This window comes from Persicirhabdus sediminis, assembly GCF_016595495.1.
GTDB classification, from domain to species: domain Bacteria; phylum Verrucomicrobiota; class Verrucomicrobiia; order Verrucomicrobiales; family Akkermansiaceae; genus Persicirhabdus; species Persicirhabdus sediminis.
The window spans coordinates 1-57,671 of sequence record NZ_JAENIM010000022.1 but is presented as its reverse complement, the minus strand read 5'-3'; the positions used below and the strand labels follow the sequence as shown (position 1 = coordinate 57,671).

Here is a 57,671-nt window from a genome sequence, read left to right as displayed (position 1 = left end):
GTTGTCGGTCTTTGATTGGCTGGCAGCTGGGTTGGTCGATTTGACCCCGGTCTGTCTGGTCGGTAAATCGGCTGCTCAGGTTTTGGCCTGTGGTGAGGTGGTCTCGTAGGTGGAGGTCTGTGGCCATGCGGTGGGCGACAGTAAACGTAGCGGCCTCCGTAGTAGCGATAATAATGGCCATGGTAATGCCAGTAGCTGAGTCCACCAATGGTAACTGCAACTGAGCCAGCTGGCACGGCATTGACGGTGGTGCCGTAGCCGTATGGATCGTAGTAGCAGGAGGTGGTGAGGAGGCTAAGAGCAAGAGCTCCCGTGAGACTGACAGTTTTCCAGTACATAACTTCAAATTAAGGTTATCCGCTTGGACGCGCAACTATGAGTTTTTATTCAAGCGATTAGCCACAGTGATGTAAACGAGCTTTTTAGCTGGGGTAGCCTTTTCTGAGTGATAAAAAATTCCCTCTGCAAATGGATTTGGCTTGCCGCTTTACACGTTTGTTTTATTGCTGGTGTATGAGTTTTTCCGATATTCGTCCGTGGATGATCACTGTTGCCGTGGTCAGCTTTCTGATGTTGCTAAAGTGGGGGCTAGCTATCCTTTCACAACGGACGATTAAACAGACTTATGAAAAGGAGTTGAAGCTTTTGCCCATAGTCATTGGTAGTGGGGTGAATGTGGATGAGAGTTTTTACAATGAGGTGGAGGAAGATTTTCACCGCCATCAGGTTGTGCAGTTGGGGGATTTTGCGGTAGCTGCTGAGCTGGAGAATGATGCTAAGAATGCATCGCCAATTAGGTTTGGGCTCGCTGATGATGGGAAAATCATTGTCTCAGCGGTGGATGTGGCTCTGCCCAAGATTTTCAAGATTCTTGGGAGGATGATGCGAGGAAAGAGAGGTCTCGTGGGCGTAGAGTGCTGCAGCCAACTGGATGATGGTACGAAGATTCTGACCAAAAATGCAATGCGCACGCCTAAGCGGGTTGGCACGGAGTATATTGAGGTGGAATATGTGGATAAAAAAACGAGCCTCGAACAGCTGCTGGGGTTTCATCGTTACCGAGTGAATGAATATTTGCGCCGCCATCGGGGGGCTAAAGTGCAAGTCTTTGGATCGGTCGAGGAGGTAATTGCCTTTGAGGAGGAGGGGTTGAATGCTAGCGCGCAGCTATTTCGCCAAAATAATTATCAATTTACAAAAGAGGAGCAGAAGCAGCTGGAGCAAAAACAGACGGCTGTGAGGGTGTCTGAGCCAATTATGGCTGAACAGATTGGCCTTGGGCCAGCTGCGGGTGGAATGGGGCAATTGTCAGCAGATGGAGGAGCTTCCACTCCGCCGCCATTAGCTCAGCCTCATGGCGGTGAAGCTGAATGGTATTATGCTCGAGGTGATCAGCAAAATGGGCCGGTTACTCTGAAAGCGCTGCGGAATATGTTTAAGCGCAACCAGCTGAATTTAGATCACGATAGGGTGTGGCATCCTAAAATGCCTGAATGGCTATTAGCTGGCGAGGTGGAAGAGTTTCAGCCCGATGCTATGGCGCGGGCAGCTGCTGAGGAGGAAAATGAGACGGCTATTTTTGAGCCCTCTGCGGCGAGCTTGCGGGCAGCGAGTGAGGCTGATTACGCCATGGGCATGATCGAATTTAATACCTACGGAGGCTTATCGCGCCGGTGGTTTTATTTGTGGGTTATTGTATTGATTCCGATAATAGAGGTGGTGCCGACATTTTTCATGACGGAAAGCTACTACGATGGCTTGTCTTCGATAACTCGGTGGGCCGCTATTCTATTGTTTGTCGTCGTTTCGGGATCGCGAGTGAGGAACCTAGGCATGGCTTCTGGCTGGTGGTGGTGCCTGTTACTGCCTATTGTAAATATTTGGATGTATTACCGATGTTATTGCTGCCCAGCGGGCTACGAAGATAGCCGTCAGCTGGATACAGCGGGCAAAGTATTAACGACGTTTTATGTGCTCTGCAATCTGTTGATTCTCGCGGTGCTGGGTATGATCTTTTTCTCGCTAGGAAGTGAAGGTTTCTTGGAGTCTATATTCGACTGGCTGGCGATGTATGAAGGCGATTATTATGAGCCCGAATATCAGGATCAATTTGACCCTGCTGTAGGTGGCAGCCCCTAGCGTGTTTAGCTTGAAATTTTCTCCCTGCTATTACTTGGGAGAAATGGAGGTGCAGACTAGCTAGCTGGAGAGCTAGCCGTGATGGGAGAAATTGTGGAGTCCCTAGCTAGCTCTGGATGCGTGTTATTGGTTAGCTGTATTCAGCAGTGATTTAGCTGGGGTGCTGCGATTGGTTTTGCTGGTACGGGCTAGGGCGGGTGAGCAGCTTGAAGATGCCCCACAAGAAGCTGATGCAAGCGAAGATAAAGCAGGCGATGCTGGCGGTGAAACCGAATGCCGCTGAACTAAGTAGCTGGAGTAGGTCTATGGTGCTGGTGGAAATGATGCGTTGTTCACGGTTCATGGCGTCGGCTTCGAAGAGGTATTCACCTGGCTCGGAGACCGAGAACAGCCCGAGTGAGTAGCGGCTGACGCCATTTTTGTGCACAACTTGCCCACCTAGCGGCATGAATTCAACGTAGCTAAGGTCATCGATGCGGCGCAGCGTGAAGTCGAATTTGCCTTCGATTTCTGGCTGGGTATCGATGTTCCTGCCGTTGAAATTGGTTTGGTAGTCGTGCCAGACGCAGATCAGGGTGGTGTCATGGATTTGGATGTGTTGCTCACCAGGAGCGGCCATGCTGGTGTAGTTTTTGCCTCCTTCAGTGGCGTGGTTGAGCATGGTGGCGATGGCGTAGAAAAACGCCGCCACTGAGCCGATAACTAAGACGATGGAAAAGATGAGAGGAAGGCAGCCTGAGCGAGATGGGCGGTCTGACATTGGGTGTAGTTAAGTTATTATTATGGTTGAATATGGAGAGTCGGGGATAGGAGTTGGATGTGGTGGGAGTTAATGGATTCCAGCTGTTTGATAGCTTGATCCACTTGTTGGAGATGGGGGGCTGAGAGGATGCGCAGTGCTGGGTGTGCTTGGGCGAACTCGGTGAAATTTTGACGCGCTAGTGACATGCCAATGAGTTCGTCGCCTTTATCTGGTCGCTGTGAGCTGAACATGCCTTCCAGCGGGCTCTTAGGTGCTGGCGTGAGGATGCTTGAGTCGGCGCTAATGCCTGCTTGCTCAGCGGCGTAGGCAATGGCTTGGTTGAGACCACCGAGTTGGTCGACGAGGCCAATATCGAGTGCTTGCTGGCCAGTGTAGACTCGTCCGCCAGCTAGTTTTTCGAGCTCACCTTGGAGGCGGTCGCCGCGACCGTCGGTGATGCGTTTTTTGAAAGTGGAGTAGACCTGCTGCATGGACTGGCGGATGAGCTCGGCTTCAGCTGGTGAGAATGGCTTGGAGCTGGTCATGATGCCGGCATTTTTTCCGCGCTGCTGGCTGTGGCTGGTGATGCCAAGTTTGTCCATGCTTCCTTGCAGGACTAATTTCATGCCGACCACGCCGATGGAGCCGGTGATGGTACCTGGCTCAGCGAAGATGCGATCTGCAGCGGCGCTGACGTAATATCCACCGCTGGCGGCGACGGATCCCATGGAGACGACAAATGGACGCTCGGTGGCCTTAAATGCGGTGGTGGCTTCCCAGAGAACATCGCTAGAGAGGGCTGAGCCGCCAGGTGAGTCGACTCGCAGGACGAGTGCTTTGCAGTTTTCGTCTTGGCTGAGTTTGATGATTTCGCGGCGTACAGGAGCGATGGATTTGTCGCTAATGGCTCCTTCTAGGGCGACGACGCCAATGTAGCCGTCTTTGGATTTTTTGTTTTTGTCTGACTGGAACATCAGCTTGACCACATCCATGAAGCTTTTGATTTCAGGTCCGTAGATGTCTGGTAGCTGGTAGGTTTGGTTGTAGTCAGCGTCTTCTCCGTAGGTTTCTTTGACCGCTTTGTTGAAGCTCGTGCGGTACATCAGCTGGTCGACTAGGCCGAGCTCTTTAGCCAGCTGGGCACTTGGATTGTTGTGGTTGATGAAATTTTCCACCTGCTCAGTGGTGAGCTGGCGGTGACCGGCGACTTGCTGAATGAGCTGCTGGTAGAGCGAGTCGAGCATGGCGGTATTTTGCTGTAAGGAATACTCGCTAGGCTCGGTACGATAGAGTGATTCACCTGCGCTTTTGAAATCACCAATGTGGATGACGTCGACTTGCATGCCCATTTTATCCAACATGCCCTTGAAGTAGAGGGACTCTGAATGAAGGCCGGTGAAGGTGACATTTGCCTCAGGCATGAGGGTGAAATGGTTAGCTGGCGCGCCAAGCAGCGCCATGCCATTGCTTAGCTGCTCGGTATAGACCCAGACGTCTTTTTCTGCAGCGCGTAGGTTTTGCAAACAGCGGGCGATTTCCTGAATTTGCGCAAGTTTGAGACCAGCTCCGCCAAAGTCGATCACCACAGCTACGACTTTTTCGTCATCAGCTGCTTTGGTCAAGCTCTGGGCGATATCGTAATGAGTAAGAGGGCGCTCGGGGGGGCCAAAGAGGCCACCCTGGTTCAGCCCACTTTCGCTGATAAGTCCCTCAATATCGTAGACGGCGACGATATTGGTATCAGATTTTTTGCTCTTAGCGGCAAATAGGCCGGAGCTCAGGGAAAGGCAGAGGAGTAAGATGGATAACAGCTTTATCGATTTCATATGGCGCGCTGGGTATGAGGAATACATACCACAGCTAGAGAACGAGATAAACTATCAATCTGGCTGAATAGTTTGTTGGGTTAGAATGTGCGTGAATGAGAATTTGTTTTTTCATAAATCTTGGGTCTGAAAGTTGATAACTTTATTATTGTGAGTAAGTTAGCTTGTTTTTCGCGGTAGGATGAAGTCATGGATTTACAAGAATGTAGATCATGTCCCCCACTTTTCTGTCTCGATGGGAAAATGGTGGATTGTGGTTGTCGGTTTGGTAGTTTCAGCTGGAAGGCTAGAAGCCATCTTAGACCTCAATGGCAATGGCGTCAGCGACGTATGGGAGCACAAATATCATGCAACGGAGTTAGTAGCTGATAGTGAGGCAAAAGCGAGGGATGCTGATGGTGACGGGCTGAGTAATTATGAAGAATCGATAGCTGGTACCAATCCATTTGATAGTGATTCTGGGCATAAACTTAAGCTCAGCTCGGAGCGCTGGAGTGATGATCATTTGATGATTTGGCTGCGATGTGAGACGCAAGAAGGTAAGGCCTATCAGCTGGTGTATAATGATTCATTAGGAGGGATGATGCACACTCTGTCAGCGCCGATTTCTGGCTATGACGGACTGCTAGAATTAGCGCTGCTTAGCGATGATGAGAAACAATTCTATCAAATCGTGGTGACGGATCTGGATTCAGATACTGATGGTCTGAGCGACTGGGAAGAGATAGAAATGGAGAATGTAAACTACCTGAAGCGAGATACCTACAGTGAGGAATTTGACCTAGTAGAGAACGACTATCAGCTTGCGACTATGCTGGCGGCTAATGAAATCTCTTGGCATGTGGAGCAGCAGTTAGCAGTAGAAAAAGAGCAAATTGATGGGGAGCTTATTTTCAGAAGGTCGGGGGCGATTAATTACGCTCAGAAATATTATCTCAAACGTGGAGGCCTAGCAGATGTCACAAAGAGTGCGGTGAGCGAGCTGGATTATCGCCTACTCAGAGGCGGGCAAGAGCTTGGTGAGGTATTGGTTTTTGCCGCTGGAGAAAGTGAAATTAGACTTCAGCTGGAGGCGCTACCTGACCAGCTAGTGGAGGTACCAGAATTTCTCCAGCTGGAGGTGCTGGATTCATCATGCCAGCTACGCATCTGTGACGCTACGATTGATACCGATAACTCTAGTTTGTATCTGGCTCGCTTGAGGCCTGAAAATGGAGCGCTCAGCGGAGCTAGTGGCGTGGCTTCCATATTAGTTCAGGGCGACAATGATTCAGCTAAAGTTTATTTAAATTTCAGCGGGCTGGGTTCGGCTCAGACTACCGCGCATTTGCATGTGGCTAATCCTGTGAGTGGTCCGCCAGTTCTACAGCTTCCCTTGGGGAAATTGCAGGCGCACCCGTGGCCAATTAGAGCAGCGCATTTTCTTATCAATGACCAGATGGTTTTGGATGCTCTGCGTGAAGGACGAATCTACATCAACGTGCACTCTGTGGATTTTCCAGCTGGAGAAATACGTGGTGATTTCCAGCTAGCTAGTGGCGCGCTAGAAATGCCTCCGCCACCGCCGGAACCAGTAGTCGCTGAGCTTAGCGGAGAGATGCTAGATTTTGAAATCGCTAGGTTTCTCACACAGGCGACATTTGGACCGACACCGCAGTCGCTGGCGGAGCTGAGAGAGAAGGTTCTATCCGCTGAATATAATGGTGATCGTATTGCCGCCTACTCTGATTGGATTGATGAACAGATGGCATTGCCTCAATCGTCATTACTAGCATTCCTAACGGCCGCAAATGAACATCAGATTTCACATTATCGCAATGATGTCGACCAGCCGTATTATAATGCAACTTATCAACCCAATATTTATAATCGTGAAATTGGCTGGTGGATCCAAGCGCTGTCGGCTCGTGATCAACTACGACAACGCATGGCTGCCGCCTTAGAGGAGATTATTGTAGTTAGCCGGAGCGGTAATGTTTATGTAAATTCTAGAGCCTATGGTCATTGTCATTATTACGATATGTTAGCTGAAAATGCTTTCTCCTCATATGATGACTTATTGAAGAAAATCTCTATCCACCCGATGATGGGCATCTATCTATCGTCATTAAAAAATCGAAAGGCTGAGTTAGCTGAAAATGGGGAGGTATTACGATCTCCTGACGAGAACTATGCACGTGAAATTCTGCAGTTATTTAGCATTGGCCTCTATCAATTACATCCAAACGGGATGGTTGTTCTAGCGGATGACGGTTTGCCAAGTCCAAGCTATGAACAGAGTGACATTAGAGAATTGGCGAGGGTTTTTACTGGCTGGTCGTTTTCGGCTTACAATAGCTCTGGGGCTCCAGAAGTGGCCTCGAATGAGAATTTTTGGCTATGGAATGGTTATCAATACTACGAAGCGCAGTGGGTGCATCCAATGAAACAGTTCGAGAGTTACCACGATGATGGAGCAAAAAAATTGTTTGAGATTGGCGTTGATGCGTTCAGCGGAGAGAAAATTTACGATCTGCAATTACCAGCAGGTTTGACGGGTGAAGAAGAGCTAGACCAAGTAATTGCTTATCTATCAAATCATCAGAATACAGCGCCATTCATTACTCGCCGCTTAATTCAACGATTGGTCACTTCTAACCCATCTGAAGCCTATGTGCATCGTGTCGCTTCGGTTTGGTTAGCTCATAATGGCGACCTAGGAGAAGTTCTAAAGGCCATTTTGCTAGATTATGAGGCGAGAACGCTGGACTTCGATAGCGTAGCGATACAGGGCAAAAAAAAGGAACCCATGATTCACTTTGCTGGTTTGGCACGCATGCTTGAAGCCAAAGGCGAAATCCCGATGTCAGTCTACGCAGATCAAGATCGCTTGGGTGAGAAAGCTCTCAGCGCGGAGCAGCTAGCTAGCTATGATGCTGCGGCGACAGCTCCACGGCTATGGTATACAGGTGCTCACCTCCTACAGAATCCTCTAGCAGCCCCATCGGTGTTTAACTGGTTTTCCCCTGACCATTCGCCTGTTGGTGAGTTGAGTCTAGCTGGAGCGGTGGCTCCTGAATTTCAGCTGATAGATGAGACGCAGGTGGTTAAAAATGTAAATTATATTAACACATTACTTAATTATTATCTGGGGATTAGTGGCCACCGGCTCAGCTACTTTGAATACCCTCCATATTCGTATAGCGTGCATGCCGATCATTTGCGTGTCGACTTCTCGGTGGAAGCCCATTTAGCGCAAGTTTACCTCTCAATGATGGATACTAACGGTGATAATATGGTTAGCCCATTGGATACAACTTTCAATAACAGGGCTGCGATAGTTGCTGCCAGTGAAGCCTTAGTAGATGAAATCGATTTGTATTTATGTGCAGGCTGGATGAAGCGTCGGTTTGGTGTCGGTTATCAAGCTGAGCTGTCAGTGGGGCCAGAATTTCCAGTTTTAAGGCAGGACAATGCCCGAGATTTATTTATTCATACCGTAGCTATGGTCAAACATCATGAAGATGGAACCATGGCAACAGGATCGGTGACAGACGAAACCGCTGCAGCGATTCAACATGAGATCATCAAACAGCGAATTATCACCGCTGTCTATCTGATCTCCACCAGCTCATACAGCATGAATCAGCACTAACACGATTCAATAAACAACCCCCTGAAATTAATGAATACCCCCAATCGTGGGCTATCTCGCCGTGCGTTTATTCGCCAGAGCGCGTGTGCCAGCTTAGGTATTAGTGCCTTAGTAAATTCAATCACCCAGCTTAAATTACTGGGCTCAGCTGTAGCTAGTACAGATGTATCTACTTCTGATTATAAAGCTTTGATCTGCATATTTCTAGCTGGAGGTAACGACTCCGCTAATATGATTTTCCCTATTGGCGACCCAGCTACTGATGAAGTTAGAGCTGACTATGAGGCTGCCCGGCGAGATGTGGCGCAGCCAAAGTTAGGAGATGAAGGTTTTCCGCTAGAAGGCACGATTCTTAGTTTACCGAATGGTGAGGGAGGAAGTCAGCAAACTAAAGCATTTGATAAACACTATGCTGGGCAAGTTCCAGCAATGGGGGTGAATCCTAGAGCCCCTGAACTTGCTGAAATGTTCAACGATGGAGATCTAGCCTTTGTTTGTAATGTCGGATCACTCGTTGAGCCAATTATTAGTCGTGACGCCTACATTCAAAAAGAAGTAGCTCGTCCTAAGCAGCTATTTTCTCACTCTAACCAGCAGAAACAATGGCAGACATCTATCGCCGATGAGGCTATGCAAACTGGCTGGGGGGGACGAATCGCTGACTTGCTTCATTCGTCTGGCAGTAGCGATAAGGTGTCGATGTTAGTTTCTATGGCTGGGATCAACTCGTTTGAGATTGCTGGCGGTAATTCTAACTTGAGCCAGTATGTCATGTCTACTAACGGGGCGGAGCCGTATTCAGGTTATGGATCATCAGCCAGTCCATATAGTAATGCGTATGCGAATGGTGTGGATGCATCGTCGGGTTATCTACAGACAGATACGGGTCGGCGTCTAGCTGCTTTTGAAGGGGTAATGAATAACGTGCAAGCAAACCTCATGGATGAAGAGTATTATAAACGCGTACGTTCTAGCAGAAATTACCAAGCTTCTGTAGAAGCAGCTTTAATAGCCGCTTCTGCCACAGGCGTTGATTTTGATGAAAAGTTTGCCAATGCCAATTCTTCATTGGGTAGACAATTAAAGATGGTGGCGAAGTTAATTGCCGGTCGCCAGCAGATTGGTAATGCGAGGCAGATATTCTTTTGCCGTGTTGGAGGTTACGATAACCATAGTGGATTGCTAGAGAACCATGGCAATGTGATGGCTGAACTCTCTAGCTCGATAGCGGCACTGCGCGATACTTTGAAGGACCCTGCTGTAGATTGTTTTGATAGTGTGACTACATTCACGTCCTCTGATTTCAGCCGCACCTTGAACCCTAATGCCTCATCTGGGACTGATCATGCCTGGGCTGGTCACTGCATCGTGATGGGCGGGGCGGTGAATGGCGGTGACCTCTATGGCCATTTTCCATCGCTGAAATTAGGAGATCAAGAGGGGTCGATAGATAGCCATTCCTCACGAGGATTACTCATTCCTGACGTCTCAGTAGACCAATATTCGGCAGTAATTGCGTCATGGTTTGGTGTAGAATCGACCGAAATGGAAACAGCCTTTCCTTATCTGTATAGATTTGACGACCCATTTACGGTGAATGAAATGAATCTGAAATTCCTCTAATCCACCTCATCGATTTATGTGACAAGTGTGTGAAATGATGTTCATCTAAAGTGATTTTAAGCCGTTGTGGTACGGCCGATTGTTTGATACGTTTAGGAAAATCTCCCAGAATGAATCAATCATACAATGAACTTTGGTACGAAAAAATCGGGAGATGGTCAGACACGTGGCGTCATTTCTAGCAGGATGAATGTTTTGCGACTGGGCATTTTCTATAGCCTCGTCGTAGCTTCAGTGCCGGCAGCGAAGGGCCAAATAGATGGCAACGATAATGGTGTTTCTGACGTTTGGGAAATGCGTTATGATGCTGTTGATTTAGTAGCTGACGAACTTAGCCGGAATGCTGATGAGGATGGCGATGGTTTTTCTAACTATGAAGAGGGGATAGCTGGGACGGATCCGCGTGATCCTCTATCTAAGCCACGATTAAATAACTTGGTCAAACAAGGAGGTAAAGTGAGTCTTAGTGGTGATGCTCAGCGCGGAAAAAAATACCAACTGTATCGTTCTATAGATCTCTCAGAAGATAGTTGGCAGCCAGCTGGAAGTGCTGTGTTAGCAGATTCTTCCGCTTTACTAGCTGAACTCACTGGTCAGTTGGAGCAGCAATTTTTCTATCGTTTTGAAGTACTAGATCACGACGGAGATAATGATGGCTTGAGTGATTGGGACGAGCTCCACTTGGAAGGCTTTGATAGAGGAGCTGCTGATAGTTTCTCAGCGGACTCATTAGCTAGTGATATGGAAGTGTGGTCAGCATTGGCTGCAAACAATATCGAGGTATTTGTAGATTCTGCTAGAGCTTATGAAAAAGAGCAGCAGCCGGCTGAAATTAGGCTGGTTCGTTCAGGTGATACTAACTATGCGCAGCGCGTTTATTTGCGAGTCAAGCCTAGCGATGATAGTGAAAAAGGCGCAGCTCAGGCTGATGATTATAAGTTAGTTTCGCAGGGTCAAGAGCTCATTAACTACGTTGTGATTCCAGCTGGTAGTGATTCTGTTTTGATCGAGGTGCACGCAAATTTAGATCAGCAAGCTGAGGTGCCAGAAAAGCTAACCATTCAGGCGGCTGGACAATTAGCTGAGTTAGAGATCTGCGATGCTACCAATACCTTTGAGAACCAGAAACTCTTCATTGCCTATCTCAGGCCTGAAGATAATGCGGTCACAACTGCTTCTGGTTTGGCTACGATTTTGCTAGAGGGAGATAATTCTGTTGGCTCAGTTCAGCTGAGCTTCCACGGGCTGACTTCCTTGCAGACCGCGGCGCATATGCATCTGCGCAATCCTGTCAGCGGACCGCATATTGAGAGTTTACCGCTAGGCCAGGTGAGTGGTCACAGTTGGGCTGTTGAGGCGGCGCAATTTATCACTACTGACCAAGGCATGCTAGATGCTCTCTATCAGGGGCAGATATATATCAATGTGCACTCAGCGATGTATCCAGCTGGTGAGATTAGAGGTGATTTTTCCCAACAGGACGCGGGGACTGAGTTGATTATTCCTGACTCACCACCAGAAATCACCGTGCTGGAGGGAGATGAACTGAACCGCGACATCGTTAGGTTTTTAACTCAGGCTAGTTTCGGTGCGACGCCAGATACGATTAAAAGCCTGCGTAAGCGCATCAATAATGAACACGGTGGCGACCGGATGGCGGGTTACGAGGCGTGGATTGATGATCAGTTAGGTATGGCGATGCCGTCGATGGAGAAATTCATGCGGGCGATGGATCAGCATCAAATCTCTCACTTCAGGAATGATAGCGACAAGGGCTATTTTAATGAAGGATACAATCCAGGCGTGACCAACCGTGAAACCGCGTGGTGGTTGTTAGCTCTACATGCCAAAGATCAGCTGCGACAGCGCATGACTTTTGCGCTCAGTGAAGTTTACGTTACAAGTCGAGTTGATCCAGTGATTCAAGACAGAGCGTATGGGCATACCAATTATTATGATATGCTCATGTCAAATGCCTTTGGAGATTTTCGAACCTTGCTAGAGGATGTGTCTACGCATCCCATCATGGGGCAATATTTATCTTCTTTGGGTAATCAGAAAGCGGTGACGAATGAGCTAGGAGAAGTGATTATTTCTCCCGATGAGAACTATGCTCGCGAGCTTATGCAGCTGTTTTCTATCGGTCTGATAGAATTGCATCTAGATGGATCTATAAAACTTGGTGGCGATGGCTTGCCCATTGCGACCTACGAGCAAGAAGATATTGTTGAGCTAGCTAGAGTATTTACGGGCTGGTCGTATTCTATCATCAATGAGCCAAAATCTTCACTAACTGAAGTAGAGAATGATAACTTCAGCTATTCAAGCGGGAAACAATACTATGAGTCCCAGTGGATGCATAGGATGAAGAATTTTGCGGAATATCACGATGATGGAGCCAAGGCTTTGTTTGTGCGCGAAGGCATTGCTCAGCTTGAGATTCCAGCTGGCGGCGATGGTGAAAGTGATCTTGAAGCGGTGATGAATTATCTAGCTAGTCACGACAATGTTGCGCCATTTATGGCGCGTCGACTGATTCAGCGTTTCGTGACTTCTAACCCATCAGCTGGCTATATCTATCGAGTCGCTAGCAAATGGCAAGAGACCGACGGCAATTTAGGTGAAGTGGTGAAGGCCATCTTGCTAGATTATGAAGCTCGTTCGGTTTCATTAGTTGACAATGTTGGCTATGGTAAGAAGAAAGAGCCACTTATACATGTATCTGCGGTGATACGCGCGTTAGATGGGAAATCTGAAATTCCGCTAGATATCTTAGGTGATGAAGAAAGAATGGGAGAATATGCATGGGGTAACTATGCGCTCAAGAGATATGATAGCGACGCTACGATAGTGCGCTTTTTGTCATCTAATACTCCACTAGGCCAGCGTCCGTTAGCAGCGCCATCGGTATTTAACTGGTTCCTACCTAGCTATTCACCAGTTGGCATACTGGCTTCAAGTGGAGCCGTAGCGCCTGAGTTCCAAATAGCGAATGAGGTATCAGTCATCAATCACATCAACTTCTTAGAGGACCTGCTTAGAAATGATAATGGCGTAGGTTTGGTTTCATTGCCTTATTTAGAAGATGAACCCTATTTGCTAAGCAAGTACGCTGACCATCTAGTAGTGGACCGATCCGCTACTTCAGGTATGGGGAAAGTGTACATGAATGTGATGGATAAAAACAATGACGGCAAAGTTAGTCCTCTTGATAATACATTCAACAATAGAGAGAAAATCGTACAGGCTTGTGAAGAGTTAGTGGATTACCTAGACTTGTTATTGTGTGCGGGTGAGCTCAAGCGTCGTCATGCTGAAGGTTACGTTCGGGAGTTAGGCACGGATGATTTACGGACCAATGTACGCTTAGATAACCCACGCGACGTCATCATTCACGCTGTAGCGATGACCTATTACTATTACGATGATGATGAGGCTTCAGATAGTCTTACTGAAGAGGAAGCCGATGCGCGTCAGGCGCTGATATTTAATGACCGGCTAGAAGTTGCTGCTTACCTGATTTCTAGCTGTCCCTATTCAATGATTCAAAAATAAGAAAATGAAGAACTATCAAAAAGAAGAGAGGCAGACGCGTCGTGATTTCCTACGTCAGTCAGCGTGTGCATCCTTAGGCGTTAGTGCCATTGTTAATACTCTGGCGCAGATGCGCCTGATGACAGCGGCAATGGGCCAGGAAGGACTAGTCAATACTGAGTACAAGGCGATGGTGTGCCTCTTCATGAATGGCGGCAATGATTCGAATAACATGATTTTCCCGATTGGGATCGCTGAGGATGACGAGTTGCGTGCCGACTACGAGCAAGCCCGAGGTGTGTTAGCTCTGCCGCGCACGCAGAGTGATGGCTCAGAGCTAACGGATACAGCGCTCAATCTGCCAGACGGTTCTGGGGAGTTAGATAAATGTCGCGCCTTTGATAAACATCATGGAGGCGAAATACACCCAATAGCTGTGCACCCATCAGCGGCGCCAATGGCTGAGATGTTTAATGATGGCGATCTAGCCTTTGTGTGTAACGTGGGAACTCTAGCTGAACCGATACCCAACAGAGATGCGTACGTGAACCGTTTGGTTAATTTACCTACCCAGCTATTTTCTCATTCTAACCAGCAGACTCAGTGGCAGTCATCGATAGCTGATCAAACATTCACATCTGGATGGGGCGGGCGAGTAGCTGACCTATTGAATGCCTCATATAACGACTCAGGCAAAGTCTCGATGTCGATTTCTCTCAAGGGGGTGAATTCGTTTCAGACGGGAATTGGTGGAGGTGTTAGCCAGTATATTGTGAATTCATCTGGCGCTGTATCATTAGATGGATATGGGACTAATACGAAACCTTACAAGTATGCCTACCAAAATACTGTGGACGTAACAGATGGTTATAAGGCCACTAATCAAGGCCGGCAGTTGCAGGCCTTTAATGATATTTTGGACTTAACTCATGAGAATTTGTTGGAGGAGAATTATCAGCAAATCGTACGCTCAGCGCGCGCGACTGAGGGGGTGGTAGGCGCTGCGCTCACAGCTGCATCGCAGACTGGGGTAGACTTCGATCTGAAATTCGCCAATGCGAAGAGTAGCTTGGGAGATCAGTTAAAGACGATTGCTAAGCTGATCGCTGGCCGATCAGCTTTGGGAAATAGCCGGCAGATATATTTCTGTGAGATTAGTGGTTATGATACGCACTCGAGTTTGCAAGCTAGCCATGCTGAGTTGATGGAGGAGCTATCTAACGCGCTGAAGGCATTTCGCGATACGCTGAAAGACCCGGCGATAGATATCTTTGATCAGGTGACCACATTTACTGCGTCTGATTTCAACCGTACGCTGACGCCTAACGGCACAAGTGCCTCAGCTGGCTCAGATCACGCTTGGGGTGGACATACGATTGTTATGGGTGGCGCAGTGAAAGGCGGCCAGTTGTATGGCAGTTTTCCATCACTCAAGGTTGGCGACCAAATTGGCTCGATAGATTCTCACAAAAGTCGAGGTAGATTGATTCCTGATATATCTGTCGACCAATATTCATCCGTGTTAGCTAATTGGTTTGGAGTGGATTCCAACGCCAGAGAACTAATTTTTCCAAACTTTGCTCGCTTTGATGACCCATTTTCAGTAGCTTCAACTAACCTCGATTTTCTTTAATCCAGATCAGCTGATGTCAAAAGTCTCAACCTTAATCGTTTTGGTCCTAATTCAGACCATTCTATTGCTATTTATCTTCGACCAAGAATTTGGTCCGATGGATGAGCTTGGAGAGAGAAGCAAACAGTCTGCTGAGTTGGGGCCTGAGGCATTAAATGACGAGTGGGAGGCTCTGCAGAAGCGCAAGAAGGTCACTCTAATGGCTGTGTCGGAAACTACCGATCAGCTGAACCAGAAGGATGGAGATGCGGAGGAGGATATGCAAATTATCCAACAGCTATTTAGTGTCTATCGTTCGGCGTTAGGTAGCCATCCTATTGGTGAGAATGACGAAATCACAGCAGCTCTCACAGGTGATAACGATAAAGGGGTGGCGGTGATAGATGCTTCACATCCTAGCATTTCTAGCTCTGGTGAGCTGCTTGATAGATGGGGGCATGCTTACTTTTTTCATAACATCAGTGAGAGTTCTACGGAAATTCGTTCAGCTGGCCCGGATGGGCAAATGCATACCGAAGATGACATTGTCGTCAGGTATTAGTTTTTAGCAAATATCTAGCGAATTGATATTGGCCCGCCTTTTTCGAGAGGAGGGCTATATTTTTGCCCCTAGCTGGCCGCTAGTGGTTCGCTATCTTATGGAGAGCCTAGCTTGCCAGCTGGCTAGTGGCTAGTAGTGAGGGGTAGACAAAAAACGACCCCGTCAGCTGGCTGACGAGGTCGTTTGGAAATGGTGATATTCTCAGCTGAGAATTACATCTCGAGCATGAGACGAGATGGGTTCTCGATGCAGTCTTTGATGCGGATGAGGAAGGTCACGGCTTCTTTGCCATCGACGAGTCTGTGGTCGTAGCTGAGAGCGAGGTTCATCATTGGCGCGATCACGACTTGGCCATTTTCAGCGATTGGACGCTGCTGGATGGTGTGCATGCCGAGGATGCCGCTTTGTGGCGGGCTGAGGATTGGTGTGCTGAGCAGTGAGCCGTAGACGCCGCCGTTGGAGATGGTGAATACACCACCTTGGAGGTCTTCCATGGTGATTTTTCCTTCCTTAGCTTTGATGGCGTAGGCAATGATCTCGTTTTCGATTTCAGCAAATGACTTTTTATCACAGTCGCGCAGCACGGGAACGACGAGGCCTTTTTCGGTGCCGATGGCAACGCCGATGTCGTAGAAGTTGTTTTGCACGATGTCGGTGCCTTCAATGCTCGCATTGATCTGTGGCACGTCTTTGAGCGCTTGCACAGTGGCTTTGACGAAGAATGACATGAAGCCGAGCTTAACGCCGTGTTTGCTGACAAAGTCGTCTTGCACGCTCTTGCGCAGCTGCATGACAGAGCTCATGTTGCACTCGTTGAAAGTGGTCAGGATGGCTGCTGTTTGCTGGGCGTTGACGAGGTGGCTGGCGATCTTGCGGCGCAGCATGCTCATCTTGGTACGTGTGTAACGTCCGTCGCTGTCTGGGCGTGGTGAGCCGGCTTTTTCGCCAGTGCTGGCTGCGAGCTCAGCTTTTGGCTTAGGCGCAGGTGCTGGAGTAGCAACTGGTGCTGGAGCTGGTTTAGCTGGTGCAGGTGCCGGAGCAGGTTTAGCTGGAGCAGCTACTGGAGCTGGAGTTTCAGCAACCGCTTCTTTTTTCTCAGGAGTGGATGTAGATGAGCGTTTTTCAGCGCTGCCACCAACGAGGATGGAGGCGATGACGGTACCGATAGGTACTTCTTCACCTTCAGGCGCGATGATGTTGATGACGCCAGTTTCGTCGGCTTCGATTTCGGTAGAAACTTTATCGGTATCGAGTGTGGCGATGACGCTACCCTTTTCAACAACTTGACCAGTGCTTGCGTGCCACTGAGCGATGTTGGCTGAAGTGATGGATTCACCTGCTGCAGGAACCACAACGTCGACTGACTTGCCGTGGTTTTCACTAGGTGCGTCGCTTTCAGCTGGAGCTGCTTGTTGAGGAGCGGCTGAAGCGTCGGCTTTTTCGATGACGGCCACTACGGTGCCAATGCCCACTTCTGTATCAGCATCTACGTTGATAGTAATGATGCCAGATGTGGTGGCTTCAATCTCGGTAGAAATTTTGTCGGTTTCGATCGTGAGGATGGTTTCACCCTTTTTTACGTAGTCGCCAGTGGCTTTGTGCCACTTGGCAATGTTTGCTGATGTGATGGATTCTCCAACAGCGGGTATTGTGACTTCTGTAGACATGGTTGTGGTCAGAAACTTATGGTTGAGTAGTGGTGCAGGTTAAACCTGAAAGGCGGCTTCCACGAGTTCTTTTTGCTGAGCAATGTGCTTAGCCTTGAATCCAGTGGCTGGACTTGGCGAAGCGACGCGGCCTGCATACTTGATGTAAACTTGTAGATGTTCTCCCAGGATAGGGTTGATGAAGCTGTAGGCACCCATGTTTTTGGGTTCTTCTTGGCACCATACCCAGTCTTTGACTTCTGTGAACTCAGTCAGCAGAAGGTCAAGCAGCTCGTGGTTGAATGGGTAGAGCTGTTCGACTCGGATGATGGCAACGTTCTCGATGCCTGCGGCTTCACGGTGGGCGACTAGATCGTAGAAGACCTTACCAGTACAGAAAATAACGCGCTCAACTTTCTCTGGGTTGGCAAATGTTTTGCTGTCTGGAAGGAGTTCTTGGAAGCAACTGCCGTCAGTAAAGTCCTCTATAGTGGATACGGCCTCTGGGCGGGTAAGCAAACTTTTTGGTGTCATAATGACAAGTGGTTTGCAGAAATCGCGGTGCAGCTGGCGGCGCAGGACATGGAAATACTGCGCCGGAGTGGTCAGGTTAGCGACGATGATATTATCTTTGGCGCACAGCTGGAGGAATCGTTCTGGGCGAGCGGATGAGTGCTCCGGTCCCATGCCGTCGTGGCCGTGAGGCAGCAGCATGACGATGCTACTGTTGGTGCGCCACTTGGTTTCAGCTGTGGAAATGAACTGGTCAATGATCACCTGGGCGCCATTGGAGAAATCACCAAACTGAGCTTCCCACATGATCAACATGTCTGGCATGCCGAGTGAGTAACCGTAGTCGAAGCCGAGCACGGCTGCTTCGGAAAGCAGGCTGTTGTAAATGCAGAATTTGCCTTGATCTTCAGACAGGTGGTTGAGCGGGATGTAGCGCTCGCGGTTGTTTGAATCGTAGAATACAGCGTGGCGGTGGCTGAATGTGCCACGGCGCACGTCCTGACCTGAGAGGCGGACTGGTTTGCCTTCCTTGAGCAGGGCGCCCCAGGCGAGTGACTCAGCAAATGCCCAGTCGAATGTACCGCCGAGTTCCAGCGCGCTTTGGCGGCGAGGAATGAATCGCTTGGCCAGCGTTGGGTGGAGGTTAAATCCTTCCGGCAGGGTGGTGAGCTTGCCACCGATGTCCATCAGTTCAGCTGGGCTGATGCCTGTCTGGCACGGTTCGTGTGAGTATTTTGGCTGAGATTCACCAGTAGACTCTGAGAAAATGGAGCGGTCACCAGCTTCGAGGTGTTTCTGCAGCTTGTTGTAGCCATTTTCCAGCTCTTCTTGCACAGACATCTCGATGTTCTGCGCTTCCACTTCGCTGAGTGAACCGCTTTCGATGAGCTGGTTTTTGTATAGCTGGCCAGCTGGCAGACGCTGAGAGATCGCGCGTGCTGTTTGTGGCTGGGTGAAGGCGGCTTGGTCGGCCTCGTTGTGACCGTGGCGACGGTAGCAGTACATGTCGATGACGATGTCGCGCTGGAATTTCTGGCGGAACTCAAGTGCCAGCTCAGCGGCCCAGATGAGATCTTCAGGGCTTTCGCCGTTCACGTGGAGAATTGGTGCGTCAATCATCTTGGCAACGTCAGTGGCGTAGATGGATGAGCGAGCATCAGCTGGCATAGTGGTGAAACCAATCTGGTTGTTCACTACAAGGTGGACAGTACCACCAGTTTTGTAGCCAGGAAGCTGGGAGAGGTTGAGCACCTCTGTAACGGATCCTTGACCAGCCATTGCGGCGTCACCGTGGATGAGCACTGGCAATACAGTCTCGCGGTTGACTTCAGCGCCTTCAGCGGTGATGCGACCGTGGTTGATGCGCTGGCGGGCACGAGCTTTTCCTTCCACCACTGCATTCACAGCTTCGAGGTGGCTCGGGTTAGCAGCCAGAGAAACACGGACTTTTTTGCCGTCTGCGAGCTTGCGCTCTACTTCGTAGCCGAGGTGGTATTTCACATCACCGTCACCGTCTGTGTAGCCGGGAACGTAGTTTGGTGTGAATTCGTAAAGAATGGTAGTGAGAGATTTTTTCAGGAAGTTGCGCAGCACGCTGAGGCGTCCGCGGTGGGCCATGCCCATTTCAATTTCCTTACACTTGAGCTCTGGGCATTTTTCCAGAATCGAGTTGAGAAGAACGAGCAAACCTTCGCCACCTTCGATGGAGAAGCGTTTTTCGCCGAGGAATTTTTTACCGAGGAAGGCTTCGAAAAGTTCCGGCTCGAGGATCCAGCGCAGTGCCTTGCTGATGCTTTCTTTGCTCAGTTGTGGTTCAAATGGCTTTTGCTCGATGCGGTCGATGATCCACTCGCGCACGTCGCGGTCGTGAATGTGCATGAATTCAAATCCAATCTTGCCGCAGAATGCTTTTTCCAATCCGGCAAACATTTCCTTCAGTGGAACTTTTTTACCATCGTAGTAATAGACAGATGAAGCTTCGCGCTCGAGGTCGGCGGATGTGAAGCCAAAGCTGTTAATTGACAGCGTTGGGTTGAGCTCGGCGTCATCGCGAAGTGGGTCTACGTGGGCTTGGGTATGACCCATGCGACGGAAGTGGTAGATCATGCTCACGACCTTGCCGCGGAACTCTAGCATTTCATCATCGAGCACAGGGACACCAGTGGATGCGGGCAGCTGCTCTGGCTGGCTCACTACAGGGATGGACGCGGCGGGAGCGGCTTGGGTAGCCGTCTGCTCACTATCAGTTGATTCACTTTGGGTTACCCCGAGTTCGAATCCTTCGAAAAAGGCGGCCCAATCAGCTTCCACTGACATTGGGTTATCACACCATTGTTCGTATTTCTGTTCTAGGAGGTGAGCATTGCCACGAGGCGAGACGTTTGAGTTCATTGTTTGATGACTGGATTAAAAATTGCCCGAGTCTCACGTTTTTAGTGCTTGGTGCGCGCGAGACTTGAGTCTAATAGTGGAGACGCTAGCAAGAGTCAACGCACAAGCTCTGAAAGTGTGCATATTTTTACATAGAGAATCGCAAGATATGATTGAAGTCCGCAATGCGCAAAAGCGATATGGCCGCCACACCGCCGTCAAAGATATTTCCTTCAGCGTTGGAAAAGGGGAAGTTGTGGGGTTTTTGGGGCCAAATGGTGCTGGAAAGACAACAACTCTGCGAATGCTCACCGGATATCTGCCGCCTAGCTCAGGGACGATTTCTATCGCCGGTTATGACATATTTAGCCAATCCGTAGACGCGCGTAAGCACATCGGCTACATGCCAGAAAATGTGCCGCTTTACGATGATATGCGCGTGCGCGAGTACTTGCGCTACCGTGCTGCTCTCAAAGGGCTCAAAGGAAGCATGCTGCGCACCTACGTTAATGAAGCGATGGACCTGTGCGCGTTACAGCACGTGCGCCGCAAGATGATCAAAACGCTATCTAAAGGTTATCGCCAGCGCGTGGGGCTAGCGGATGCACTGGTGGCTAAGCCAGATTTGCTCATTCTCGATGAGCCAACCAACGGGCTGGATCCAAACCAAATTCGCCAAATCCGTTCACTCATCAAGCGCCTCGGAGAAAAGCATACCATCCTCATTTCGACCCACATCCTCAGCGAAGTGGAAATGATCTGCGACCACGTCATCATCGTCGATGAAGGCATCGTCAAAGCATCCGGCAAACCCGACGAGCTAGTAGCAACCATGCGTGCCGCCGGCAAAGTGACCGTCGAGCTCAAAGCCGAGGTGGATGAGGTGAAAGAAGCCATCGAAGGATTAGATAAAGTCAAAAAAGTCATTGTCGAAGAACCGGACTGCGATTGGAACAAATTCTCCGTTTTGGTAGAATCTGGCACCGACGCGCGCAGCCGCATCGCCAAACTCACCATGGCGAAAGGCTGGCCAATGCGCACACTCTATCGCCATCAGGCCACTCTCGAAGACATCTTCGTGGAAATGACCCGCAAAGATTAAACATTCCAGCTAGCTGGCTCTAATTAAAGTTTTTCAAGCGGCGACATTTCGCCGCTTTTTTATTTCCAGCTAGCGGTGTGATAATATTCCAGAATTGGCGCTTTGATTGTAGCTGATAGATGCCCCGCTCACCGCAGTGTATTTATGGTGCCAGCTAGATTAGATTCGCCACCTGTATGACGGGTGAGTTTGTGAATCACTCAAATAGAAGAAGTTTGTAAATTTCTTTGAAAAGTTAGAATAGAATGGCATCGTAGACGTCTAATGTAGATCATGCGCTTCTTATTATTTTCACTCGTCTGTGCCGGATTGGCATTTTTCTCCCTTACGCAAGCTAGAGCAGCTGAGCCTAGTCGCCCAGTGCTCACTGAGGCGGTGTCCCTAGACCTGCTGTCAGACTGGCTAGGTGAGAGTAAAAACAAAATCACCATCGCCTATACGCTCGATGGCACCTACGTATCTGAAGGGTTTCGCGCTGAATACGCTCATCAGGTAGTCGCAGTGGTGCCGCAGCTACGCCGTGGTGCTTACAAAAGCAGCGTGGTGAAAATCGTCTTTTTCTGGAATGCCGACCTCGGTTGGTTCATCGCCGAGCCAGCGACTATCCGTGGCGTCGATGGCATGCGCATCTGCAGCGAGCGCCGTGGGTATTTTGAAATCCCATAAGTTCAGCTAGAAAATCAGCCAGCTGGTAGATCTATGCCAGCTGGAAAATATCAAGCGCCACAATCATTCTAACCGCACATTTAATGTGCGGTTTTTTTGTGCTCAGTCTCTTTTAGCCAAATCTTCACGCTGATTTCACAAACCCTTCATCATGGATTCACACAGCCGTATCAGGCTGCAGGGGTCATGAAGATAACAGGATTCAAATCAGCCGCCGGCTTGATTGCTTTTGTGATTTGTTCACAAGCATTTGAAGTTTCAGCCATCCGCTTAGGCCAGCAAAATGATGCGGCCGCTGCGAGTGAAAATTACCAGAAAGGAGACGCGCGTGGAAGATCCAACAGCTAAGCCCGAAGACAATGGATCTGGACCGCAAGACGCCGAGCCAGCTAAACCAGAAGTGCCAGCTAAGGCTACACCTGTAGCTGGAACAACTCCAGCTGTTGGGGATTCAGCTAAAGTTCTGCCGCGCATAGAGAAATCAGCTGAGCCGAGTATTGGGGAAAGCTTGAAGACTGGCGGCAGTATCGTCAACAAGATGTATCGCGGGGCGACGATGGGCTCGAAGATCTTCTTGATGGGTGTGATGGCCTTGGTTCTTCTTCTGCCAGCTAGCATGGTCAAGGGGCTCATGGAGGAACGTGAAACGCGTCGCGATCATGTCGTTAGGGAAATTAATGATAAATGGGGCGAAGAGCAAACTATCGCAGGACCATACCTGCGCATTCCCTATCTGAAGCAGAAAATGGATCATCGGGGACAGTCTAATAAGCAAGAAGGAGCCATCTATGTTTTCCCTAACCAGCTAGATATAGCGGGGCAGCTAGATCACGAAGTTCGCTATCGAGGAATCTTTGAAGCCGTATTGTATTCGGCGGGGCTAACGATGCGCGGCGATTTTGATTTATCCAAGCTAGCAGACAGCGGCATTGATGAATCTTTCCTGCTGTGGGAGCAAGCTGAGTTAGTGCTAGAGCTGAGCGACCTGAAGGGCGTACAAGCTGCCGAGGCTGTGGTTTTTGATGGTGCGGAGAGTTTATTAGATAGCTACAGCCATGCTAGATTTGCCGGTAAATGTCAGCTCGCTAGCCCAGTGAAATTAGACGCCGAGAAAAAGGATTACGCCTTTGCTCTACAGCTCCAGCTACGCGGCAGCGACGGGCTCAATGTGGTGCCTGTTGGAAAAAATAACCAAATCAAACTGAGCTCCAGCTGGGATTCGCCAAGCTTTACTGGCAACTTTTTACCTAGCCAGCGTGAGCTTAGTGATCAGGGATTTTCCGCTCAGTGGAATGTCTCCAGCCTGAACCGTGGGTTTCCGCAAATTTGGACCGACAGCACCAGAAATATCTCACAGGATGCTTTTGGGGTCAGGTTGATGATGCCTACCGCTACCTATCAGAAATCCATGCGCTTAGTTAGCTATGCCTTTTTATTCATCGTCTTCACCTTTGCCGCTATGTTCTGCGCTGAGCTGATCAGCAAAGTTTCTATCCACCCGCTGCAATACTTGATGGTAGGGGTATCGATGGTGATCTTTTATCTGCTGCTCATTTCTCTAGCTGAACAAATCGCCTTTGGTGGCGCCTACTTTATCGCCGCAATTTTAATCTCATCGATGGTGGTTAGTTATGTGTCTAGCATCGTGCGCAATCGCTCTATGACGATAGCTTTAGCTGGCATGTTAGCTGCATTATACAGCTACTTTTATATTATCCTGCAGTGTGAAGATTACGCCCTAACGATGGGTAGCTTAGGATTGCTCGCCATTGTCGGCATCGTCATGCGCCTTACTCGTGGCATTCACAGAACTGCGGATCTGGAACCGCAAAGCATGTAATGATTTCTCCTGAAGTAGTGAAGTAGTGAAGTAGTGAAGTAGTGAAGTAGTGAAGTAGTGATGGTGAAAAAATTGGGCTGGCAGGTTTTATTATGTTTTTCCCGCCAGCCCAAAATAAAAAAAGACCAACCCGCTAGGAAATGGGGTCCTAGCGGGTTGGCTATTTATTTTACGATGGCTAGTAATGGCTAGCTAGATCTTTACAGGTAGGAAATGAAGAGTGGTACTTTCTCAGTTTCCCATTCCCAGTTAGGGAACTTCTTGAGGAACTTCTTGTCTTCATCTCCTAGCTTACCGATGCAGAATGGTGGCCAGATTGGGCGTCCGTCTTTGGTTTTCCGGTACTCTTCGCCTTGCTTCTCTATCATCAAGATGAAGCCAGTTGCGCCACCTGGTCGCTCACCAATGGCGATGTCGATCTGCATGTTCTGGCCTTCTTTGAGTGTGATCCAGTCGCCGTATCTTAGTGGCGGGCCGACGTGGCTTTTGAATTCCTCACCGCGTGACGGTGACCAGCGGCCAGCGATATGGCGGTGCAGGCCTGGCCAGCTTCCTTCTAAGCGCATGCGCCCATCGATGAAGACTGAGAGTTGGTCATCACCCATGCCGATGAAACGGTAGCGGCCAGCTTCTCGAGCTTGGATGGTGCCTTTGTAGTGGACCATCCAGCCAGTTGGCTCCACTTCTTTTTCCACCCCAAAGTACTCAGGCCCCAATTTAGCTGGAGATCCGGGGATCGCTAGGTAGTTCAGGTATAATTTTTTGTTAGCAGCGAAGTGGTTTTTGAATGCGGATGGCGCAAATTTTTCTTTGTAGATTTCTAACACAGGTTTGGTGTAGTGCTCCATCTTCTTAGGATCAAATGGTCGTGGCTCCATCGCACGGTTTTGTTTGAAGTCGTAGAAGGTTCCTTCTAACCCGCCAGCGGCATCTGATGAGCTGCCCCAGCCAGTGACCGCTTCATTGCTAGATGAGAAATCAGCAGCAAAGCTCATGTCACTGCCGAAGTCCATGCCGCTTCCGAAGTCGGCTTCAATTTCAACGGAGTCGACATGCGGGATAGAAATGGCAACAGATGAGGTGGTCTGCGCAGCTATAACCTTAGTCTGGCTCATTGTTGGAGATGGAGGAGTCGGTTGTGTGAGCCTGTTGATCTGGCGAGTTTCTTGAATTTCGGTCACTTCGTGAGTAGGAGCCGTGTAGCTAACAATTTTAGTTTCTTCCTTAACCTCAATGACGATCATCATGATCGCGAGAGCAACACAACAGAGAACAACCACAAGCACGGCGATCAGCCCACTACTGATGGCGGCGACCGTTTGCTGCTGCTGAAGTTGTTTTTTAGCTTCTGGAGATAGTTCGGCGTGTAGACTCATAGGATAATGCGGTTAATCATCTGCTTTAACGGTTAAGTATGATGTCTTATTAGGTGGTTTTGGATTTAAATGTTAACAAACGCACGTTTTTAAGTTTGTGATACATATTGCTGTTTGCCTGAAACGTAAAAAAGCTCACCGGGTGGTGAGCTTTGAAATGACGCTTAGTTAGTAATTTAGCCAGCCAGCTGGCTGAGTTTACCAGCCTTCGGTGTTTTCTGGCGCGTGGCCGTGTGGGCAAGTGGCATAGCAGGTGCCAACTTCTGGGATGGTATCTAGCAAGATATAAGCGGTATTATCTACCGGGCAAGTTGGTAGATCCATGATGGCGTTAAGGCCAAAGATTTCGTCCCTATCGACAGGTGCACCAATTGGCTTATCGTAGATATTTTGCCATGATCGAATCGCCTTTTGCATCTGCTCTTGGTTGAGCTCACAGGTCGCCTTATTTGCTTCGTCTTTATAAGTGGATGCGCCAGTGAACAAAACGGAAGTGGTTAGCGTGCTAGCCATGATGCCATTGGTTACAGAAACTCCTTTGCTAGCCATAGGAGAGTTGGCTGCAATGAGAACTCCATCGCTGTTATTGGCTAGCGCCCATGTGTAGCCGTGCGGTGATTTGTTGAACCATTGGACGAGTGGCGCGAGCAAACTCTCAGTGGTTGATGCGTAGGTTCCCACATAGTCGTTAGTTGATAAACTAGACTCGATGGCGCTGACGAGAGGCATGGTTAGTTGCTGGCAAAAGTCGTGAGAAATGTAGACCAGTGCGTTGCCTTTGGCTGGAATGCCATCCATGGCAGCTAGGTAATTTTCTGAGCTAGCTAGCTTTGGGCTGTCATCACGGTATTTTTCTAGCTGAGCGATATCAGAGACTAGCCAGAGTCTATCATTTTTTATATCGACGATTAGAGAAGGGGTGATTTCGCCCATTGGTGTGTCTGTCGATTCACCCATGTTGATGATTTTTAGACCGTCTTTTTCTTCTGCCATCATCATGGCTTCGTAATCCGTGCCGTATTCTTGCCAGAGCCAAGCGGCATTATCGATGCGCATTGCCATCTCTACGCCAGGGTATTCGGTGCCGTCTGGACCGGTCCAGCTGCTATCTGCTTGCAGGTCTAGCATCATGGCTACGCGGATATTAAATTTGCCCAGAATGTCGCCCAAGTTCATCGCCCCTTGAGTGAGCGATTGGTTGAGAGTCATCTGTGCTTCCTCAGCCATGCCCATGCGTTTGGCGAGTTTTTGGTAGAGGTCTTTGGTTTGTTTGAAGTTGATTTCAAACTCAACTAACAAATCCGTTCCAGCTGGCGCGAAGCTTGGGCCAATGTATGGAGTGGCGCCGCCGCCCATGAGCGAGAGCAGGCCAGTGCGCTTTCCATTAGTTTGATAGAATGTACGGTTGTGATAGTAGTCACCTTTGTTCAATGAGCTTTGCCCTTTGGCGGTGATGTTATCTAGGCCGAGCTCTTTCATAACTTCTACCAAGATGACTTGGCTGGAGATGTCGGAGAATTCTTCTTCCTGACGTAATGTTTGCACAAAGTCATCGAGGAATTTGCAAAATTTCTCGAGGTCTCCATCAGTATTGGTGATAGAGAAATACTCGCCCTGAGTATCTAGCTGGGAAATGACTGGCGCTAGCTGTGGCGAAAAATCAACTTGCTGAGCTGGCGTGTTCTCTTTGATGCGCTGCTCGCTATCGTTGATTTCGGCGGCGGGCTTTTCCTCGCAGGAATTGAGCGCGAGTAGGCCCGTTAGGATAACTGGAGTGATCTTAGTTAGCTTGTTCATGTATGCCCAGTATTCTGCTGGACTTGGCTAAGAAACGTCGATTGTAAAAACAGTCAAATTTCGTAGCGCTGAAGCGCTTGTTCGTTAGCTAACGAAGCAGCGAATCCGCTGGGCGAGATTTGGCGTCATCTGGGCTGAGCACGATGCGTTGGTCGGTAGCTAGCAGATTGGGGATTTGCTGGAGTTTGGTATTTTCAGCAAATAACTTGCGGCCCACCGCATTGTTATTGTAGTCCATGAGACGCTCAAACTTCTCATTGTTAGGTTTGGTTTCCTGTGCGTCGGTGACGTATTTGGCGAAATCGGGGCCGAATGTCTCAGTGAGCATAAAACTCCAGCTGGTATGGCGCAGCGCGTCTTGTTTCCATTTGTCGCGCGGCTGGTAGCGTTTGCTGAGTTTTTCGGCTTTGTCGGTGATGAGCATGATGACGGGCATGCGCAGTGGGTAGACGGAGACGAGTTTGATTTGTTCGGCTGCGAGATCGACTTTGAGAGCTTTGGCGATGGCCCTGACATCATCTTCGCTGAAGCGCAGGCGATATTGGTCGCCGTCGTGTTCGGTGTATAGCTTGGCTGGAATTTCGTTGTCTCCAGCGCGCATGACTACCTCACCGCTGAATCTGAAGTCGCCAGTGCCGCTGTTGGTATTGAAGAGTTCGGTTACGCCCGTTAGGATTTCTTTGGCGGCCTCTTTTGGCTGCACGATGGGCACATTTGCTAGATAGACTTGGCCTTTGGTAAAGCGGTCGAAGGGGATGTCTTTGGGTAAATCTGATTGGTGGAATTGGATATCGAAGTCAGATGCTTTGACGCTGCCTCGCAGGGTGAATGGATTGTGCAGGCTAACGACGACGCTGTCGCATTTGAAGGTGGATTTGAGATGATGTTTGTCACCGGGGATGGTGTCGAAGTTCATCTTGATAGATTCTATCGTCACTTGAGTCAGCCAAGGAGCTACTTTGATATTGGCAAATTCGATATGGTCGATTTTCACCCCCATGCTTTGGGTTTTTGCCTGCACCTTGGGGAGGATTTTGTTGCAGACTTTTGGCGCGAGCCAGCTAGCGGTGAGCCAAATAACAAGCCAAACGGGGATGGCTATGATGATGGCTTTTTTGCTCAATTTCTTTAGCCGTGGAAGATTCATATCGCGTTGTGTGGGTGACTATTGAGACATAGCGATTGATAGCCAACTGAGCAAGGGGAGAATGATTGTTGTTAGTTTAGGGTGTTATTTGGAAAAATACGGGAAATCAAAAACCCAGCAGGTGAGTGCTGGGTTTTACTAACGCTCTTTCTGCTGTAGTATTATTTCTAATCAGCTAGCTGTAATGATCTGATAGAGTGAGTCTTTGAGCTCAGATCTATCGTGCTTGAGCTGGTGCATGGCTGGGTCGTCGATTGGGCCGCCGCGTAGTTCTAGCGTGCGGATTTCTTTATCCAGCGCGTTGTACTTTTTATTTTCGGCTGCAAATGAGGCATCGTTTTCGATGAGTTTGTTGATGGTCTCGGAGTGATTTGGGAATTCGTTTACCAATGAATGGATTTCGCCTAACATAGTTTTAGTCTGGGTTCAGTTAATTAGAATTTACACTAACGATTCAAACATAGGTAAATATGTAGTTGGCGTCAACTTGAAGATGCGCGGCTGGCTAGCGGTGAGCTGGCATGGCGCGTGGGCGCTGGAAATTTAGGGCAAAAAAAATCACACTGCAATGAGTGTGACGGGCAAGTAAAAGAAGAATTTGATGGTGCTGGGAGAGGGACTCGAACCCCCGACCAACTGGGTGTAAACCAGTTGCTCTACCAACTGAGCTATCCCAGCACGTAAATCAAATCTGCTACCTAATCTACTACGAGAGGAGAAAAGATGGTGCAGGGAGAGGGACTCGAACCCCCGACCAACTGGGTGTAAACCAGTTGCTCTACCAACTGAGCTATCCCTGCACTTGTTGCGGTGACCGCTTGAGCGGCTGACGCGGCGGCAAAAAAGCATTATTTGGAGAATAATGCAATCTATTTCTGTGACAAAATTTCATCTGGACTCATCAAGCTGTTTAGAATCAGCCGGTCAACAGGATAAAAAAAGCGATGACCACAGCTGGTGTGATCATCGCTTGTTGAGTCGCTTTACAGAATCTTAGAAGATACTGGCTAATTTCTCCGGTGAGATTTTGCTGAGCATGATGTAGGTATTGTGGTCATCTTGCCAGCTGATGACGTTGTACTCAGTGGATGAGCAGTTGTAGCAGTCTTTTATGGAGACTTGGCTGAGAGCTGGCAATTTATCACGCGTTTGGGTGCGCTTGGTGATGACGAGGTGTACAGGTCCTTCACCTTCGATGGGGAAGCAGATCAGGCTAGCTTGGCCACCGTCTGAGAGTTTGATATTGCTGCAGCCGAGAGCTGGCAGGTTGCGGATGCCCTGAGGAATGGTGTCAGGGGTGGGCATTTCGTGCTCGCTGAGCCAGTTTTCTACTTGGGTATTGTCTGGGTTTTGTTTGTTGTTCAATGAGAACTCAAATGAGGCATTGAGAAATTCACCTGCTTGAACTTGTACTGCGTGGGTATCTAGCGGGGCGAATTTTTCAGGTGTCTCAATCTGGGTAGCTAGGTAGGCGCCGAGGCTGATAGCAGCGGCGATGCCAGCAAATGATCTCCAGTGATGTTTCCAGCCAGTTGGTTTTTTGATGCTGGTGACATTATCTGGTTTGAATAAGTCGTCATCTTCTTGTTCCGCAGTGGCGATGATTTGTGACTTGAGTCCAGCTGGCACGGCGATGGATTGCAGGCCATCGGCAAAGGCTAGGTCGAAGTCGTCGAAGTCATCAACAATATCCGCTGGCTGGACGGCGTAGAGAATTTCTTCGCGCAGGTGCTCAGGGATATCGATGGTATTGACTGCGGCGATGAAAGCTGCGTCGTCGGCGAGCTCATCGGAAAGCCAATTGGCTAGTTCGGTATCTTCGGCTGCCAGCTGGAGGGCTTCAGCGAAATGAGGATCGGCTGCATCCTGGCTATTTGAGCGGAAGCTTTGCAGAATTGTTTTTGCGTTTCCTTTATCCATGGTTCTTTTGGCGGGCCTCCGGTTTGATTGAAATGATTTTGTCTGAGCAGCTTGTTTCGCTCATATTTTTTTTCAGCTGAGTTTTGCCACGCGAGATGCGCGACATGACGGTGCCGATGGGGATGTCTAATATTTTGGCGATTTCCTTGTAGCTATGTTGTTGTAGGTAAAATAAGCTCAGCGGCGCGCGGAACAGCTCGTCTAACTCCATGAGCTTGCGCACGGCTCTTTTGGCATCAATTTGCCTATCGCTGGCGTCACTGTGGCTGGGTAGTTTGTATTCTATCTCGTCAATGTCCTCCGAGCTGTAGCGTTCTTGTTTGCGCTTGGTTGCTAGAAATTCACGATAGAGTGTGGTGAATAACCACGTTTTCGCTTTGCTGCGGTCTTTGAGTTGGTGACCTTTTTCTGCCCACCGGCAATAGGTCTGCTGCACCAAATCAGACGCGCCATCCGCGTTTTTTGCCAGAGAATAGGCAAAGCGGTATAGCGCCTGATAGTGAGCTTCTACAAGTTGCTGAAATTCGTCCATCTGCTGGATAAGATGGACTAGCTGCTACTTTATTCCATTAAAAAACGATTAGATTTAGCGGCGGCGGTAAGCTCGATTTGCTGATTTTGTTTAAAAATACTGTTTATTGACGGTGTTTCGACGGTAGCGCAGCATTTAAGGGGGGTTGTTTGTCAATATAAATTGATAATTTGCTGGCTATATCAGAGGATTTTCAATAAATTGAGTGAAGATTAACCAAACTTGTCTTAATGTCCCGAATCTCAGAACATACTCACCACCTCAATGTCCGCGAAACCCAGATGGAGATGCGCACTGATAGCGTGGTAGGTCGCTCGGCCTTGTCAGAAGATTTTGAGGCTCAATTGCAAGAAGCCCAAGATCGCTTAGTTCAGCTGCAACAGCAGCAGGAAGAAGTAGAGCGCAAGCGTGTTGAGTTGATGGAACTTAACCGCGATAAGGAAGAATTTCTTCAAGGACAGGTGGAGATCACTGAACGTCTGCGCACGGCGGTGACTTCCATTGATCGTGAGGTTTTTGTCATGCGCCAGGAGCTCGAGGAATTGGAGCAAGCAAGGGTTTGTTTTGCAGGGCATTTGGAGAAAATCGAAAGTTTGGATCCAGAGTCTTGGGCGAATGATAATCTACGTCACGAGCTGGCGAAGTCGATCTCAGCCATCGATCTAGCTGAAGATGAATACGAGCAAGCGGTGGAGCATTTTTGTGATGGCCGCAGCGCAAGCATCTTTGGATTGGCAGCTGGCAAGTCCAGCGGGCGCGTGATCAAGCCAGTTGTGCGCAGCGAGTTTGTCCAGCAGTTTATGAACGGCTTAGCCTTCAACCTGCCGATGGTTGTTTTGGCTATCATTGCCGCTTTAGTTTATTTCATGATGCCATAATTGCGTAGAGGAAAATAGATGCCTTTATTAGCCAAAAAAGATAGATCACCAACTGGGCGCAGCGAGCGAGCTAGCGACGAATTGGCCAGCCAGGAGCAAAAGCTGCTGGATGAAATTCAGCGCCTGCGCGATTTTGTGGAAAACGAGCCAGACCGTCTGCGTCAGGCTGAGGATGAAGCGGCGCGCATTCTACCGCCAATGGACGATCTCGACGATCGTCGGCGTGAGAGAAGCTTCTACGAGCGTTACGGTCGTGGGGAAATCAAGAACGAAAGGCGCAAACAGCAGCTTAGCGGCTTCTTGATATTCCTGTTGATTTCGGCTTCTGTGGCGATGGGCTACTGGGTGTACTTGATCATTCAGCAAGCTATTGTTTAAGTCGCTAGCAGAAAGTCATATTTCAGTGTGACAATCGCCGAGTTTACGCCTACTCATGTGGGCGCCTCGCACGAGGCCTTGCATTATGGTTAACAAGAAATCAATGATCCAGATGGTCCTGTGGGTGACCATTCCCTTGTTCATTATCGATCAAATATCCAAGTGGTGGATTGTGATGAATTATGCGGAGCCATTTCCTGGCTTTGAGCCGACTAAGGTGATCATTGAGGGGTATTTTAATATTGTGCGCCGGCATAACCAAGGTGTGGCTTTTGGCATGGGCAACGGCTCAACATGGGCACCTATCGTTTTCTTGTTTGTGCCTATCATCGCCATTTTCTTGGTCAGCTATTTCTGGAAAAAGGGTGCTTTTACAGGTCCGTCCAAGTGGGCTCCACCATTGTTGTTAGCTGGTGTTTTTGGCAATCTCACTGACCGCTTGCTGCAGGGTTTCTTCCTCTCATCAAACACAGACGAGCCATTTTTTACCCGTCTGCTTCACGGTTACGTTGTCGACTTTATTGACGTGACGATTCCTTTCATCAACTACCGCTGGCCAGCCTTTAATGTGGCCGATAGCTGTATTTGCATCGCCGCTAGCTTGTTGTTCATTTCAGCTCTGCTGGAAGGAAAAGATGAGCTGATGGCTAAAAAGCAAGCCGAGGCTGAATAGCCGCTGGCATTCAGTCCTTCTTGCTGGAATCTTTTTTATCTCTGCGCGCACAGTAGCCACGGTTTTGTTTGATTGGTTTGCTGTGGTGCAGGTGAGGTAACAGCGCGTAGATGCCGTAGACGATAGGGTAGGCTAGCAGACTCGCAAATATGCCCATCATGAAGAAGCCTAGGATAAAACTGCCGGGGTGAATGTGCATGCCCATCCAATAAACTTCGTGCATGACAAACTCTTCGAAGGGGAGCTTGATAGATGTATTTTCTAGAAGCCACTGACCGAGTTTTGCCTGGCTAACCCAGATGGGGATTTGGGTAAATGGATTGCTAACCCAACATGCTGCTAGAGCGATAGGGATGTTAGCTTTGGCTCGCAGACAAGCGAGAGCCGCAATGATCATTTGAAAGGGCAGCGGCATCATCGCGCAGAACAGGCCGATAGAAAGACCACTAGCTACGGTGTTGCGGCAGGGTGTCCAGAGTTGTCGATCGAACACCGGACTGATAAGTGCGTTGAGCCACGGTCTCCTGCGAATGTGAGGGTGTCGCAGGTGTCGGTAAGCTCTTCTAACGAGCCGTAGGTACTTGCGCTTCATATTCCGTGGTCAAGGTATAGTTAGTGAGAGAGTAACGCCAGTACAGTTGCTATGAAACGCTTATGATGCAATACGAAAAAACCCGATGTCTAAGCGACATCGGGTTTTAAAAATCGTTGCGTATTCAAGCTTAGTAGCTTGTGGTACGAACGTGATAATATTGTTCTGCACCCAAAGTTGGTGGGAACTCAGAGAGTCCATCATGTGGGTTCATCTCGATACGTCCGTCTTCTCCACAGCGCTGATACGGTGGCTTGAATGTGCCATGGTATGTTGGGCAGTAGAATGTGAAGAGTTCGTAGAAGCCGTAGCCCATACGCTTAAACATGCGGCCTGTGCCGTCTGCTAGTCCGTATGAATAACCTGCTTTACGACCGTAGCTGTCAGTCTTGCGGACAACCTGCTCTGGGATTTCAGCAATACCAAAGAAGATATTACCGAATGCACGACCAAGTTTGCGAGTTGGTGTGTATGTAGATCCTGGAGGCGCCTGGATGTCACCCATGACTCCAGTTACGGTTACGAGGAGAGCCGCTGCAATAGTTAGTGCTTTTTTCATCGTGTTTAGATATTGAATGTTAAGCTGGTAGTATGGCAATGGTAAAAGTGAATTATTTTTTATCAATGATGTGTTTACCTAGTTGAATCTTTCAACTGCACGCTCGGCGTAATCAGAGACTTTATCGTTTCTGTCTGTGGTAAATGGACGAATGATTGGCAGTCCCCATTTTGGTCTCTGTGATGCTAACGCACGGATGATAGCCATCTTTTCTTCAGGAGTTTGTGCTGTGTCAGCTAGGTTTTGCCACATGTCCTGGTTTTCAAAATCCTTGCGTCGCTCAAAAGTAGATCTGAGGAATTTGAGTGAGGAGTCAAATGCCTGTTTGCGTAGGCGTGGGTTAGAGCTGTTTTCGACGGTGTCGATGAGCGTCATGAACTGGCTGTCGTCGTTCCACTGCTCGAGGGCCACAATAGCCGCCATCTTGTCAGTATCTGTACCATCTGCAATCAGGTCGCTGAGCAGGTCAGCTGAAGCCTTGCCGCCAGCTGTGCCGAGTAGGCGCAGTGCAGTTAGTTTCACGTCTTGTGATAGAGCGTTTTGATAGGACGCTTTGATTTGGTTGCGGTAGGTGCTCAGCTCGCGATTGTTGCTGAGCTTAAGTAGTGCCGCACAAGCGCTCTCAGCAGTGCTGCGAATCGCTGAGCTCTCGCTATTGTTGATGAGGTTGAGGAAATCTGAGAAGTACACAGTAGCCTCGTTTTGCACAGCAGCGCGCTGAGCTGCACCAACGGCAGCGGCAGCAGGCTCTCTATCTGGATCTGCGTCCTTAGCGTACTGGAGCATTGGCCCAATGATGTCTTCATTAGCGCGTCCACCAAGTACTGCGCGGAAGAGCTCAGTACGTGTTCCATCTGGCATGATGGCTGATGTAGCGAAGTTAGAAATCATTATATCCACATTGAAGCTATTGTTAGCTGGCTTAGCTAGGTAAAGCGACTTGAGGATAGCGTTGCGGTCAGAGTTAGCATCTTGTGAGGCAATTGTCTTGAGCAGGATGTTAACGTCGCTCTCTTCGAGTTCGATTTCGGTCACCGCAGGCGAGGATACGGCCTGCATGATTTTGTTGAATTGCTTATTCTCATTAGACTGCTTTTTGAAATGTACGAGCAGGATGCTGAGGATCACGGCGAGCAGACTCAAGGTGCCAATCAGTGCCCATTTGGCTGCGGCTGAAATTGGTTTCTTCTGCTGAACAGGGAAGGCGATTTCTACTTCATCGTCGTCACCGGTATCTGCAATCGCTTCTGGCGCGCTCGCTGGAGTGAATTTTGGTCCAGCTGGAATGGCTGGCTGCATTGGCTGAGTCGCTGCTTTGCTGTGAGGGGATGTAGCTGCTGAGGCGCCAGGAGGCGTTAGCGATGATTGAGCGGTTACGGAAGCTGTATTGGTATTGAGCTTAACGGCGCCAGTTTGTGAACCTGCTGGAGTGATCAATCCAGTAGCTGGGTTAATGCCAGCTGTTTGGGTGTCGACTGACTGAGTGAGAGAATTGTTTTTGTCTTCAACAAGAAATTTCTCCAGAGCTTCACGAGCTGATTGTGGACGCGCGTGAATGTCACGTGCGAGGTGCCACATGACCCATTCACATGCCCAAGCAGGAATATCTGGGCGAAGTTCTTGCAGTGGCTGCACACGGTTTTGCAAGTGGCTAGCCATCACTTCAGGGGCGGTTTCACCACTGAATGGGTAAACGCCGGTGAGTGAGTAGTAGTAGAGGCAACCCATGGCGTACATGTCGGTGTACTTGTCGAGCGGTGTGCGCTCGAACTGCTCAGGTGCCATGAAAAAGATAGATCCAAAAACGGCGTCACCATGGTCGATGGTTTGCAGTGATGGTTGTGCGGAGAATTTGGCGAGACCAAAGTCAACGAGTTTGACTTGGAACTTACCTGAAGCCAACCAACAAACCATGATGTTTGTAGGTTTGAGGTCACGGTGGAGAAGGTTGAGGTCTTGTGCGGCGATGAGTGCTTCTTGGGATTGCAGAGCAATTTCCTTGAAGTCAGCCCATGTGAGGGTGCCACGTTCTACCATCTCATCGAGAGTCAGGCCGTTGATGAGCTCCATAACTACGTATGGGCCATCATCATCAATACCAGTATCGTAAACGGTTACGATGTGTGGGTGTTGTACTGCTGAAAGAGCTGCAGCTTCTTTAATTAACTGTCTTGTAGCTCCCTCTTGATCCTCAAAACCACCTTCTGCAAGGACTCGCTTGATAGCGACCTCACGGTTAAGTTGAGTATCGTAGGCATGGTACACGGCCCCTACGCCCCCTTGGCCGATTTTCTCACGAATTTCGTAACGTTCCTCGCTCATATATGTATTCCCTCACTAGAATGTGTGATGAAGAAGTGGCTGCTAGTGGCATCCTCTTCATAAATCTGAAGCTATTAAATGTCTCGAAATCTTGATATGGGAAGTAAAAAGTTCATGAACTCGCGGCATGCTCGACTAAACAGTTTAAAATGATGATGTGGACTTTTTGAATTCATTCTTGTCATCGTTCGTTGTGCTGGATACGACTTCATCAGTTGGGTGCCTTGTCGCGTGAATGTTTTAGCGTGCTTGGTTGATTAATGGAGGAGATATATGGATAGGCAGTTTTTTATTAGCCCCTGGTTTAGATCACGTTTGTGGGCAATGCTTACTGGCTTGCTAGTTCTGCGCATCGTTTTGATGTTTGTGGTGCCGCAGATTGATAGTACCGAGTCTCGCTACGCAGAAATTTCCCGCAAAATCGTGGAAACTGGCAACTGGCTCACGCCGCAGCACGATTACGCGGTGCCATTCTGGGCTAAACCTCCATTGTCGATGTGGACGTCTGCGGCAGGCATGCAGGTTTTTGGTGTGAGTGATTTCTCTGCGCGTATTGGCATATTGCTAGTATCGCTGGTTTTGCTGTGGCTGATTTACCGCTGGTGCAAACAAGCGCGAGGTCGTGAATTTGCCGCCGTTGCAGTGACGATTCTATTTACCACCGTGATCTTTTTCACTTCTGCTGCCTTTGTGCAGACGGATCTATTGATGGTGTTAGGCACCTCTGCGGCTATGGTGGCATTCTGGAATGCCATGCACAACGACCGCCGCCAGTTAGTTTGGGGTTATCTATTTTTTGTTGGTCTTGCGATAGGTTTGTTAGCAAAAGGTCCTGTAGCGATAGTACTTTCCGCCATCCCTATCGGTGGTTGGGTGTTGTTTCGCAATGAATGGATTCGTACATGGAAAAACATCCCGTGGATTTCAGGAACGCTGTTGATGTTATTGATCGCAGCACCTTGGTATTATCTAGCTGAGAAGGCCACGCCTGGGTATTTAGAGTACTTTTTTGTGGGTGAGCACTACATGCGCTACACCGTGTCTGGCTGGGAGGGCGATATGTATGGAAATGCTCACTCAAAGCCAATCGGTACGATCTGGCTGCTCTGGCTGGCGATGCTTCTGCCTTGGAGTTTTCTGCCGCTGATGGCGATTATTTTCCGCCGCAATAGCACCAAAGATCACCTGCGCCGTGTGAATAATGCCAAAAGTGGCTGGATGAGCTACGTCACCTGGTGGGCGCTCGCTCCAGTGCTTTTCTTCACCGTTTCTCGCAATGTGATTCCTTCATATGTCCTGCCTGGGGTGCCAGCTGCAGCGGTGTGGATACTGGAAGTTTGGTTAGCTGGCTACGGTCGCGACTCGCGCATGACCTTGCCAATGCAAAAAGTCATGAGCGCTATCGTCCTTAGCTTCGCCGGTATTTGGGTGGTCGCTTGTATCATCTTTGCGTTCTACCCACAGGTGATCAGTAAAAATTCTCAAAAACAACTAGTTCTCGATGCTCAGGAAATGGGCCTGCCGCTTTATTATTATGGCAAACGTCAATATTCGGCGGAGTTTTACAGCGATGGTGAGGTTGTGCGTATCACGGATAAGGACCCATACGCCGAGCACCTCCAGCTAGAAAATGCCGTGAAAAAACCAAAATTCATGCTCAAGTCTGATATCGGGCAGCTTTTGGAAAATGATCAACAAGATCTGTTTGCGATCAGAAAGAGTGAAGTCGTCCTCTTCTCAGAAGATTTTTGGAGCCACTTCGAGCAGGTCAAAGAATACAAAAAGTATCTCTTGTTCCGCGAAATCAAATAAGCTTCGGCTTCCCACCTTATGACTCGTCAGCTGATTCGTTTTGTCATCATTGGTGTAGCTGCCTCCTTGGTCCACCTAGCTGTTGTTTGGTATCTCGTTGACCAATGGGCAATCAAAGAGCTCGTGGCTAACGTCATAGCTTACATCATTGCCGTGCAGGTGAGTTTTTGGGGGCACCATAGTTGGAGTTTCAGCGGCCACGGTGGCGGCAAACGCAAGTCGATGGCCAAGTTTATCTCAGTCTCGCTCAGCGGGCTGGCGCTCAACCAGCTGAGTTTCTATCTGCTACTAAAATTCACCCCGCTAGACTACCGCGTCGCCTTAGTTTTAGTGCTCGGCTTTGTTGCGGTCTTCACCTTTGTGTTTAGTAAATTGTGGGCGTTTAAACATAAAAAAATCTGAGTTGCAGAATGCTAGACCACGATCGATAGTGGCCGCGTATGAGCGATGACGATAAGGAAAAGCGCGAACAAGAAGAGCTACAAAAAACGCTTAAAGATTTATTTGGTCAGTTAGGTGAAGCCGGTCCTATTCCCTTTGCCAGTTTTCCTATGGGAGGGGAATCGAAAGTTCAGGCCAGCGATGACGAGCCAGAGACCATGGAGTTTGATTCCGCTGACTCCATCTTCGATTTCAGCTACAAACCTCGCGACATCAAAGCTCATCTCGATCGTTATGTGATCCGCCAAGACGAAGCAAAAAAGGCATTATCGATAGCCGTTTGCGATCACTATAACCACGCCAAACGACTTCGCGTGCTCTCGCAGCAAGGTGAAGATACGCAGAACTACGAATATCAGAAACAAAACGTCATCGTAGTTGGCCCAACAGGTGTCGGCAAAACGTACCTGATCAAACATATCGCCGAGTTGATTGGCGTACCATTTGTGAAAGCCGATGCCACCAAATTTTCTGAAACTGGTTATGTTGGTGGTGATGTTGATGACCTCGTTAGGGAGCTCGTTCAGCGCGCTGATGGCAATGTGGAGCTGGCTGAGTACGGCATCATTTACATCGATGAAATCGACAAACTAGCTGGCAAATCATCCATGGGCCGAGATGTTAGCGGTCGTGGTGTGCAGACCACATTACTCAAGCTGATGGAGGAAACTGAAGTGCCAGCCCGCGCGCCTAACGACATGAAAGGTCAGATGATGGCGATGATGGATATGCAGAGCGGCAAGGCCAAACAGAAAGACAACATCAATACTCGCCACATTCTCTTTATTGTTAGCGGGGCATTTTCTGGTTTGGAAAAAGTCGTGCAGCAACGGCTGCGCAGCGGACAAATTGGTTTTGGTGCTAATCACCAACAACAGCTGATAGATGAAGAAGTTTTCAATCATGTCAGCACCCAAGATTTCATCGATTATGGCTTTGAAGCTGAGTTTATTGGCAGACTTCCAGTGCGCGTTCTCTGTGAAAACCTTGAGGCTAAAGATTTTGTTAACATCATGAAAAACTCCGAAGGTAGCTTGCTGCGTCAGTACGAGCGTGAGTTTGAAGCCTACGGAATCCGCGCCAACTTTGCCGACTCGGCGATTGCAAAAATGGCTGAGCTGGCTGAAGGCGAAAATACTGGCGCGCGTGCGCTGATGACGGTGGGCGAGAGAATTCTCCGTCCATTTAAATTCGAGTTACCCGGCACCGCTGTTAGCGAGCTGGTGATCGACCGCGAGTTGATTGATTCTCCAGCTGAGGTGCTAGAAAGATATCGTGAGTTAGGTAAGTGTGTTGATGTAGAGAAAATCCGCGATGAGGTGGAAATCTACGCGCGTGAATTTTCCCAGAAATATGGTGTGACATTAGACTTCACAGAAGCCTCTCTCACTGAGCTGGCTGTATTGTCTAACGAGCAAGCGCGCAGCCCGCTACAGATCTGTGAGGATTTATTCAAAGACTACCAATACGGGCTGAAGTTGATTCAGAAAAATACCACGCAAAAACACTTCGAGATCGGCGCTCAGGCCATCAGAGATGCCGATGGCTATCTGAGTAAATTAGTGGTTGAGTCATACGGTCGCACGCAAACTAGCGAACCAGCTAGTGAGGCTGAATAGAAATGCAAAAACGTGGCTTGTGTCGGGCTGGCGAATTTCTATAGTTCGCCTCGCTCGTCTCTTACAGCAGATCAAATTATGAGTCATCACCATAGCCAAGACCCTCCAGGAAAGATTGCCGGTCCTGGGTTTTTATTCGGATTGGTCGGCATGCTTCTAGCAAGTGGCTTACACTTGCTCGGATTATTTGGCCGTCTAAATAGCCAGCTGGATGAGGTTTTTGCGACTGGGCCATTAGGCCAGATCGATCTCCAACGTCTGCCAGTTAGTGTGGAAATGATGGTGGCTAGTGTGCTCGCCATGGGCTTGTCCTATGCCGTGCTCGACTCCGCTAGAGCGTGGCGTCGCGTTTTGTTGGGCATTACATTGATCATTCTCATTGGCACGATGGTGCCAGTTTTTGCATTGTGGGGGATTTTGTATTCGCCATTTCTCACGCTAACCGCAGTTCTTTGGTCATGGTTTTGTTCTAAAATGTACACCATGTACCACATCATGCCGTGTGAGATTCGTTATCTGAAAACTCACCAACCGCGCGATGCCGACGAAGAAAAAATCGTTGAGCTGATGCAGAGTGTAGAGAAAAAGAAGCCAGCTGCAGCAGTGGAGCAAATCTATCAAGCTAAAGAGGCGCCAGCTAAATCAGACGAGGTGGCCGCTGAAGATGATATTGTTGTTAGTGGTGACGGTCGCCTTGAGGTGATCAACCACACAGATGATTTGGAGGTTCATAGCCAGATCGAATTGGCTGATCAATCAGCCGAGGAAGCGCGCGAGCCAGCCGAGCTAGCAGCAGTGGTAGATGAGCCAGTTGCGCCAGCTAACAAGCCGAGCCAGCCGGAAATTAATCCTTCGCTAGAATCCGACCTTTCAGCTGATGAATCAGAAGATAAATACAAACCAAAGCTCTAGCTGACTATGGCATCTATCAACTATCCACAACCTGTTATCGATTTGATTCAAGAGCTCAAGCGCCTGCCCGGCATTGGTCCGCGTAGCGCCGAGCGTGTTGCCCTGTGGCTAATGCAGAGTCCAAAGGCGCAGCCAATGGTGCTGGCTGAGTCATTAGTCGCCGCCAAACAAGAAGTCTCATTGTGTGGCGATTGTGGATTTTTCACGACCTCAGCTGGCTGCCCAGTTTGTAGCGACCACAACCGCAGCCGCCAGCTTTTATGCGTGGTGGAAAATGCTACTGACGTATTGCCGATGGAGCGCTCTGGTGCCTTTGATGGCTACTACCATTGCCTGGGAGGAAAGTTATCTCCGCTAGATGGCGTGATGCCAGAAGACCTGAATATCCGTGCATTACTGCGCCGGGTGAAGGGCATGTCGGGTGTTGAGGTGGTATTAGCTCTGGGGGCTGATGTGGAAGGGGAAGCCACTTCTAATTATCTAGCTGAAATGCTTGAGTCGCTAGATTGTTCGGTCTCACGCATTGCTCAAGGTCTACCCGCTGGTGGCGGGTTAGAACACGCTGACGAACTCACTCTAACGCGCGCCCTGCAAGGCCGACGGAAGTTTTAGCGTGAGCAAAAAAAAGCTAGCTGGCAGTGATGCGCAGCTAGCTGGAAATTTGCTATCAGTTACTTGCTAGCGTAACCATTCGGGTGGCTCTTGTGCCACTTCCAAGCAGTTTCTATCAAGTCGTCAACGGAATTGTATTTTGGCTGCCAGCCGAGTTCCTCGCGAGCCTTGCTATTGTCTGCATACAGAGCTGGCGGGTCACCCGCGCGGCGTGGCGCAAATTCGTGAGGCACTGTGAGCCCAGTGACTTTTTCCACGCTATCGATGATCTGTTTTACGGAAATCGGTGTGCCTGTGCCGAGGTTGTAGTGAACAAAGGTATTGTCGGCTTCCAGCTTATCAAAGGCGGCAATGTGTGCGCGTGATAGATCGTCTACGTGGATGTAGTCGCGCAGGCAGGTGCCGTCCGGTGTTGGGTAGTCAGTGCCAAATACTTTGAGCGCTGGGCGCTGGCCAGTGGCGGCAAAAATCGCCAGAGGAATGAGGTGTGACTCAGGGCTGTGATCTTCACCAATGGTACCGTCGATAGCTGCACCAGAAGCATTGAAGTAGCGGAATACCGCAGAGGATATTTTGCCACAATGAGCTAGGTCCTTGAGCAATTGCTCCACCTGCAGTTTGGTCATGCCGTACGGGTTGATAGGGGCCTGAGGAAGGTCTTCTACCAATGGTAGTTTGTCTGGCTCGCCGTAAGTCGCGCAAGTGGATGAGAAAACAAATTTCTTCACCCCAGCATCAACCATGGCCTGCAGTAGCTGGATGGTATTGCCGACGTTATTTTCGTAATATTTCAGCGGCTCGTGCACGGATTCACCCACATTGATGAAGGCGGCAAAATGCATCACCAACTCAATTTGTTCATTTTTCAGAATCTCTGCAACAGCTGCGCGATTGCCCAAATCTTCCTGATAGAACACGATGGATTCATCAACCGCTGCGCGATGACCGTAAACCAAATTATCCAAGACCACCGGCTGGTGACCTGCCTCTATAAGCTGACGAACACAGTGACTTCCTATGTACCCAGCGCCTCCAACTACCAATACTTTCATCGCCTGTGAAACTATCTTCTTCCGTCTGCTAGCCAATGAAAAATTTACGTATTTTGGCCGCACATGATGGCACAAAGTTGATACACTGAGTCGTCTGCAATCGAATAGCGAATCGATTGACCCTGGCGTGTGCCTTTGACAAATCGCGCCTGTTTTAAGCCTGCTAGATGGCGGGATACATTCGGCTGACTTTGCGCAACTCCTTCAGCTATTTCACCTACCGCAGCTTCTCCCTTCATTAGATGGTGCAAAATACTCAGCCGTGTGGGGTCTGACAGCGCCTTAAATCGCTCGGCGATTTCTTCGATCTGCGTATCACTTAGTGGTTTCATGCGCTCATGGTAAATTTATTACTTGCCTAATGCAATTATATAATTATATTCACATATATCAATTCGACACGATATGAATACTCAACTGAGCGCTAAAGAACTGGAAGCCAAGCTACAGGCTGGAAATTGTGAACTGATCGACGTGCGTGAGCCGCTAGAATGGGCGGGCGCAAGAATCTCTGGAGCCAAGCTCTACCCGCTAGATTCTCTAGCTGGCGAGATCGGCTCATGGGATAAAGAGAAAGAATACGTTGTTATGTGCAAGGCTGGCCCTCGTGGATCACGCGCCGCCAAGCTGATGCGTGAGAACGGATTTGAAAATGTTTCTGAGCTGGATGGTGGCATCACTAGCTGGCAGCGTGCAGGGTTAGCTGTGGATAAAGATAAAAAGGCTCCGTGGCCACTTGAGCGTCAGGTATTTTTTGTCGCCTCACTTTTGTTGCTGACTGGTTTGATTGGTTCTAGCTGGGTGCCAGGTCTGATTTTCCTCACCTGGTTTGTTAGCGCTGGGCTATTATTTGCTTCAGTGACAGGATTCTGCGGCATGGCATTGTTGCTCGCCAAGGCTCCTTGGAACAAGATCGACATCAAATGCAACTGCAGTGAGTAAACCTGTAGCCAGCAGATCTAGCTGGCTGCTCATGCCATAGATAAGCTGGGATTTTCGCATTGTGAGTTGCAGGTCAGCTGGATTCGCGCTACGCAGGCGATGTGGAAATCCGACAGCTTATTGATGAAATTCATGAGTTCGCGCTAGCAGCGGGGTTTAGCGCGGAAAAGTTGTGTGAGCCAGCGGGCTTGCCGGTCTATGCGTACCGTCGTGACGGCACGAGCAAACGCTGTATTTATCTATCCAGTGGCGTGCATGGTGATGAGCCAGCTGGGCCACTGGCTATCTTATCCTTGCTCAAAAAGGGATTTTTCCAGTCTGATTATAGCTGGCTGATGTGCCCATTGCTAAATCCAGCTGGATTGTTAGCTGGTACACGCGAGACTCCAGCTGGAATTGATCTGAACCGCGACTACCTAGCGCGCCGCAGCGAAGAGGCCAAAGCGCACACCAGCTGGTTAGATAAGCAGCCTGTGCCTGAGCTATTTCTATCACTGCACGAAGACTGGGAGAGCAGCGGATTTTACCTTTATGAAATCAATGTGGCCTGTAAACCGTCATTTTCCCGCCAGCTGCTAGCTTGTGTGAGCGAGGTGATGGCCATTGAGCCAGAGCCATTGATTGATGATCACCAAGTCAAAGAACCAGGGTGGATATTCCACGAGGCAGCAGCTGACGAGCCTGAGAACTGGCCAGAGGCCATTTATATGGCGGAGCGTGGCGCCTGTGTTTCATACACCTTGGAAACGCCAAGCTCATTAGAGCTCGATCTGCGTATTAGGGCTCATGTCGCTGCGGTTGAGTGCGCGCTAGCTCAGTTGAAGATTGACGAAGGCTAGCTGGCCATACAGCTTCGGGAAAATTAAGTTATGATTGCGCGTCTAAGAGGAAAGGTCTGGGAAGCATTGCCAAATCGCTTGGTGATTGATGTCAATGGAGTTGGTTATTTGGTCAACGTTCCACTGTCGACTTTTGACAAACTAAACCCCTTAGAAGGCGCTGAAGTCTCCCTGCACATTCATACGCACATCCGCGAGCAAGCTCACTCATTGTTTGGTTTTGCCACCCAGGAAGAGCGTGATGTATTTCTGTTGTTAATCGATCGCGTCAGCGGCATCGGCCCGTCTATCGCCATGTCAGTGCTCAGCGGCATGTCTGTCGAGCATTTCAAGCAGGCCGTTGTCAATGGTGATGCTAACTCTCTAACCAGCATCAAAGGCTTAGGTAAAAAAACTGCCGAGCGCATCATTTTAGAACTCAAAGATAAGGTGGGCGTCACCGAAAGCTGGGAAGCTGCAGCTAGCGAACTTACCCCATCAGCCATCGTCGATGCCGAATACGGTTTGATCGCGCTGGGATACAAACAATCAGAAGCGCGCAAGGCGGTGAAAGCCGCTCAAGCTGCCAGCCCATCAGCTGAGTCTGGCGAGCTGCTTCGCCAAGCACTGCGTGTTCTTAACTAATCATTTGCCATGAAACCAAACGGAATTATCCTGAAGTTAGATAGCCCAGATCAGCCGGGCATCGTTTCTAAAATCGCCTCATACTGTGCGCTGCATTCAGCGAACTTGACCGAGTTTTCACAGTTTACCGATCACAAGGAAAACAAGTTCTTTGCTAGACTAGAGTTGGACACCTCACGCATGGACGTGGAGGACGACGATTTCATCAATGGCTTTGGCACACTTGGCCGCGCGCTGCATGCCAACTGGCATTTTCGAAAGCGCCCATACAAGATGCGCGCTGCGGTGTTAGTGACAAAAACCGACCACTGTCTCAATGAGATCATCTGGCGTACCGAGCTGGGTGAAATGCCACTAGAAATCACATCTATCATCGGCAACCGCGAAGACTGCCGCGAGATCGCTGAAAAGCACGGGATCCCATTTCACTACATCGAAATGGATGGTGAACTGAAGGCAGCTGGATTTGAAAAAATCCGCGATATTATTATCGAAGAAAAAGTAGAACTTAGTGTGTTAGCCCGCTTTATGCAGATTCTACCAGATTGGTTTTGCCAGCAATTTAGTGGTCAGATCATCAACATTCACCACAGCTTTCTGCCAGCATTTATTGGTGCCAATCCATACCGTCAGGCATACGAGCGAGGGGTGAAATTGATCGGCGCTACTTGCCACTATGTCACCAGTGATCTCGATGCCGGTCCCATCATTGAGCAAGAAGTTCGCCGCGTGCAACATTTTCATACACCGGCGGATCTCATGCGTTTGGGGCGCGATTGTGAGCGTGATGCATTGGCAAAAGGCATCCGGTATCACGTCAGTGACCGAACCATCATTGACCGCAATCGAGCCATCGTATTTCCAGATTAGTAGCCAGTAACGGAGCTGAAAATCTGCAAAATTGAATTTTTTTATGCCGAGTGGACTGGTTGGTTCACTCGGCATTTTTCTTGGTGTGACAAGGGATGCGTCCGATTTTCTAGCAGGCTATATCGATCCTTGTATGATAAGTTAAAGAGTTGTGTGTGAGGTTTTTGCAATACTTTGGAACATCTTGTATTGAAGGCTTGCATTTCAGTATCTACCGAAATGTGTTCATGGGCCTTGCAACACACAAGCCATGAAAAAACAAACAGGGGAATTACATTTGAAAGGTTCGATTTGCAGATCATTTGCAAAATCGACATCTATAATGTTGTTTGCAATATACGCGAGTGCCTCGGCACAATCGTGGCAAACAATCACGGGACCAGAAGGTTTTGAATCTGGTTTCGGAACGTACACAGACGGCGGCGGCGATTGCAGCCTCTATACCGGAACGAATTATGCAGCTAGTGGTAGCAATGCTGTTTTGATTAGAGATGATAGCGGTGATGCATCAGCAGTTAGCCTGACTAATAGTTTTGACGCCAGTGTCTATCAATCGGTGCGTGTGAGCTTCAGCTATTACGCTCGCAAGATGGAAGCGGGCGAAGGGTTCTGGTTGCAATATTGGGATGGTGGCCAGTGGGTCACCGTGCAAACTTGGGCTGATGGAGCCAATCTGGTTGAGAATGCTCTGCAAAACCAGGTCATTGAAATTGACAGCGCCACTTACGCATTGCCGTCTAATATGAAGATTCGCTTCATCTGTCAGGCATCGGGAAATGCAGACTTAGTTTACATTGATGACGTGCTCATCGAAGGTGATCTAGCGGAAGTCAATGAAGCGCCAACATTCAGCTCAGATCCACTCACCCTAGCTGGTGCTGAAGAATACGTCGAATACTCGGGTTCACTAGCCGCCTCAGCTAGCGATCCCAATGCAGGAGATACACTGACATTTAGCAAAATCAGCGGCCCTAGCTGGCTGGCTGTAGCTGCCGATGGCTCTCTATCTGGAACTCCTAATAGCTCTGACCTTGGGCTGGGAAGTTTTACCGTGCAGGTTGCAGATCAAGATGGCCTCAGCACGCAAGCGACATTGCAGATCACTACCAGTGCCGGCGCTGGTAATGGGAATGTTAGCCAGAGCAGTTTGAGCTTTGGTTCTGGCTCATCTAGCTTGGTAGCTAGCTCTCAGGTAGCAGGTCACTATGCTGCGGCTGATAGACTCAGCGATAGCATCGAGATCCGCGACATCAGGGAGAACCTGATTGGCTCTATCAGCTCAGCTGATATCACCGCGATCATGGATTGGGCAAATCTAGCTGGCGAAGAATACGGCCCATGCGGCATGTGCTTCAGCCCGCAAGGTCGCCAGCTATTTATCAGTGTGTGTAGCTCAGCTGGAAACGTTGCCGATAAAGATGCGGTGTTAGCATATAACATCAATACTAAGGAATTGCGCTTGTTTGACCGCTTGCGCATCGAAGATGTCATGGGCTCAGCAAAAACCTACGGCATGGCTTACTACAAAGGTGAGTTATTTGTCGGCACCGATAGTGGCCTGCAGCGCTACATTGCTGAGAAAAATACGGCATCAGCCGAGCCGTACGAAACCGTTGTCCCTGGAGATAGTTCTGAAATCACAGGCATCGCGGTGGACATGATAGACCAAACTCTATATGTGGCGACAGCGGGAAGCATCTACAGCGCAGATCCAGCTGGAGCTCTTAGCTTGAGTTCAGTAGCGAGTGCTTCCGGCATCAAAGATATCAGCTACGGGCGTACTTATGGTGGTCCAGCTACAGAAGGATTGATGGTGCTGATAGATCACGGCAACTACGACGAGCTGAAGATTGCGCAGAAGGCAGATCTTCACGCTGGCGGTGGAGCCACTCTTCAGCATTACAGTTATGCAGATGAGATTTCCGACATCTCAGCAACCGCATGTGGTCGCATGATGGTCGCCTCTAACGGCGTGTCTCTAATGGCGGATGATTCTGATACACGTCTATCATTTGATGACTGGGTGCAGGATGAATTTGACCAATACGTGCAAGCAGTGAAGACCACGATGTGGCGTGATAATTTGGTTCCTGAAGGGTTTAATACCCGCAAGATCGTGCAGGCTGGAAACAACCTCGATTCATCTATCGACATCGATACTGCTGGCTGGGCGATGTACACCATGTTAGCTGCTCACTTGGTCAATGGTGATAGCGACGCTGAGGGTTACATCGAGAAAATGCTACAGCGTAATGCTGGTGCTCATCCCGACGGATTAGGTGGTGTGAAAACAGTTGATGGCGTGCTCTACGATACCTATGACTCAGCTGGAAATGTTACCGCTACAGCTGCTACTTTGTATTCGCAAATGAAGATTCTACCAGCTGCTTACAAAGCGACGGAGCTTTTCCCAGCGAACCAAAACATCGCTGATTATAAAGAGTACTTCCGCAGCATTATGAAGCGAGCTGGTGATTCAGTGAACTCTAACTACGCGATCACTTGGAAGAACGACGACTACGGTCCGCTCAACAATAACAACCTGTCTACTAACGAGAGCTGGATTATGGTAGATCTAGCAGCTGCGCAAGATCCATTGGCGACTAGTGATTACGAAAACTACCTCTACAAGCGCTCAGACATTGATGAATACGATTATTATCTAGCTGACGAGCCGACATTGAAGGCATCCCACGCAGCCTTTGTTGTTCTCGGCGGCGCGATGATTCTCAACCAACACCAAGATGAAGCATCATGGTTGGTAGAACACGATAATTATTATTCCACTTCCATGGCTGAAGGAGATGACATGGGCGCGCCTTATTTCACCGCCTTCTCAGCTGGAAATAATCCATGGATGACGGGCAATTATTACAACGATGGCCCTAGCGATCACCCTGGTGATATCATTCACTTCCCAGCGGTGGTTGGTTTTGGGCAGCACTGGATTTCTCCTGTTGTTGGCGGGTATTTAGCCTACCGCGATGGTCTGCGCCAAGAAATGCAAGGGGCCTCAGGTGATTCTAACTTCCACCTGCTCACTCGCAAGTCGATGCTAGATGATAGCTATGTAATGGGCTCAGTTGGTATTGCAGACTTCTGGTTTGGCCTGATTGGCTTAGGTGAAGTTCTACATCCTGGCCTGACAGATACATTGGGCAATGAGTTCTTTGTGCAGACACCAACATCTGAGGTGAATGCCAATGGCAACACAGTGCTCAATTTCTCAAAAATCACACCACGACGCATTCTTGGTAGTGACGACGGCGGACAAACATGGACGAGCTATGGATTCCAGCACACACCATTTGTGTTTGATGATGGCGTGAGCCACAGCAGCTATGCTGTGGAAGATCCTGAAGGTGAGCTGATAGAGGTTGCCAATGGCGACTGTGAAGATGGATACACATCGTGGACCCAACATGGCAGCTACCTCTACTACCAGCCGAAAGTAGCAGGTGTCAGCATCCATGGTCGCAGCTTGGAAATCCGCACCAATACCTCGACGCAAGGTGATTCCGCTAGCATCAGCAATACCATCGACGTGTCTAATGATTTTGCTGATACACAATATATTGTCAGGGCTGACGCCAAGTCGCATTTTGCTAACCCGACAGGCATTGCCTACTTGGTTGTCGATTGGGATGATGATGCAGATCCAGCTGACGACGCAGTGATCAGCTCGCAGAGCAGTGTGAATCAGGTAGATTTGAACAATCTACGCGACGAACTCGTGGTTAATGCACAACGCCCAGCTAACGCAACGCACATGCACGTTCACTTTGTCGTCGAGCAGGGGCAAAATCCAGTCTATCACCGCTACATTGTTGATAACGTATCAGTGGTTCGTCTGGGTGCTGAGAAACCACTAACTAATGGTGACTTTGAAAGTGGCCTGACGAATTGGAGCAAGCTCTCAGGAGCTTATGTTTCCACCACCACGGATCCAGCTAAGGTGATCAACGGCAGCCAATCTGCGATTGTTAGCCTGAGCCCATCTGATGTTGGTATTCAAGCTGGCCTTAACCGTACCTTTGATCTCAGCAGTGATGCTGATGGCACACGCTACATTTTCCGCATGAATGTACGTGCGCTGAATATGGCTGACGACTCGGACTTCAACGTACGCGTTGAGTGCTACGATAGCGCTGGCGACTTAGTTATCACCAAGAGCGACGTTGGCGATTGTCTGCCAGGTCATGACGGTGAGATCGCTCTAACGATGCGCAAGCGCCCTGAGTACGACTTCCTCAAGGTGAAGGTGCGCTTCAAGCGCGGGAGCTCTAATACCACCACCACTGAGGAGATCATTGTAGATGACTTCTCGTGGCATAAAGAAAAGATCTTCTAGGAAATAGAAGTGTGTATGCGTGATAGGGCCGCCGTGGAGATTCCGCGGTGGCCCTTATGCATTCAGCGCTAGAGGATTGATGCCTGCGATTAGAAAAATGTCATTTCTCTGGGGTTGATTTTCCCTGCCTTCAGTGGCAAACAAATGCGCACAAAGCCCGTATTGACCCTATGAATATTCTCAAATCACCACTCGGACGCCTACGTATTCTTAGCCTTGTAGAAGCGCTGTCTTACTTGACTCTGCTCTTCATCGCTATGCCCATGAAATACATCTGGGGCCAGCCGGAAATGGTGCGTGTCGTCGGCATGGCTCATGGTGTGCTGTTCTGTATTTTCTGCCTCGTTTTGCTGCAGGCGTGGATTGCCGCTGAGTGGAAAATCAAAGTGCCTACGCTGATTTTCATCGCTTCCTTGATTCCATTTGCGCCTATCCTCGTGGAACGCTGGCTGAAAAAGGAAGAGGCCAAATTTGACCAGCTGGAAACAGCTTAGTTAGAAGGCGACTAGGAGAAATGGCTTCCACTTCAGCTGGAGTAAGTTAGCGTTGGGTAAATGCCTGACCCTCCAGCTAGCCAGAACCCAGAGGAAATCCTCGACCCTGAAGAACAGTGGCTCGCCCAGCCAGCTGGCTCGATGTCCAGCGGGAGGTGGCTGGCTGTGATCGTTGGTGTGGTGGTTTTGTTAGTGGGATCGCTGGGTGTGATCTTTTTCAATCTAGCTGATGAAGAAGTGGTCGCTGCGACAGCTGAGTCAGAGGTGTCAGTTAGGGAGTATTCGTCTGCTGAGGTGACGGAGTTTTTGCAGGCCTTTTTAGCTACCGATCAGCTATATGAGAAGATGAAATCGGTGGCTGCCGATGAGCACGAGATGATGGTGGATTATTACCGCAAACGGCATCAATTTGATGTGCCAATGTGGAAGGTGAAGACGGTCGCTCCTGTGCGCATCGAAGGTGAAAAAACGTGGCTGATTGCCTACTACGATGTGAAGAAGTTAGGCCACTACGCATCGGTGGTGGAAAAGCCAGCTGGGCTGCAGCTGCAATGGGCGGCGATGGTGGCGTACGGCGAAATGAGCTGGCCAAATTTTGCTGAATCGAGACCCGCCGAGCGCGTGAAGATGCGCTGTCTGCTACGCCGCGATGATAGCCCGATTTTGCCACCGTATGACGAGCTGGGGTATTTGAGTTTTATGATAGAAAGCCGCGACGGAAGTTTTGTTCATCGTGCGCTGATGGCACCTGACGCGGTGGGGTTTGATACCTTGAGCCAGCTGCCAGCTGGCGCGGATCATCCAGTATTTGTGAGTTTGCTCTACCAGCGTGATGGCGATGGGATTTCCAGCCAGTTGATGATTGACGCGTTAGTGCATCAGCGGTGGGTGGCGCCAAAGTCTGCGCTGGTTCGTTAGCTGTTTCTAGCAAGCAACTTTTCTGCGCCTAACCGACATGGCTCCAATTCCAGCAAGGCTAATGAATAGGAAGCTAGCTGGCTCCGGTACTGGGGCCAGATCCCAGCCGATGATGTCGAAGGCTAGCAGGTCGGTGCTAGTGACATCGACGATTTCACCCAAGGCCAGCGTGGGATCCAAAGCTCCGATGTCGAGGTTGTCTTTCCAGTGGCTCGCTTGCTGGCCGTCACCATTAGCGCTGCCTGTGGACATGGACGCGATGGCGGTTTGGCCTCCATCGATGGATAGATAGGCGTCAGCTCCAGCAGCTAGATTGAGCGTGCCGCTGTCATCGGCATAGCGGAACATGTCTAGCGGTGTGAATACGCGATAATTCTCTAAGTCGATGTCGTTGCTAACGGCAAAATCTACCGTATCTACTCCGCTGACAAATCCCAAGGCGTGGCCAATCTCGTGAACGGCCACACCAACAAAGTCGTATTTATCGCCGTCAATTCCATCAGAGGCATCAAAGTCCCACGGGAAGGTGTCGCTGAAAACGATAGATCCGTCGCTGGTAGAGCTGCCGTCAAATAATCCAATGGCTTTAGCGTTAGCCGTATTGATGTCCATAGAAAGGTTGTTGCCTGAATTGTCAGAATCTAGGCTCGTGAGCATGCTGCCGTTTTCGGAGTCAGTCTGGGTGATAAAACTCAGCTTTCCATTGCCTGCTAGTGGCGAGAGGTTAGCTGATGATGTTAGGTCGTCAGCGCTGGTGGCATCGGCTGCAATAGAGGTATAAAAATCGCTGATTGAGATGTATTGAGTCGTTGAACTCGTGGAGCCGAGTATACCTGCGCCCAGCGTGCTAAAGCCAATTTCTATATTAATGGTCACGTCATCAGTGAACTGGCTGCTCCAGAAATCTGCAGCGGCATTAAAGCCTGCTAGAGCGTCGGCGTCCATGCCGTCTGTACCGGTGAATTCAAATTCCAGCGCGTAGAGCGATTGACTTGCTAGTAAGATAGCAGCGAGGTGGGTGAGGGCTGACTTCATCATAATGGCATGAAACAAAATAGGTGATGATGAATTTGCCGTCGAGATGAAATTTAAACGAATGTTTTCGTTTTGTGAAGGTGGCTGGTCAGCTGGCTAGCTTTGCCAAATTGATTACGGCATAAAAATGCCCAGCTGGGAGATCCAGCTGGGCAGATGAGAGGTAGATTATTTTTTAGCTATAGAGTTAGCTAGTTAGGGTTTGGCAACTGGAGATGTTTTATCTTCTGTTGGGAAATCAGCTGGTACGGCAGCATTGCGGGTGACTTCACCGCTGGCGGCCCATTCGGTGCCGCGCTGGAGTAGTGTGTAGAATCCACGGCAGCGCATGGCGGTTTCGTCATGGCCCAGAGTGGTGTGGAAGATGCGACCTTTGCCAAATTGGATGGTCATGAGAATGGGCTCGTTGCGCTTGGATAGAGTAGATTTAGCATAACCTAGCACTTCGAGGTTTTCAGCTGGGCCGCACATTTTGCAGTAGAGTTCGTCGATGGTATGCAACCAGCGATGGGGAAGCCCTTTGGTAATTGGGTGGTCAGTAGTTAGGTGCTCAACGAGGAATTCACTTTTCTTAGCATGGGCACCACTATTTCCCTCAGTGGTATTGTCTTTGATCACTTTGCCATCTTCTACGTGTACCCAGTAGCCGTCGCGCACTAGCTTGCGACCATTCCAGCCACCAATGCCTATCATTTTGTTGTAGGCTTTCCATTCTGGGAATGAATTATCAGCCGCGTGAACGGAGACAAATCCGCCACCATTTTCTACAAATGAGACAAAGTTTTTCTGCACATCTTCTGGCCAGCTTTCGCCATTGTAGTTGCTGACGACAACATCATAGTTAGAAAACTGCGGGTTCCAGCCATCCCATTTTTGTGGGTTTGGCTCCACCTCAGCATTGCGAGGTTTGCGCGCTGGAGATGTGCAGATGTCGACATCAAATTCACCAGTGGATTCTAATGCTTCTACCAAAACGGGCGTAGTGGCCCTCCAGTTGTGGTTATTTTGGCCATCAAGGATCATCACCTTGAGTGGGGCGCCGAATGCTGTAGCTAGAGTTAGAGCTGAGAATGTAAGGGTGAGTTGGGTTGTCATATGAATGTATATGCGAGCTTTGCTAGTGGGATATTTCATAGCTTAGCTAGATTGAGGAATTAGAGCAAAAAAATGAAGAATTATGGCAGTATATGCATGCTGTGCGCTTTATCGCTTGCTCGATTGGCAATATGCGCTTACTGCACAAGCAACAAAGCAACTGACTATGGACACCTCTATCACTCCTACAGATTATGCAGCGGCGCCAATCAATGCGGCCCTTAGTGCTGAAGAAAAAATCGAGATGTACCGCGAAATGTGCCGCATCCGTCGATTCGAGCAAACCGCGCTGAAGTACTATAATAAAGGCGAAATGGCTGGATTCCTCCACCTTTATATTGGTCAAGAATCGGTGGCTACGGGCACCATTTCCCTCTGCGGTGAAAACGACCACGTGATCACAGCTTATCGCTGTCACGGCCACGCGCTCGCATGCGGCATGGAGATGAATCCTAGCATGGCTGAGCTCTTTGGTAAGGCGACTGGCGCCTCTAAAGGTAAGGGCGGCTCAATGCACTTATTTGCTCCTGAGCATAATTTCTGGGGCGGCCACGGTATTGTTGGTGGTCAGACACCGCTTGGCCTCGGGCTGGCATTTGGTGTGAAATATCAAGGACTTAAAGGATGCTGTCTCTGCTACCTCGGTGACGGAGCTATCAACCAAGGTGCTTTCCACGAATCTCTCAACATGGCTTCCCTGATGGAAATCCCTGTTGTTTATATCATTGAAAATAACGGCTACTCCATGGGAACTAGCCAGGCTCGTTCCAGTGCCCACGACGGTCCGCTTGCTAAGCGTGCTGAAGGTTACGGCATGGAATGGGATACGGTGAACGGTGAAGATGTTTACGAAGTCCGCGCAAAAACCTACGAAGCGATGGAGCGCGCGCGCAACGAGAACAAACCAACTCTTCTGGAGATTGCGACCTATCGTTACTACGGTCACTCAGTGGCTGACGCCAATGCGAAGAAGTACCGTACTCCGGAGGAAATCGAAAAGTACAAAACTTACCACGACCCTATCCGCCTGTGGCGCCGTCAGCTGATCAGCGAAGGTGTGCTTTCTGACGAAACAGCTGATGCCATCGACAAAGAAGCCAAGCTGGAAGCTAATGCAGCTGGCAAGTTTGCCGTCGAGTCACCAGTGCCAACAGTTGAATCTCTCTTTGAGGATGTTTACTGGGAAGTGGATAATGATACTGCAGCTGGCAATACTGGCCGCCACTTCTTTAATGATTAATTTGAGCCCGATTACCCTATAACTTACTAATTTTTTGATTCTATGAGAACGATGCTTTTCCGCCACGCCATCCGTGAAGCAATGGATGAGGAACTCGAACACGATGAAAATGTAGTCATTTTCGGTGAAGAGGTAGCTCAGTACAATGGAGCCTATAAAGTCACTGAAGGACTGTGGAACAAATGGGGCGATAAGCGCATTTTTGATACGCCAATTTCTGAAGCCGGATTCATCGGCATGGGAGTGGGCGCATCAATGCTCGGCGTGCGCCCTGTGATGGAGCTGATGTTCTGGTCATTCCACAGCGTGGCCTTTGACCAGCTGGTAAACAATGCCGCCAACATGCGCTACATGTCTGGTGGATTGGCTAATTGCCCAATCGTCCTGCGCGGACCAGCCAATGGTGGTACTGGTGTGGGCGCTACTCACTCACATTGCCCAGAGAATATTTTCGCCAGCATGCCAGGTCTGAAGGTGGTTACACCATCCACTCCAGCTGATGCCAAAGGCCTGCTCAAAGCCGCCATCCGCGACAACGATCCAGTTTATTTCATGGAAAATACACTGCTCTACGGCATCGAAGGTGAAGTGCCGCCAGCTGAAGATGGTGATTTTGTCATCCCTCTGGGTGTAGCTGATATCAAACGTGAAGGAACCGATCTCACGCTCATCGCTCACGGTCGTTGTGTGCATTTTGCGCTGGAAGCTGCTGAGAAATTGCAAGCTGAGAAGGGGATTAATGCTGAAGTGCTCGACTTGCGCTCCATTCGTCCGCTGGATCAAGATGCCATCCTTAAGAGCATTAAGAAAACCAACCGCTGCGTGATCGTTGACGAAAGCAAACCATTCTGCGGTGTTTCTTCTCAAATCATTACGATTATCCAAGAGCACGCATTTGATTACCTCGACGCGCCAATCAAGCGTGTCTGTACTCTGGATGCACCAGCTACTTATTCTAAATATGTCGAGCACGACCAGCTACCAAACGTAGCTCGTATCCTCGATACCGTAGCGACTATCATCGACTAGTCGCGACGCGATACTTAGCTCGATCGGAAAGCTCACAAGGATTGTCCGATCGAGTGATTCTTGCCCCATTTCTTGCAACTTGCAGATTTGGGGCGAATTTGCCTTGTGTAACGCTCAACGCTAGCTAATTTCCGCGCTGTACAAATTTATCACCACCATGGTTTCTGCCGACGAAAACGCAATCTCGCACGCATCTTACGACTCAAAAATTGAGGGAAATATCATTTTCACCCAAGTCGACGCCGCTATTAACTGGATGCGCAAAAACTCCATGTGGCCAATGCCTATGGGCCTTGCTTGCTGCGCGATCGAGATGATGGCATCCGCCTGTTCTCGTTTTGACCTCTCTCGCTTCGGCGCCGAGGTGATGCGATTTTCACCACGCCAATCTGACGTGATGATCGTAGCCGGTACGGTTTCCTACAAAATGGCACTGTCCGTAAAACGCATCTGGGACCAAATGCCTGAGCCAAAATATTGTATCGCCATGGGCGCCTGCGCATCCAGTGGTGGCATGTTCCGCTCATACGCAGTGCTCCAAGGCATCGATCGCCTCATTCCTGTAGACGTCTACGTTTCTGGCTGCCCTCCGCGCCCAGAAGCATTGATTGAAGGCATGATGAAGCTGCAGGACAAAATCCAAGCAGAGAAATCTACCGCCGCTCAGATTCGCCCAGGTAAAGCCGAGATGTCCGTAGATATCAAATAATTAGCCGATCATATTATCATGACCTCTGAAAAAGCTGCCAACAAGCTGAAGGAAAAATTTTCCGCTGCCGAGATCGTCGAATTTCGTGGCGAATACACAGCGATTGTCGCACTGGATGAATTCCGTGCCGTGATCGAGTATTGTCGCAAAGATCTCAACTTCGAGCTGCTGCTCGATATCACCAGCGTTGACCAATACGGTGAAGATCCACGTTTTGAAGTCCTCTATGAGCTGGCTACCGTTGATGACGCGGCTCACCTTCGCGTGAAAGTGAAGATCGCTGAAGAAGTAGAAGTTCCAACGGTTACCGACATCTGGGGATCAGCTGACTGGCACGAGCGTGAAGTCTACGACATGATGGGCATCAAATTTGCCGGTCACCCAAATCTCAAGCGCATCCTCATGTGGGAAGGGTATCCATTCCACCCAATGCGTAAGGAATTCCCGCTAGAAGGCCTGCCATCTGAAATGCCGGATGTTGGATTCTCCGACTCAGCTCCTATGGCCGACGGACCATTTGTTACCTGTTCAGGTGGCGGTGGCTCAAGAAAAGCTGCTGAGCCAAGATCACGCGCATTCACCAAGCCAGAAGAAGCTTAATTTAGCTGGCTAGAAGAAATTTTAGAAATCACCCGCCGAGCACAACGCTCAGCGGGTGATTTTTTTGTGCGGTAAGGAGGATTGGTGATTATTGCCCACTCAAAAGGTGCACTTAAAAGATGCACGGCATTTTTTAAATGAAAGCCACTGATTCTGTGCGATATTGGTGATTATGAAATCTCCAGAACCATTGCAGAATCAACAAAAACCAGTGGCAAGTAAGCCGCTTACGCCGCTGCAGTTGGCGGATTGTAAAACGGGTTTTTCTGGTGGCGCGGCGGGCATGATTTGTGCGCCGCCATCGGGTGGGCATGTGCGCATTGTTGGCGATGATCGGCACTCGTATTGTTACCACGTGATGAGTCGCACGGCGGGTGGAGATTACCTGTTTGGCGACCAGGAAAAAGAAGCATTTTTGCGCATCATGTGGCGCATGGCGCGCTTCTCAGGCATAAAAATCCTGACTTATTGTTTGATGGATAACCATTTTCACT

Annotated in this window: 48 protein-coding genes and 2 tRNA genes (1 of these 50 running past the window's edge); 30 read left to right on the top strand and 20 right to left on the bottom strand. The window is 49.3% G+C overall.

The window, feature by feature from the left end; all coding sequences use genetic code 11:
* A protein-coding gene (locus JIN82_RS04940; protein ID WP_200310535.1) for a hypothetical protein crosses the window boundary here: on the bottom strand, nt 1–338 show its 5' portion. The gene continues 211 nt to the left of window position 1, outside the view; the window shows 338 of its 549 coding nt (coding positions 1–338); it begins with the start codon at nt 336–338; the stop codon falls past the left edge of the window.
* A gap of 175 nt (nt 339–513) precedes the next feature.
* On the opposite strand from JIN82_RS04940, the gene JIN82_RS04935 reads away from it, so the two are divergent.
* Entirely contained in the window at nt 514–2,139 is a 1,626-nt protein-coding gene (locus JIN82_RS04935; RefSeq protein ID WP_200310534.1) for a DUF4339 domain-containing protein, read from the top strand.
* Between the two features lie 151 nt (nt 2,140–2,290).
* Here JIN82_RS04935 and JIN82_RS04930 read toward each other — a convergent pair whose 3' ends face one another.
* Entirely contained in the window at nt 2,291–2,899 is a 609-nt protein-coding gene (locus JIN82_RS04930) for a hypothetical protein (RefSeq protein ID WP_200310533.1), read from the bottom strand.
* Between the two features lie 20 nt (nt 2,900–2,919).
* Nucleotides 2,920–4,707, bottom strand: coding sequence for a signal peptide peptidase SppA (gene sppA / locus JIN82_RS04925; protein ID WP_200310532.1), 1,788 nt, complete (start codon nt 4,705–4,707; stop codon nt 2,920–2,922).
* A 181-nt stretch (nt 4,708–4,888) separates the two neighbouring features.
* Between sppA and JIN82_RS04920 the strand changes: the two genes are divergently transcribed.
* From JIN82_RS04920 to JIN82_RS04900, 5 genes are all read left to right on the top strand, one after another.
* Entirely contained in the window at nt 4,889–8,341 is a 3,453-nt protein-coding gene (locus JIN82_RS04920) for a DUF1800 family protein (protein WP_234041778.1), read from the top strand.
* A 30-nt stretch (nt 8,342–8,371) separates the two neighbouring features.
* Entirely contained in the window at nt 8,372–9,964 is a 1,593-nt protein-coding gene (locus JIN82_RS04915) for a DUF1501 domain-containing protein (protein ID WP_200310530.1), read from the top strand.
* A 126-nt stretch (nt 9,965–10,090) separates the two neighbouring features.
* A complete protein-coding gene (locus JIN82_RS04910; RefSeq protein ID WP_200310529.1) occupies nt 10,091–13,519 on the top strand; it encodes a DUF1800 family protein in 3,429 nt (1,142 codons plus the stop codon).
* Nucleotides 13,520–13,523: 4 nt separating this feature from the next.
* Nucleotides 13,524–15,131: a DUF1501 domain-containing protein gene (locus JIN82_RS04905; protein WP_200310528.1), complete on the top strand. Its 1,608-nt coding sequence runs from the start codon at nt 13,524–13,526 to the stop codon at nt 15,129–15,131.
* Nucleotides 15,132–15,144: 13 nt separating this feature from the next.
* A complete protein-coding gene (locus JIN82_RS04900; protein WP_200310527.1) occupies nt 15,145–15,672 on the top strand; it encodes a type II secretion system protein GspG in 528 nt (175 codons plus the stop codon).
* Between the two features lie 212 nt (nt 15,673–15,884).
* On the opposite strand, the gene sucB is transcribed toward JIN82_RS04900, so the two are convergent.
* Together sucB and JIN82_RS04890 are read right to left on the bottom strand one after the other, a co-directional pair.
* Nucleotides 15,885–17,339, bottom strand: a complete 1,455-nt coding sequence (sucB, locus tag JIN82_RS04895) for a dihydrolipoyllysine-residue succinyltransferase (RefSeq protein WP_200310526.1) — start codon at nt 17,337–17,339, stop codon at nt 15,885–15,887.
* Nucleotides 17,340–17,378: 39 nt separating this feature from the next.
* Nucleotides 17,379–20,222: a 2-oxoglutarate dehydrogenase E1 component gene (locus tag JIN82_RS04890; protein WP_200310525.1), complete on the bottom strand. Its 2,844-nt coding sequence runs from the start codon at nt 20,220–20,222 to the stop codon at nt 17,379–17,381.
* 148 nt (nt 20,223–20,370) lie between these two features.
* Here JIN82_RS04890 and JIN82_RS04885 point away from each other — a divergent pair, with 148 nt between their 5' ends.
* The 4 genes from JIN82_RS04885 to creD all read left to right on the top strand — a co-directional run bounded on the left by JIN82_RS04885 (nt 20,371) and on the right by creD (nt 23,809).
* Nucleotides 20,371–21,303 carry an ABC transporter ATP-binding protein gene (locus JIN82_RS04885; protein WP_200310524.1) on the top strand — a complete coding sequence of 311 codons (933 nt, stop codon included), beginning with the start codon at nt 20,371–20,373 and terminating at the stop codon, nt 21,301–21,303.
* Nucleotides 21,304–21,576: 273 nt separating this feature from the next.
* Nucleotides 21,577–21,969 carry a hypothetical protein gene (locus JIN82_RS04880; protein ID WP_200310523.1) on the top strand — a complete coding sequence of 131 codons (393 nt, stop codon included), beginning with the start codon at nt 21,577–21,579 and terminating at the stop codon, nt 21,967–21,969.
* Between the two features lie 186 nt (nt 21,970–22,155).
* Nucleotides 22,156–22,317 carry a hypothetical protein gene (locus JIN82_RS04875; protein WP_200310522.1) on the top strand — a complete coding sequence of 54 codons (162 nt, stop codon included), beginning with the start codon at nt 22,156–22,158 and terminating at the stop codon, nt 22,315–22,317.
* Nucleotides 22,271–23,809, top strand: a complete 1,539-nt coding sequence (gene creD / locus JIN82_RS04870; protein ID WP_325099468.1) for a cell envelope integrity protein CreD — start codon at nt 22,271–22,273, stop codon at nt 23,807–23,809. The genes JIN82_RS04875 and creD overlap by 47 nt, the downstream gene beginning before the upstream one ends.
* A gap of 200 nt (nt 23,810–24,009) precedes the next feature.
* Here the strand turns inward: creD and JIN82_RS04865 are convergent, their stop codons facing one another.
* From JIN82_RS04865 to JIN82_RS04830, 8 genes are all read right to left on the bottom strand, one after another.
* A complete protein-coding gene (locus JIN82_RS04865; RefSeq protein WP_200310520.1) occupies nt 24,010–25,185 on the bottom strand; it encodes a hypothetical protein in 1,176 nt (391 codons plus the stop codon).
* Between the two features lie 198 nt (nt 25,186–25,383).
* Entirely contained in the window at nt 25,384–26,982 is a 1,599-nt protein-coding gene (locus JIN82_RS04860) for a hypothetical protein (protein ID WP_200310519.1), read from the bottom strand.
* Between the two features lie 88 nt (nt 26,983–27,070).
* A complete protein-coding gene (locus tag JIN82_RS04855; RefSeq protein WP_200310518.1) occupies nt 27,071–28,129 on the bottom strand; it encodes a DUF6973 domain-containing protein in 1,059 nt (352 codons plus the stop codon).
* 171 nt (nt 28,130–28,300) lie between these two features.
* On the bottom strand, nt 28,301–28,540 hold the full coding sequence (locus tag JIN82_RS04850) for an HP1242/YdcH family protein (protein ID WP_200310517.1): 240 nt from the start codon (nt 28,538–28,540) through the stop codon (nt 28,301–28,303).
* Between the two features lie 191 nt (nt 28,541–28,731).
* Nucleotides 28,732–28,807, bottom strand: a tRNA-Val gene (locus JIN82_RS04845).
* A gap of 46 nt (nt 28,808–28,853) precedes the next feature.
* Nucleotides 28,854–28,929: transfer RNA gene (locus JIN82_RS04840), tRNA-Val, on the bottom strand.
* 193 nt (nt 28,930–29,122) lie between these two features.
* A complete protein-coding gene (locus JIN82_RS04835) occupies nt 29,123–30,049 on the bottom strand; it encodes a hypothetical protein (protein ID WP_200310516.1) in 927 nt (308 codons plus the stop codon).
* Entirely contained in the window at nt 30,042–30,581 is a 540-nt protein-coding gene (locus JIN82_RS04830; protein WP_200310515.1) for an RNA polymerase sigma factor, read from the bottom strand. The genes JIN82_RS04835 and JIN82_RS04830 overlap by 8 nt, the downstream gene beginning before the upstream one ends.
* Nucleotides 30,582–30,811: 230 nt before the next feature.
* Between JIN82_RS04830 and JIN82_RS04825 the strand changes: the two genes are divergently transcribed.
* From JIN82_RS04825 to JIN82_RS04815, 3 genes are all read left to right on the top strand, one after another.
* Nucleotides 30,812–31,459: a hypothetical protein gene (locus JIN82_RS04825; protein ID WP_200310514.1), complete on the top strand. Its 648-nt coding sequence runs from the start codon at nt 30,812–30,814 to the stop codon at nt 31,457–31,459.
* Between the two features lie 18 nt (nt 31,460–31,477).
* A complete protein-coding gene (locus tag JIN82_RS04820) occupies nt 31,478–31,837 on the top strand; it encodes a hypothetical protein (protein ID WP_200310513.1) in 360 nt (119 codons plus the stop codon).
* 103 nt (nt 31,838–31,940) lie between these two features.
* Nucleotides 31,941–32,510 (top strand): signal peptidase II, encoded by a 570-nt coding sequence (locus tag JIN82_RS04815; protein ID WP_234041777.1) that lies wholly within the window; start codon nt 31,941–31,943, stop codon nt 32,508–32,510.
* 10 nt (nt 32,511–32,520) lie between these two features.
* Here the strand turns inward: JIN82_RS04815 and JIN82_RS04810 are convergent, their stop codons facing one another.
* From JIN82_RS04810 to JIN82_RS04800, 3 genes are all read right to left on the bottom strand, one after another.
* Nucleotides 32,521–33,102 carry a DUF2062 domain-containing protein gene (locus JIN82_RS04810; protein WP_200310511.1) on the bottom strand — a complete coding sequence of 194 codons (582 nt, stop codon included), beginning with the start codon at nt 33,100–33,102 and terminating at the stop codon, nt 32,521–32,523.
* Nucleotides 33,103–33,232: 130 nt separating this feature from the next.
* A complete protein-coding gene (locus JIN82_RS04805) occupies nt 33,233–33,661 on the bottom strand; it encodes an exosortase system-associated protein, TIGR04073 family (RefSeq protein WP_200310510.1) in 429 nt (142 codons plus the stop codon).
* Nucleotides 33,662–33,739: 78 nt separating this feature from the next.
* On the bottom strand, nt 33,740–35,983 hold the full coding sequence (locus JIN82_RS04800; protein WP_200310509.1) for a serine/threonine-protein kinase: 2,244 nt from the start codon (nt 35,981–35,983) through the stop codon (nt 33,740–33,742).
* Nucleotides 35,984–36,307: 324 nt separating this feature from the next.
* On the opposite strand from JIN82_RS04800, the gene JIN82_RS04795 reads away from it, so the two are divergent.
* From JIN82_RS04795 to recR, 5 genes are all read left to right on the top strand, one after another.
* Nucleotides 36,308–37,795, top strand: a complete 1,488-nt coding sequence (locus JIN82_RS04795) for an ArnT family glycosyltransferase (RefSeq protein ID WP_200310508.1) — start codon at nt 36,308–36,310, stop codon at nt 37,793–37,795.
* An 18-nt stretch (nt 37,796–37,813) separates the two neighbouring features.
* On the top strand, nt 37,814–38,197 hold the full coding sequence (locus JIN82_RS04790) for a GtrA family protein (RefSeq protein ID WP_200310507.1): 384 nt from the start codon (nt 37,814–37,816) through the stop codon (nt 38,195–38,197).
* A 38-nt stretch (nt 38,198–38,235) separates the two neighbouring features.
* Nucleotides 38,236–39,855 (top strand): AAA family ATPase, encoded by a 1,620-nt coding sequence (locus JIN82_RS04785; protein WP_200310506.1) that lies wholly within the window; start codon nt 38,236–38,238, stop codon nt 39,853–39,855.
* A 78-nt stretch (nt 39,856–39,933) separates the two neighbouring features.
* Complete coding sequence (locus tag JIN82_RS04780) at nt 39,934–40,767, top strand: hypothetical protein (protein ID WP_200310505.1); 834 nt, start codon at nt 39,934–39,936, stop codon at nt 40,765–40,767.
* A 6-nt stretch (nt 40,768–40,773) separates the two neighbouring features.
* Nucleotides 40,774–41,379 carry a recombination mediator RecR gene (gene recR / locus JIN82_RS04775; protein WP_200310504.1) on the top strand — a complete coding sequence of 202 codons (606 nt, stop codon included), beginning with the start codon at nt 40,774–40,776 and terminating at the stop codon, nt 41,377–41,379.
* Between the two features lie 59 nt (nt 41,380–41,438).
* On the opposite strand, the gene galE is transcribed toward recR, so the two are convergent.
* Nucleotides 41,439–42,431, bottom strand: a complete 993-nt coding sequence (gene galE, locus JIN82_RS04770) for a UDP-glucose 4-epimerase GalE (RefSeq protein ID WP_200310503.1) — start codon at nt 42,429–42,431, stop codon at nt 41,439–41,441.
* A 44-nt stretch (nt 42,432–42,475) separates the two neighbouring features.
* Nucleotides 42,476–42,763 carry an ArsR/SmtB family transcription factor gene (locus JIN82_RS04765; RefSeq protein WP_200310502.1) on the bottom strand — a complete coding sequence of 96 codons (288 nt, stop codon included), beginning with the start codon at nt 42,761–42,763 and terminating at the stop codon, nt 42,476–42,478.
* 73 nt (nt 42,764–42,836) lie between these two features.
* Between JIN82_RS04765 and JIN82_RS04760 the strand changes: the two genes are divergently transcribed.
* From JIN82_RS04760 to JIN82_RS04730, 7 genes are all read left to right on the top strand, one after another.
* Nucleotides 42,837–43,373: a rhodanese-like domain-containing protein gene (locus JIN82_RS04760; protein ID WP_200310501.1), complete on the top strand. Its 537-nt coding sequence runs from the start codon at nt 42,837–42,839 to the stop codon at nt 43,371–43,373.
* A 101-nt stretch (nt 43,374–43,474) separates the two neighbouring features.
* Nucleotides 43,475–44,212: a M14 family metallopeptidase gene (locus JIN82_RS04755; protein WP_200310500.1), complete on the top strand. Its 738-nt coding sequence runs from the start codon at nt 43,475–43,477 to the stop codon at nt 44,210–44,212.
* A gap of 30 nt (nt 44,213–44,242) precedes the next feature.
* Nucleotides 44,243–44,836, top strand: coding sequence for a Holliday junction branch migration protein RuvA (ruvA, locus tag JIN82_RS04750; RefSeq protein WP_200310499.1), 594 nt, complete (start codon nt 44,243–44,245; stop codon nt 44,834–44,836).
* A 9-nt stretch (nt 44,837–44,845) separates the two neighbouring features.
* Nucleotides 44,846–45,706, top strand: coding sequence for a formyltetrahydrofolate deformylase (purU, locus tag JIN82_RS04745; RefSeq protein WP_200310498.1), 861 nt, complete (start codon nt 44,846–44,848; stop codon nt 45,704–45,706).
* A gap of 322 nt (nt 45,707–46,028) precedes the next feature.
* On the top strand, nt 46,029–50,057 hold the full coding sequence (locus JIN82_RS04740) for an Ig domain-containing protein (protein WP_200310497.1): 4,029 nt from the start codon (nt 46,029–46,031) through the stop codon (nt 50,055–50,057).
* 170 nt (nt 50,058–50,227) lie between these two features.
* Nucleotides 50,228–50,551 carry a DUF3817 domain-containing protein gene (locus JIN82_RS04735; RefSeq protein ID WP_200310496.1) on the top strand — a complete coding sequence of 108 codons (324 nt, stop codon included), beginning with the start codon at nt 50,228–50,230 and terminating at the stop codon, nt 50,549–50,551.
* Between the two features lie 60 nt (nt 50,552–50,611).
* Nucleotides 50,612–51,469, top strand: a complete 858-nt coding sequence (locus JIN82_RS04730; protein WP_200310495.1) for a hypothetical protein — start codon at nt 50,612–50,614, stop codon at nt 51,467–51,469.
* Nucleotides 51,470–51,475: 6 nt separating this feature from the next.
* On the opposite strand, the gene JIN82_RS04725 is transcribed toward JIN82_RS04730, so the two are convergent.
* A complete protein-coding gene (locus tag JIN82_RS04725) occupies nt 51,476–52,507 on the bottom strand; it encodes an NF038122 family metalloprotease (protein WP_200310494.1) in 1,032 nt (343 codons plus the stop codon).
* A 192-nt stretch (nt 52,508–52,699) separates the two neighbouring features.
* A complete protein-coding gene (locus JIN82_RS04720) occupies nt 52,700–53,638 on the bottom strand; it encodes a ThuA domain-containing protein (protein WP_234041776.1) in 939 nt (312 codons plus the stop codon).
* Nucleotides 53,639–53,681: 43 nt separating this feature from the next.
* Here JIN82_RS04720 and pdhA point away from each other — a divergent pair, with 43 nt between their 5' ends.
* From pdhA to JIN82_RS04695, 5 genes are all read left to right on the top strand, one after another.
* A complete protein-coding gene (pdhA, locus tag JIN82_RS04715) occupies nt 53,682–54,839 on the top strand; it encodes a pyruvate dehydrogenase (acetyl-transferring) E1 component subunit alpha (RefSeq protein ID WP_234041775.1) in 1,158 nt (385 codons plus the stop codon).
* Nucleotides 54,840–54,881: 42 nt separating this feature from the next.
* Nucleotides 54,882–55,868, top strand: coding sequence for an alpha-ketoacid dehydrogenase subunit beta (locus JIN82_RS04710; RefSeq protein WP_200310493.1), 987 nt, complete (start codon nt 54,882–54,884; stop codon nt 55,866–55,868).
* 157 nt (nt 55,869–56,025) lie between these two features.
* Nucleotides 56,026–56,577 (top strand): NADH-quinone oxidoreductase subunit NuoB, encoded by a 552-nt coding sequence (gene nuoB / locus JIN82_RS04705; protein ID WP_200310492.1) that lies wholly within the window; start codon nt 56,026–56,028, stop codon nt 56,575–56,577.
* An 18-nt stretch (nt 56,578–56,595) separates the two neighbouring features.
* Entirely contained in the window at nt 56,596–57,177 is a 582-nt protein-coding gene (locus JIN82_RS04700) for an NADH-quinone oxidoreductase subunit C (RefSeq protein WP_200310491.1), read from the top strand.
* A gap of 172 nt (nt 57,178–57,349) precedes the next feature.
* Nucleotides 57,350–57,671, top strand: a 322-nt coding sequence (locus JIN82_RS04695) for a transposase (protein ID WP_234041741.1), incomplete at its 3' end; no start/stop codon positions are given.

Coding starts and splice junctions, on each gene's coding strand:
- JIN82_RS04935 (WP_200310534.1), top strand. CDS start 514: ATGAGTTTTTCCGATATTCGTCCGTGGATGATCACTGTTGCCGTGGTC.
- JIN82_RS04930 (WP_200310533.1), bottom strand. CDS start 2,899: ATGTCAGACCGCCCATCTCGCTCAGGCTGCCTTCCTCTCATCTTTTCC.
- sppA (WP_200310532.1), bottom strand. CDS start 4,707: ATGAAATCGATAAAGCTGTTATCCATCTTACTCCTCTGCCTTTCCCTG.
- JIN82_RS04920 (WP_234041778.1), top strand. CDS start 4,889: ATGAAGTCATGGATTTACAAGAATGTAGATCATGTCCCCCACTTTTCT.
- JIN82_RS04915 (WP_200310530.1), top strand. CDS start 8,372: ATGAATACCCCCAATCGTGGGCTATCTCGCCGTGCGTTTATTCGCCAG.
- JIN82_RS04910 (WP_200310529.1), top strand. CDS start 10,091: ATGAACTTTGGTACGAAAAAATCGGGAGATGGTCAGACACGTGGCGTC.
- JIN82_RS04905 (WP_200310528.1), top strand. CDS start 13,524: ATGAAGAACTATCAAAAAGAAGAGAGGCAGACGCGTCGTGATTTCCTA.
- JIN82_RS04900 (WP_200310527.1), top strand. CDS start 15,145: ATGTCAAAAGTCTCAACCTTAATCGTTTTGGTCCTAATTCAGACCATT.
- sucB (WP_200310526.1), bottom strand. CDS start 17,339: ATGTCTACAGAAGTCACAATACCCGCTGTTGGAGAATCCATCACATCA.
- JIN82_RS04890 (WP_200310525.1), bottom strand. CDS start 20,222: ATGAACTCAAACGTCTCGCCTCGTGGCAATGCTCACCTCCTAGAACAG.
- JIN82_RS04885 (WP_200310524.1), top strand. CDS start 20,371: ATGATTGAAGTCCGCAATGCGCAAAAGCGATATGGCCGCCACACCGCC.
- JIN82_RS04880 (WP_200310523.1), top strand. CDS start 21,577: ATGCGCTTCTTATTATTTTCACTCGTCTGTGCCGGATTGGCATTTTTC.
- JIN82_RS04875 (WP_200310522.1), top strand. CDS start 22,156: ATGAAGATAACAGGATTCAAATCAGCCGCCGGCTTGATTGCTTTTGTG.
- JIN82_RS04865 (WP_200310520.1), bottom strand. CDS start 25,185: ATGAGTCTACACGCCGAACTATCTCCAGAAGCTAAAAAACAACTTCAG.
- JIN82_RS04860 (WP_200310519.1), bottom strand. CDS start 26,982: ATGAACAAGCTAACTAAGATCACTCCAGTTATCCTAACGGGCCTACTC.
- JIN82_RS04855 (WP_200310518.1), bottom strand. CDS start 28,129: ATGAATCTTCCACGGCTAAAGAAATTGAGCAAAAAAGCCATCATCATA.
- JIN82_RS04850 (WP_200310517.1), bottom strand. CDS start 28,540: ATGTTAGGCGAAATCCATTCATTGGTAAACGAATTCCCAAATCACTCC.
- JIN82_RS04835 (WP_200310516.1), bottom strand. CDS start 30,049: ATGGATAAAGGAAACGCAAAAACAATTCTGCAAAGCTTCCGCTCAAAT.
- JIN82_RS04830 (WP_200310515.1), bottom strand. CDS start 30,581: ATGGACGAATTTCAGCAACTTGTAGAAGCTCACTATCAGGCGCTATAC.
- JIN82_RS04825 (WP_200310514.1), top strand. CDS start 30,812: ATGTCCCGAATCTCAGAACATACTCACCACCTCAATGTCCGCGAAACC.
- JIN82_RS04820 (WP_200310513.1), top strand. CDS start 31,478: ATGCCTTTATTAGCCAAAAAAGATAGATCACCAACTGGGCGCAGCGAG.
- JIN82_RS04815 (WP_234041777.1), top strand. CDS start 31,941: ATGATCCAGATGGTCCTGTGGGTGACCATTCCCTTGTTCATTATCGAT.
- JIN82_RS04810 (WP_200310511.1), bottom strand. CDS start 33,102: ATGAAGCGCAAGTACCTACGGCTCGTTAGAAGAGCTTACCGACACCTG.
- JIN82_RS04805 (WP_200310510.1), bottom strand. CDS start 33,661: ATGAAAAAAGCACTAACTATTGCAGCGGCTCTCCTCGTAACCGTAACT.
- JIN82_RS04800 (WP_200310509.1), bottom strand. CDS start 35,983: ATGAGCGAGGAACGTTACGAAATTCGTGAGAAAATCGGCCAAGGGGGC.
- JIN82_RS04795 (WP_200310508.1), top strand. CDS start 36,308: ATGCTTACTGGCTTGCTAGTTCTGCGCATCGTTTTGATGTTTGTGGTG.
- JIN82_RS04790 (WP_200310507.1), top strand. CDS start 37,814: ATGACTCGTCAGCTGATTCGTTTTGTCATCATTGGTGTAGCTGCCTCC.
- JIN82_RS04785 (WP_200310506.1), top strand. CDS start 38,236: ATGAGCGATGACGATAAGGAAAAGCGCGAACAAGAAGAGCTACAAAAA.
- JIN82_RS04780 (WP_200310505.1), top strand. CDS start 39,934: ATGAGTCATCACCATAGCCAAGACCCTCCAGGAAAGATTGCCGGTCCT.
- recR (WP_200310504.1), top strand. CDS start 40,774: ATGGCATCTATCAACTATCCACAACCTGTTATCGATTTGATTCAAGAG.
- galE (WP_200310503.1), bottom strand. CDS start 42,431: ATGAAAGTATTGGTAGTTGGAGGCGCTGGGTACATAGGAAGTCACTGT.
- JIN82_RS04765 (WP_200310502.1), bottom strand. CDS start 42,763: ATGAAACCACTAAGTGATACGCAGATCGAAGAAATCGCCGAGCGATTT.
- JIN82_RS04760 (WP_200310501.1), top strand. CDS start 42,837: ATGAATACTCAACTGAGCGCTAAAGAACTGGAAGCCAAGCTACAGGCT.
- ruvA (WP_200310499.1), top strand. CDS start 44,243: ATGATTGCGCGTCTAAGAGGAAAGGTCTGGGAAGCATTGCCAAATCGC.
- purU (WP_200310498.1), top strand. CDS start 44,846: ATGAAACCAAACGGAATTATCCTGAAGTTAGATAGCCCAGATCAGCCG.
- JIN82_RS04740 (WP_200310497.1), top strand. CDS start 46,029: ATGTTGTTTGCAATATACGCGAGTGCCTCGGCACAATCGTGGCAAACA.
- JIN82_RS04735 (WP_200310496.1), top strand. CDS start 50,228: ATGAATATTCTCAAATCACCACTCGGACGCCTACGTATTCTTAGCCTT.
- JIN82_RS04730 (WP_200310495.1), top strand. CDS start 50,612: ATGCCTGACCCTCCAGCTAGCCAGAACCCAGAGGAAATCCTCGACCCT.
- JIN82_RS04725 (WP_200310494.1), bottom strand. CDS start 52,507: ATGATGAAGTCAGCCCTCACCCACCTCGCTGCTATCTTACTAGCAAGT.
- JIN82_RS04720 (WP_234041776.1), bottom strand. CDS start 53,638: ATGAAATATCCCACTAGCAAAGCTCGCATATACATTCATATGACAACC.
- pdhA (WP_234041775.1), top strand. CDS start 53,682: ATGGCAGTATATGCATGCTGTGCGCTTTATCGCTTGCTCGATTGGCAA.
- JIN82_RS04710 (WP_200310493.1), top strand. CDS start 54,882: ATGAGAACGATGCTTTTCCGCCACGCCATCCGTGAAGCAATGGATGAG.
- nuoB (WP_200310492.1), top strand. CDS start 56,026: ATGGTTTCTGCCGACGAAAACGCAATCTCGCACGCATCTTACGACTCA.
- JIN82_RS04700 (WP_200310491.1), top strand. CDS start 56,596: ATGACCTCTGAAAAAGCTGCCAACAAGCTGAAGGAAAAATTTTCCGCT.